At 71.7% G+C, this 53,644-nt stretch carries 59 protein-coding genes (2 of these 59 only partly in view); 25 read left to right on the top strand and 34 right to left on the bottom strand.

The window, feature by feature from the left end:
• Positions 1 to 177, top strand: the final stretch of a protein-coding gene (locus ACQUS7_RS12230; RefSeq protein WP_435147358.1) for a hypothetical protein. 444 nt of this gene lie to the left of the window's left edge; only the last 177 of its 621 coding nucleotides appear in the window; its start codon lies off the left edge, out of view; it ends in the stop codon at positions 175 to 177.
• Positions 178 to 189: 12 nt separating this feature from the next.
• On the opposite strand, the gene ACQUS7_RS12225 is transcribed toward ACQUS7_RS12230, so the two are convergent.
• Genes ACQUS7_RS12225 through ACQUS7_RS12215 form a run of 3 tightly spaced genes read right to left on the bottom strand, consistent with a single transcriptional unit; the run spans position 190 to position 2,153 of the window.
• Positions 190 to 750, bottom strand: a complete 561-nt coding sequence (locus ACQUS7_RS12225; protein ID WP_435147356.1) for a PH domain-containing protein — start codon at positions 748 to 750, stop codon at positions 190 to 192.
• Positions 747 to 1,514, bottom strand: a complete 768-nt coding sequence (locus ACQUS7_RS12220) for a PH domain-containing protein (protein WP_435147354.1) — start codon at positions 1,512 to 1,514, stop codon at positions 747 to 749. Before ACQUS7_RS12220 ends, ACQUS7_RS12225 begins: the two co-directional genes overlap by 4 nt.
• A 60-nt stretch (positions 1,515 to 1,574) precedes the next feature.
• On the bottom strand, positions 1,575 to 2,153 hold the full coding sequence (locus ACQUS7_RS12215; RefSeq protein WP_435147352.1) for a MaoC family dehydratase: 579 nt from the start codon (positions 2,151 to 2,153) through the stop codon (positions 1,575 to 1,577).
• Positions 2,154 to 2,216: 63 nt separating this feature from the next.
• Between ACQUS7_RS12215 and ACQUS7_RS12210 the strand changes: the two genes are divergently transcribed.
• Together ACQUS7_RS12210 and ACQUS7_RS12205 are read left to right on the top strand one after the other, a co-directional pair.
• Positions 2,217 to 3,074, top strand: coding sequence for an HpcH/HpaI aldolase/citrate lyase family protein (locus ACQUS7_RS12210; protein WP_435147350.1), 858 nt, complete (start codon positions 2,217 to 2,219; stop codon positions 3,072 to 3,074).
• A gap of 222 nt (positions 3,075 to 3,296) precedes the next feature.
• A complete protein-coding gene (locus ACQUS7_RS12205) occupies positions 3,297 to 4,556 on the top strand; it encodes a Glu/Leu/Phe/Val family dehydrogenase (protein ID WP_435125076.1) in 1,260 nt (419 codons plus the stop codon).
• Between the two features lie 90 nt (positions 4,557 to 4,646).
• Here ACQUS7_RS12205 and ACQUS7_RS12200 read toward each other — a convergent pair whose 3' ends face one another.
• On the bottom strand, positions 4,647 to 5,423 hold the full coding sequence (locus ACQUS7_RS12200; RefSeq protein WP_435147349.1) for a hypothetical protein: 777 nt from the start codon (positions 5,421 to 5,423) through the stop codon (positions 4,647 to 4,649).
• A gap of 137 nt (positions 5,424 to 5,560) precedes the next feature.
• Between ACQUS7_RS12200 and ACQUS7_RS12195 the strand changes: the two genes are divergently transcribed.
• Positions 5,561 to 5,770: a hypothetical protein gene (locus tag ACQUS7_RS12195; protein ID WP_435147348.1), complete on the top strand. Its 210-nt coding sequence runs from the start codon at positions 5,561 to 5,563 to the stop codon at positions 5,768 to 5,770.
• 48 nt (positions 5,771 to 5,818) lie between these two features.
• On the opposite strand, the gene ACQUS7_RS12190 is transcribed toward ACQUS7_RS12195, so the two are convergent.
• Positions 5,819 to 7,057, bottom strand: coding sequence for a mandelate racemase/muconate lactonizing enzyme family protein (locus ACQUS7_RS12190; protein ID WP_435125083.1), 1,239 nt, complete (start codon positions 7,055 to 7,057; stop codon positions 5,819 to 5,821).
• A gap of 80 nt (positions 7,058 to 7,137) precedes the next feature.
• Entirely contained in the window at positions 7,138 to 8,439 is a 1,302-nt protein-coding gene (locus tag ACQUS7_RS12185) for an HAD family hydrolase (protein ID WP_435147346.1), read from the bottom strand.
• A gap of 92 nt (positions 8,440 to 8,531) precedes the next feature.
• Between ACQUS7_RS12185 and ACQUS7_RS12180 the strand changes: the two genes are divergently transcribed.
• Positions 8,532 to 8,720, top strand: a complete 189-nt coding sequence (locus ACQUS7_RS12180) for a hypothetical protein (RefSeq protein WP_435125088.1) — start codon at positions 8,532 to 8,534, stop codon at positions 8,718 to 8,720.
• A 10-nt stretch (positions 8,721 to 8,730) separates the two neighbouring features.
• Here the strand turns inward: ACQUS7_RS12180 and ACQUS7_RS12175 are convergent, their stop codons facing one another.
• The 4 genes from ACQUS7_RS12175 to ACQUS7_RS12160 all read right to left on the bottom strand — a co-directional run bounded on the left by ACQUS7_RS12175 (position 8,731) and on the right by ACQUS7_RS12160 (position 12,218).
• Positions 8,731 to 9,639 (bottom strand): hypothetical protein, encoded by a 909-nt coding sequence (locus ACQUS7_RS12175; RefSeq protein ID WP_435147344.1) that lies wholly within the window; start codon positions 9,637 to 9,639, stop codon positions 8,731 to 8,733.
• Positions 9,640 to 10,014: 375 nt separating this feature from the next.
• Positions 10,015 to 10,476, bottom strand: a complete 462-nt coding sequence (gene pyrI / locus ACQUS7_RS12170; RefSeq protein ID WP_435125093.1) for an aspartate carbamoyltransferase regulatory subunit — start codon at positions 10,474 to 10,476, stop codon at positions 10,015 to 10,017.
• Positions 10,473 to 11,396: an aspartate carbamoyltransferase gene (gene pyrB / locus ACQUS7_RS12165; protein ID WP_435125095.1), complete on the bottom strand. Its 924-nt coding sequence runs from the start codon at positions 11,394 to 11,396 to the stop codon at positions 10,473 to 10,475. The genes pyrI and pyrB overlap by 4 nt, the downstream gene beginning before the upstream one ends.
• Before the next feature lie 141 nt (positions 11,397 to 11,537).
• Positions 11,538 to 12,218: a rubrerythrin family protein gene (locus tag ACQUS7_RS12160; protein ID WP_435125098.1), complete on the bottom strand. Its 681-nt coding sequence runs from the start codon at positions 12,216 to 12,218 to the stop codon at positions 11,538 to 11,540.
• A 60-nt stretch (positions 12,219 to 12,278) separates the two neighbouring features.
• On the opposite strand from ACQUS7_RS12160, the gene ACQUS7_RS12155 reads away from it, so the two are divergent.
• Positions 12,279 to 12,593: an ASCH domain-containing protein gene (locus tag ACQUS7_RS12155; protein WP_435147341.1), complete on the top strand. Its 315-nt coding sequence runs from the start codon at positions 12,279 to 12,281 to the stop codon at positions 12,591 to 12,593.
• A gap of 1 nt (position 12,594) precedes the next feature.
• Complete coding sequence (locus ACQUS7_RS12150) at positions 12,595 to 13,887, top strand: MBL fold metallo-hydrolase (RefSeq protein WP_435147339.1); 1,293 nt, start codon at positions 12,595 to 12,597, stop codon at positions 13,885 to 13,887.
• A 51-nt stretch (positions 13,888 to 13,938) separates the two neighbouring features.
• On the opposite strand, the gene ACQUS7_RS12145 is transcribed toward ACQUS7_RS12150, so the two are convergent.
• The 4 genes from ACQUS7_RS12145 to ACQUS7_RS12130 all read right to left on the bottom strand — a co-directional run bounded on the left by ACQUS7_RS12145 (position 13,939) and on the right by ACQUS7_RS12130 (position 18,021).
• Positions 13,939 to 14,997 carry an ATP-binding protein gene (locus tag ACQUS7_RS12145; RefSeq protein ID WP_435147337.1) on the bottom strand — a complete coding sequence of 353 codons (1,059 nt, stop codon included), beginning with the start codon at positions 14,995 to 14,997 and terminating at the stop codon, positions 13,939 to 13,941.
• 120 nt (positions 14,998 to 15,117) lie between these two features.
• A complete protein-coding gene (locus ACQUS7_RS12140) occupies positions 15,118 to 15,462 on the bottom strand; it encodes a 2Fe-2S iron-sulfur cluster-binding protein (protein WP_435125110.1) in 345 nt (114 codons plus the stop codon).
• A 162-nt stretch (positions 15,463 to 15,624) separates the two neighbouring features.
• A complete protein-coding gene (locus ACQUS7_RS12135; protein ID WP_435147334.1) occupies positions 15,625 to 16,344 on the bottom strand; it encodes a CPBP family intramembrane glutamic endopeptidase in 720 nt (239 codons plus the stop codon).
• A gap of 114 nt (positions 16,345 to 16,458) precedes the next feature.
• A complete protein-coding gene (locus ACQUS7_RS12130; protein WP_435147332.1) occupies positions 16,459 to 18,021 on the bottom strand; it encodes a long-chain-fatty-acid--CoA ligase in 1,563 nt (520 codons plus the stop codon).
• A gap of 87 nt (positions 18,022 to 18,108) precedes the next feature.
• Here ACQUS7_RS12130 and ACQUS7_RS12125 point away from each other — a divergent pair, with 87 nt between their 5' ends.
• A complete protein-coding gene (locus ACQUS7_RS12125; RefSeq protein WP_435147330.1) occupies positions 18,109 to 18,615 on the top strand; it encodes a halocyanin domain-containing protein in 507 nt (168 codons plus the stop codon).
• Between the two features lie 27 nt (positions 18,616 to 18,642).
• Here ACQUS7_RS12125 and ACQUS7_RS12120 read toward each other — a convergent pair whose 3' ends face one another.
• The 3 genes from ACQUS7_RS12120 to ACQUS7_RS12110 form a co-directional block, all read right to left on the bottom strand.
• Positions 18,643 to 19,776 carry a mandelate racemase/muconate lactonizing enzyme family protein gene (locus tag ACQUS7_RS12120; RefSeq protein WP_435147328.1) on the bottom strand — a complete coding sequence of 378 codons (1,134 nt, stop codon included), beginning with the start codon at positions 19,774 to 19,776 and terminating at the stop codon, positions 18,643 to 18,645.
• Position 19,777: 1 nt separating this feature from the next.
• Complete coding sequence (locus ACQUS7_RS12115) at positions 19,778 to 20,719, bottom strand: 1,4-dihydroxy-2-naphthoate polyprenyltransferase (RefSeq protein WP_435125121.1); 942 nt, start codon at positions 20,717 to 20,719, stop codon at positions 19,778 to 19,780.
• Positions 20,720 to 20,783: 64 nt separating this feature from the next.
• Positions 20,784 to 21,692 carry an SDR family NAD(P)-dependent oxidoreductase gene (locus ACQUS7_RS12110; protein ID WP_435147326.1) on the bottom strand — a complete coding sequence of 303 codons (909 nt, stop codon included), beginning with the start codon at positions 21,690 to 21,692 and terminating at the stop codon, positions 20,784 to 20,786.
• Positions 21,693 to 21,828: 136 nt separating this feature from the next.
• Between ACQUS7_RS12110 and ACQUS7_RS12105 the strand changes: the two genes are divergently transcribed.
• Positions 21,829 to 22,383, top strand: a complete 555-nt coding sequence (locus ACQUS7_RS12105; RefSeq protein WP_435125127.1) for a tRNA (cytidine(56)-2'-O)-methyltransferase — start codon at positions 21,829 to 21,831, stop codon at positions 22,381 to 22,383.
• 111 nt (positions 22,384 to 22,494) lie between these two features.
• Here the strand turns inward: ACQUS7_RS12105 and ACQUS7_RS12100 are convergent, their stop codons facing one another.
• Together ACQUS7_RS12100 and ACQUS7_RS12095 are read right to left on the bottom strand one after the other, a co-directional pair.
• Positions 22,495 to 22,821: a transcription factor S gene (locus ACQUS7_RS12100; protein ID WP_435125129.1), complete on the bottom strand. Its 327-nt coding sequence runs from the start codon at positions 22,819 to 22,821 to the stop codon at positions 22,495 to 22,497.
• A 203-nt stretch (positions 22,822 to 23,024) separates the two neighbouring features.
• Positions 23,025 to 23,801, bottom strand: coding sequence for an enoyl-CoA hydratase/isomerase family protein (locus tag ACQUS7_RS12095; RefSeq protein WP_435147323.1), 777 nt, complete (start codon positions 23,799 to 23,801; stop codon positions 23,025 to 23,027).
• A 164-nt stretch (positions 23,802 to 23,965) separates the two neighbouring features.
• Here ACQUS7_RS12095 and ACQUS7_RS12090 point away from each other — a divergent pair, with 164 nt between their 5' ends.
• Positions 23,966 to 24,469 (top strand): DUF5797 family protein, encoded by a 504-nt coding sequence (locus tag ACQUS7_RS12090; protein ID WP_435125134.1) that lies wholly within the window; start codon positions 23,966 to 23,968, stop codon positions 24,467 to 24,469.
• Between the two features lie 17 nt (positions 24,470 to 24,486).
• Here the strand turns inward: ACQUS7_RS12090 and ACQUS7_RS12085 are convergent, their stop codons facing one another.
• Together ACQUS7_RS12085 and ACQUS7_RS12080 are read right to left on the bottom strand one after the other, a co-directional pair.
• A complete protein-coding gene (locus ACQUS7_RS12085) occupies positions 24,487 to 25,545 on the bottom strand; it encodes a DUF5787 family protein (protein WP_435147321.1) in 1,059 nt (352 codons plus the stop codon).
• A gap of 120 nt (positions 25,546 to 25,665) precedes the next feature.
• Positions 25,666 to 26,133, bottom strand: a complete 468-nt coding sequence (locus ACQUS7_RS12080) for a bis(5'-nucleosyl)-tetraphosphatase (protein ID WP_435125137.1) — start codon at positions 26,131 to 26,133, stop codon at positions 25,666 to 25,668.
• A 242-nt stretch (positions 26,134 to 26,375) separates the two neighbouring features.
• On the opposite strand from ACQUS7_RS12080, the gene ACQUS7_RS12075 reads away from it, so the two are divergent.
• The 3 genes from ACQUS7_RS12075 to trxA all read left to right on the top strand — a co-directional run bounded on the left by ACQUS7_RS12075 (position 26,376) and on the right by trxA (position 27,975).
• Entirely contained in the window at positions 26,376 to 26,705 is a 330-nt protein-coding gene (locus ACQUS7_RS12075) for a 30S ribosomal protein S10 (protein WP_435125138.1), read from the top strand.
• 10 nt (positions 26,706 to 26,715) lie between these two features.
• Positions 26,716 to 27,384: a 2,5-diamino-6-(ribosylamino)-4(3H)-pyrimidinone 5'-phosphate reductase gene (locus ACQUS7_RS12070; RefSeq protein WP_435147318.1), complete on the top strand. Its 669-nt coding sequence runs from the start codon at positions 26,716 to 26,718 to the stop codon at positions 27,382 to 27,384.
• 255 nt (positions 27,385 to 27,639) lie between these two features.
• Entirely contained in the window at positions 27,640 to 27,975 is a 336-nt protein-coding gene (trxA, locus tag ACQUS7_RS12065) for a thioredoxin (protein ID WP_435125142.1), read from the top strand.
• Between the two features lie 36 nt (positions 27,976 to 28,011).
• Here the strand turns inward: trxA and ACQUS7_RS12060 are convergent, their stop codons facing one another.
• The 3 genes from ACQUS7_RS12060 to hflX all read right to left on the bottom strand — a co-directional run bounded on the left by ACQUS7_RS12060 (position 28,012) and on the right by hflX (position 30,431).
• Positions 28,012 to 28,815, bottom strand: coding sequence for an inositol monophosphatase family protein (locus ACQUS7_RS12060; protein ID WP_435147316.1), 804 nt, complete (start codon positions 28,813 to 28,815; stop codon positions 28,012 to 28,014).
• Positions 28,816 to 28,847: 32 nt separating this feature from the next.
• Entirely contained in the window at positions 28,848 to 28,991 is a 144-nt protein-coding gene (locus tag ACQUS7_RS12055; protein ID WP_435147314.1) for a hypothetical protein, read from the bottom strand.
• A gap of 93 nt (positions 28,992 to 29,084) precedes the next feature.
• Positions 29,085 to 30,431: a GTPase HflX gene (gene hflX, locus ACQUS7_RS12050; RefSeq protein ID WP_435147312.1), complete on the bottom strand. Its 1,347-nt coding sequence runs from the start codon at positions 30,429 to 30,431 to the stop codon at positions 29,085 to 29,087.
• A 216-nt stretch (positions 30,432 to 30,647) separates the two neighbouring features.
• Between hflX and ACQUS7_RS12045 the strand changes: the two genes are divergently transcribed.
• Positions 30,648 to 30,986 carry an FUN14 domain-containing protein gene (locus ACQUS7_RS12045; protein ID WP_435126106.1) on the top strand — a complete coding sequence of 113 codons (339 nt, stop codon included), beginning with the start codon at positions 30,648 to 30,650 and terminating at the stop codon, positions 30,984 to 30,986.
• Positions 30,987 to 31,027: 41 nt separating this feature from the next.
• Here ACQUS7_RS12045 and ACQUS7_RS12040 read toward each other — a convergent pair whose 3' ends face one another.
• The 5 genes from ACQUS7_RS12040 to ACQUS7_RS12020 are packed head-to-tail and all read right to left on the bottom strand — an operon-like array spanning position 31,028 to position 35,430.
• Positions 31,028 to 31,438, bottom strand: a complete 411-nt coding sequence (locus tag ACQUS7_RS12040; protein WP_435125149.1) for a DUF7534 family protein — start codon at positions 31,436 to 31,438, stop codon at positions 31,028 to 31,030.
• A 30-nt stretch (positions 31,439 to 31,468) separates the two neighbouring features.
• Complete coding sequence (locus tag ACQUS7_RS12035) at positions 31,469 to 32,194, bottom strand: ribosome assembly factor SBDS (RefSeq protein ID WP_435125150.1); 726 nt, start codon at positions 32,192 to 32,194, stop codon at positions 31,469 to 31,471.
• Between the two features lie 54 nt (positions 32,195 to 32,248).
• A complete protein-coding gene (locus ACQUS7_RS12030) occupies positions 32,249 to 33,415 on the bottom strand; it encodes a PQQ-binding-like beta-propeller repeat protein (RefSeq protein ID WP_435147309.1) in 1,167 nt (388 codons plus the stop codon).
• Positions 33,416 to 33,457: 42 nt separating this feature from the next.
• Positions 33,458 to 33,979, bottom strand: coding sequence for a cyclic pyranopterin monophosphate synthase MoaC (moaC, locus tag ACQUS7_RS12025; protein WP_435147307.1), 522 nt, complete (start codon positions 33,977 to 33,979; stop codon positions 33,458 to 33,460).
• A complete protein-coding gene (locus ACQUS7_RS12020; protein ID WP_435147305.1) occupies positions 33,976 to 35,430 on the bottom strand; it encodes an NAD(P)H-hydrate dehydratase in 1,455 nt (484 codons plus the stop codon). The genes moaC and ACQUS7_RS12020 overlap by 4 nt, the downstream gene beginning before the upstream one ends.
• 286 nt (positions 35,431 to 35,716) lie before the next feature.
• Between ACQUS7_RS12020 and ACQUS7_RS12015 the strand changes: the two genes are divergently transcribed.
• From ACQUS7_RS12015 to ACQUS7_RS11990, 6 genes are all read left to right on the top strand, one after another.
• Positions 35,717 to 36,502: an ArsR/SmtB family transcription factor gene (locus ACQUS7_RS12015; RefSeq protein WP_435147303.1), complete on the top strand. Its 786-nt coding sequence runs from the start codon at positions 35,717 to 35,719 to the stop codon at positions 36,500 to 36,502.
• Positions 36,503 to 36,562: 60 nt separating this feature from the next.
• Positions 36,563 to 37,900 (top strand): S8 family serine peptidase, encoded by a 1,338-nt coding sequence (locus ACQUS7_RS12010; RefSeq protein ID WP_435147301.1) that lies wholly within the window; start codon positions 36,563 to 36,565, stop codon positions 37,898 to 37,900.
• A gap of 175 nt (positions 37,901 to 38,075) precedes the next feature.
• The gene (locus ACQUS7_RS12005; protein ID WP_435125162.1) at positions 38,076 to 38,474 is read left to right on the top strand and encodes a hypothetical protein; all 399 of its coding nucleotides are present in this window, start codon (positions 38,076 to 38,078) and stop codon (positions 38,472 to 38,474) included.
• Between the two features lie 92 nt (positions 38,475 to 38,566).
• Positions 38,567 to 40,942 carry an ATP-dependent DNA helicase gene (locus ACQUS7_RS12000; protein ID WP_435147299.1) on the top strand — a complete coding sequence of 792 codons (2,376 nt, stop codon included), beginning with the start codon at positions 38,567 to 38,569 and terminating at the stop codon, positions 40,940 to 40,942.
• A 62-nt stretch (positions 40,943 to 41,004) separates the two neighbouring features.
• On the top strand, positions 41,005 to 41,586 hold the full coding sequence (locus tag ACQUS7_RS11995) for a GNAT family N-acetyltransferase (RefSeq protein ID WP_435147297.1): 582 nt from the start codon (positions 41,005 to 41,007) through the stop codon (positions 41,584 to 41,586).
• A gap of 122 nt (positions 41,587 to 41,708) precedes the next feature.
• Complete coding sequence (locus tag ACQUS7_RS11990; protein ID WP_435125169.1) at positions 41,709 to 41,891, top strand: HEWD family protein; 183 nt, start codon at positions 41,709 to 41,711, stop codon at positions 41,889 to 41,891.
• 30 nt (positions 41,892 to 41,921) lie between these two features.
• Here the strand turns inward: ACQUS7_RS11990 and ACQUS7_RS11985 are convergent, their stop codons facing one another.
• The 4 genes from ACQUS7_RS11985 to ACQUS7_RS11970 all read right to left on the bottom strand — a co-directional run bounded on the left by ACQUS7_RS11985 (position 41,922) and on the right by ACQUS7_RS11970 (position 44,822).
• Complete coding sequence (locus ACQUS7_RS11985) at positions 41,922 to 42,710, bottom strand: HAD-IIB family hydrolase (protein ID WP_435147295.1); 789 nt, start codon at positions 42,708 to 42,710, stop codon at positions 41,922 to 41,924.
• 70 nt (positions 42,711 to 42,780) lie between these two features.
• Entirely contained in the window at positions 42,781 to 43,275 is a 495-nt protein-coding gene (locus tag ACQUS7_RS11980) for a low molecular weight phosphatase family protein (RefSeq protein WP_435147523.1), read from the bottom strand.
• 73 nt (positions 43,276 to 43,348) lie between these two features.
• Positions 43,349 to 44,401 (bottom strand): ACR3 family arsenite efflux transporter, encoded by a 1,053-nt coding sequence (gene arsB / locus ACQUS7_RS11975; protein WP_435147293.1) that lies wholly within the window; start codon positions 44,399 to 44,401, stop codon positions 43,349 to 43,351.
• Complete coding sequence (locus tag ACQUS7_RS11970) at positions 44,394 to 44,822, bottom strand: ArsR/SmtB family transcription factor (protein ID WP_435147291.1); 429 nt, start codon at positions 44,820 to 44,822, stop codon at positions 44,394 to 44,396. The genes arsB and ACQUS7_RS11970 overlap by 8 nt, the downstream gene beginning before the upstream one ends.
• Positions 44,823 to 44,926: 104 nt before the next feature.
• On the opposite strand from ACQUS7_RS11970, the gene ACQUS7_RS11965 reads away from it, so the two are divergent.
• A complete protein-coding gene (locus tag ACQUS7_RS11965) occupies positions 44,927 to 45,721 on the top strand; it encodes a class I SAM-dependent methyltransferase (RefSeq protein ID WP_435147289.1) in 795 nt (264 codons plus the stop codon).
• 30 nt (positions 45,722 to 45,751) lie between these two features.
• Here the strand turns inward: ACQUS7_RS11965 and ileS are convergent, their stop codons facing one another.
• The gene (ileS, locus tag ACQUS7_RS11960) at positions 45,752 to 48,931 is read right to left on the bottom strand and encodes an isoleucine--tRNA ligase (RefSeq protein ID WP_435147287.1); all 3,180 of its coding nucleotides are present in this window, start codon (positions 48,929 to 48,931) and stop codon (positions 45,752 to 45,754) included.
• A 183-nt stretch (positions 48,932 to 49,114) separates the two neighbouring features.
• On the opposite strand from ileS, the gene ACQUS7_RS11955 reads away from it, so the two are divergent.
• From ACQUS7_RS11955 to menD, 4 genes are all read left to right on the top strand, one after another.
• Entirely contained in the window at positions 49,115 to 49,786 is a 672-nt protein-coding gene (locus ACQUS7_RS11955) for a DUF7500 family protein (RefSeq protein ID WP_435147285.1), read from the top strand.
• A 118-nt stretch (positions 49,787 to 49,904) separates the two neighbouring features.
• Positions 49,905 to 52,214 (top strand): AAA family ATPase, encoded by a 2,310-nt coding sequence (locus ACQUS7_RS11950; protein ID WP_435147282.1) that lies wholly within the window; start codon positions 49,905 to 49,907, stop codon positions 52,212 to 52,214.
• Between the two features lie 204 nt (positions 52,215 to 52,418).
• Positions 52,419 to 52,808 (top strand): DUF7522 family protein, encoded by a 390-nt coding sequence (locus ACQUS7_RS11945; protein WP_435125189.1) that lies wholly within the window; start codon positions 52,419 to 52,421, stop codon positions 52,806 to 52,808.
• A gap of 64 nt (positions 52,809 to 52,872) precedes the next feature.
• On the top strand, positions 52,873 to 53,644 hold the beginning of the coding sequence (gene menD / locus ACQUS7_RS11940) for a 2-succinyl-5-enolpyruvyl-6-hydroxy-3-cyclohexene-1-carboxylic-acid synthase (RefSeq protein ID WP_435147279.1). 1,001 nt of this gene lie beyond the right edge of the window; the window shows 772 of its 1,773 coding nt (coding positions 1–772); it begins with the start codon at positions 52,873 to 52,875; the stop codon falls past the right edge of the window.

Here is a 53,644-nt window from a genome sequence, read left to right as displayed (position 1 = left end):
ACGGCGGCGAAGTCGACGGTCGACCGCATCAAAGACAAAGTGAAGCGCGCGGTCGGATCGCTGTGGAACACGCTCTTCGCGCACACGACGCTGGACAACTGGCAGGTCAGCGGCGGAATCGGGACCACGCTCCCAGGATTTACCGGAAACGTCACGCTCGCTCTGACGTTCGACTGAGCCGTCCGTTCGTCACTGCTCCAGCGCGCGCCGCAGCGCCGCGGTTTCCTCCAGCACGGCGCGCCACTGCGACGCCGTCCCGGGGAGGTCGTCGTCGCCGCCGATGCGGCGGTCGATGCGGGTCCGGACGTCCCGCGGGTCGTCGACGCGGCGGAACGCGAACGACCCGCCGGCGGTCTGGAGGTCGACGGTCCCGTAGCCGAACAGCGACCCGGTGAGCGACTGGCTGTACGCGCTGTTCTGCACGGTCGCGAGTCGGGCCCGGGCCACCGACCGGCCGACGACCCCGGTTTTCACGTACGCCGCGCGGTCGGTGACCACGTACCGGGTGTTGGCGAGCGACAGCAGCGCCCCCGCCGGGACCGCGACGCCGACCAGCGCGAGCAGCAGGCCGCCGACGATGAACGCCGCGTCCGGCTGACCAGCGACCGCCGCCGCGACGCCGCCGGCGACGAAGAGCGCGCCGACGACGCCCGCCGGAATCGCGGCGGAGAGCCGCGGCCGCCCGGTCCACAGCACCGACTCGTCGTCCGCCAGCGACACGGCGTCGGGAACCGCGGCGTCGTCGCTCATTCTTCGTCCGCCGTCGCGTCCGTCGTCGTTGCGTCGGTCTGCGCCGCGTCCGTCGTCGTTGCGTCGGTCTGCGCCGCGTCCGTCGTCGTTGCGTCGGTCTGCGCCGCGTCCGCCGTCGTTGCGTCGGTCTGCGCCGCGTCCGCCGTCGTTGCGTCGGTCGGCTCCGCGGCGGCGCCGGCGCCGTCACCGGCGTCAGTCTCGCCCGAGTCGCGGGCTTCGACGGCGCTGCGAATCGCGCGCAGTTCGCCGAGGATGTCGTCGAGGACGTCGGCTTTGCCGCCGCGGTCGGCATCGCCGCCGGTCGCCCGGATGCGTTCGTTGACGCGCTCTTGGACCGCTTTCGGGTCGGCGACGTTGTCGAAGCTGAGTTCGACGCCGCTGCCGCCCGCGGTCGAAATCTCGACGGTGCCGTAGCCGAACTGCGTCCCGAAGAAGTCCTGCGTGTAGGAGGTGTCTTGCACCTTCTCGAAGCCGACGCGCTTCACGTCGCGGGAGAACACGCCGCGCTTCTTGTACAGCGCGTCGGTCGTGATGACGTACTCCGTGTTCTCGCGGCGCAGGTACGCCGACGCGATGACGAACAGGCCGACGAGAATCAGCGACAGCGGGACGCCGACGACGAGCGCCGGCACCAGACTCGACGGGTGCGGCGTCCCGGTCCAGACGACCGCCTCGTCGGGGTCGAGCGTCAGCCAGTCGAACTCGTCGGGCAGCGACTCCCCGCCGGAGTCGGCGGCGCCTGCGGCGTCGGAGGGCGGAACCATACCGGGTGTCACGCAGCCGATGACTTAAAATAGTCCCTGTGGGCCGCGGGCGCAGCCGCCTCACTCGGTGTGTTCGCGTTTCAGGCTCAGGACGGTCCGGTCGAACTCGCAGACCAGCGTGTCGGCTTCCTCGTCGTCGCCGGCGACGGTGAACGCTTCGACGTGCATCGTGACGACGCCGCGTTCGCCGTCGCTGGTCTCGCGCTTGTCGGTGACCGTGGACTGCGCGTAGACGGTGTCGCCGTGGAACACCGGATTCGGGTGTTCGACGTCGTCGTAGCCGAGGTTCGCGACGATGGTGCCGTCGGTCGTGTCCGGGACCGAGAGCCCGGTGGCGAGCGCCATCGTGTAGAGGCCGTTGACGACCCGGTCGCCGAACTGCGTGTCGGCGGCGAAGTCCGCGTCGAGATGCAGCGGCTGCTGGTTCATCGTCATGTCGCAGAACGCCTGGTTGTCGCGTTCGCTGACGGTGCGGCGCTTGTCGTGCCGGATGGTCTCGCCGACCGTGAACTCCTCGTAGTATTTGCCGGCCATGGAGCCGACGTCGACCCGGCGAACCAAAACCGTGCGGGACTCCGCCGAGCGGACTGTACGGGCTTCCGCCGAGCGGACTGTGCGGGCCTCCGCCGGACCGGGCATCGGGGGTCGTCGCGGCCGCGGTGAGCCGGTGGGATTGAAACGCCGCCGCGCCGAACGGCGACCATGGTCAGACGCAGCGTCCTGTTCTCGCCGGGCGACCAGCCCGACATGATGCGGAAGGCGGACGGCGCCGGCGCCGACACCGTCGTCTTCGACCTGGAGGACGCCGTGGCGCCGTCGCGGAAGGCCGCGGCGCGCGAGGCGGTCCGCGGCGTGCTCGACGACCCCGAGTTCGACCCCGACGCCGAGGTGTGCGTCCGCGTCTCCGGGACGGAGACGTACCGCGACCTGGAGGCCATCGCCGACGACGTCGACGGCGCGCCCGGGTTCGACGCCGTGGCGCTCCCGAAAGCGGAGTCGGCGGCGGCGGTCCGACAGCTCCGCGACCAGCTCCGCGAGCGCGACTGCGTCGTCCCCGTGCTCGCGCTCGTGGAGACGGCGCGCGGCGTCCTGAACGCCGAGGAAATCGCGGACGCCGAGCCGACCGACGCGCTCGTGTTCGGCGCCGAGGACTACGCGGCGGACGTCGGCGCGACCCGGACCGACGACGGAACCGAGGTGCTGTACGCCCGCGAGTCGGTCGTGGCGACCGCGGCCGCCGCCGGCGTCGACGCCGTCGACACCGTCTACACCGACTTCGCGGACACCGACGGGCTCGCCTCGGAGACGCGGTTCGCGGCGGGGCTCGGCTACGACGGGAAACTGGCGATTCACCCGGCGCAGGTCCCCGTCATCAACGACGCGTTCACGCCGGACGACGACGACGTCGAGTGGGCCCGCGCCGTCCTCGACGCCCGCGAGGCCGCCGACGCGGCCGAGCGCGGCGTCTTCGAGGTGGACGGCGAGATGATCGACGCGCCGCTGCTCGCGCAGGCCGAGCGCATCCGCGAGCGCGCCCGCGCCGCCGGCATCGACGTCTGAGCAGCGGCGGCGGAACCACGTCGACCGCGGCCGAACTGAGTCGTCGTCTGCGGCGGGAACCGGTCCGCCTGCGGCCGAATCGGCGGCTCGCCACCCATCATAAATGCGCCTCGTTCACATACCCTTACTCGCGTCGCCTGCGCCTGACTACAAGTGTCTATTAGGTGTGGCCCATGGTATAAACTCGACACGCTTACAAGCGGTCACTTCGGCAGCGTACGTATGGCTGAGCAAGAGGCGAACCCCTTCGAGAGTCTGCAAGAGCAGATCGAGGACGCGGCGGCGTATCTCGACGTCGAGGGCGACATCATCGAGCGGCTCAAACACCCCGAGCGGGTGCTGGAGCTGAACCTCTCGGTCGACCTCGACGACGACACCATCGGCCGGTTCAAGGCGTTCCGGTCGCAGTTCAACGGCGACCGCGGACCGTACAAGGGCGGCATCCGCTTCCACCCCGGCGTCACCCGCGACGAGGTGAAAGCGCTCTCCGGCTGGATGGTGTACAAGTGCGCCGTCGTCGACATCCCGTACGGCGGCGGGAAGGGCGGCATCGTCATCGACCCCTCCGAGTACAGCGCCGCGGAACTGGAGCGCGTCACGCGGTCGTTCGCGGAGGAGCTCCGCCCGCTCATCGGCGAGGACAGCGACATCCCGGCGCCCGACGTCAACACGGGCCAGCGGGAGATGAACTGGATCAAAGACACCTACGAGACGCTGGAGAACACCACCGAACCCGGCGTGGTCACCGGGAAGTCGCTGGAGGCCGGCGGCTCCGAGGGCCGCGTCGAAGCCACCGGTCGCTCCACGATGTTCACCGCCCGCGAGGCGTTCGACTACCTCGACCGCGACATCGAGGGCGCCACCGTCGCCGTCCAGGGGTACGGGAACGCCGGCCACGTCGCCGCGTTCCTCATCGAGGACCTCGGCGCGAACGTCGTCGCCGTCTCCGACTCCTCGGGCGCGGTCTACCGCGAAGGCGGCCTCGACACGCGCGCCGTCAAACAGCACAAAATCGACACCGGCTCCGTCACCGGCTACCCCGACGCCGACGAGGAGTTCACGAACGAGGACCTGCTGACGCTCGACGTCGACCTGCTCGTCCCGGCCGCGCTCGAAAACGCCATCGACGGCGACCTCGCACACGACGTCGAAGCCGACGTCGTCGTTGAGGCCGCGAACGGCCCGCTGACGCCGGACGCCGACGACGTCCTCACCGACAAGGACGTCTACGTGTTCCCGGACATCCTCGCGAACGCCGGCGGCGTCACCGTCTCGTACTTCGAGTGGGTGCAGAACCGCCAGCGGTTCTACTGGACCGAACAGAAGGTGAACGAGGAGCTGGAGCGGCACATCGTCTCCGCGTTCGACGACCTCACGGAGGCGTACGAGTCGCTCGACCTCCCGAACTTCCGCACCGCCGCCTACGTCGTCGCCGTCCAGCGCGTCGTCGACTCGTTCACCGACAACGGCAACTGGCCCTGACTGGCTGGCAGACCCTCCACCCCGACCGGCGTTCGGTCGTCACCGACCCGATTCGGGTTCCGCCGCTTCGTTTTCTCCGGCGACCGCCGTTCAGCCGCGGTACCGGTCGACGAGCGCGAGTCCGCCGGCGGCGACGAGCAGCACGACGCCGACGCCGGCCGCGTACACGCCGTAGACGAAGCCGGTGAAGCCGGCGCCGAGGTCGTCGACGTGCGCGACCGCGTGGAGGCTGTACAGCGTCCCGTCGACGCTGACCAGCGCCGGCAGCCGGTCGGCGAACGCCGCGTCGACGCGGGGCCGGTACCCCCAGTCGTCCGTGCTGTTGTCGACGATTCGGTCGACGGTCCGCTGTTCGGCGGCCGACAGCGACCCGTAGTCGACGGCGCGGCGCCGCGCGGTCACGTTCGCCACCCGCGCCGCCGTGACCCGCTCTGCGGTGACGACGCTGCCGTTCTCCCGGACGCGGAACCGGACGTACGTCTCCCCGCCGTGGTACTCGCCGGTTAGGAAGGTGTAGTTCCGCGCGACGGCGCGGAGGTCGGCCCGCACCGCCGGGTCGTCGGCGGCGGCGTTCCCGTCGCTGATGGCGGCGTGGAGCGTCCGCCGGGTGCGGTTCGGCGCGCGGTACTCGCCCGCGGAGTACCGCCGGGACACCTGGTGGACGGAGAGCACGACGCGGTGGCTGTGGTACCGCAACACGGTTTCGCGGCCGTCGGCGGTGCCGAGGTCTACCGGCTCGGCGCCGTACACGCTCGGCGTCTTCGGCGGCGGGCTGAGGGCGGTGCCGGCGGCGGAGAGGTACAGCGGCGCCGGCACCAACAGCAGGCCGACGACAGCGAGCGCGACGGCGACGCGGCGGAGACGCACGTCCGGAGACCGCGCCGCGGCCGGTAAGTGTCTTGTCGCGGCGACGCCGCGCCCGACGCCCCGGGCCGGCGCGACGTGTCGCGGCCGCGACGGGTGTCTGCCGCGGCTTCAAGCCGCCGGCGCCCGTGTCGCCGGCCGTGCGAATGGAACTGGAGCGGTGGCTCGCTGCGCTCGTCGCGTTCGCGCTCGCCGGGGTCCCGTTCGCGTGGGCCAGCGTGCTGCTCCCCGCGTGGGCCGACGGACTCGGCTACGCCGTCGTCACGCTCTGCGTCGCCGCCGCGGTCGCGTACCACGTCGCCTACCGCGGACCGCTCGACCGCTGGGACGCCGTCGACGTCCGAGAGTGAGCGTTCCGCCTCGTCGACGCCGAAAAAGTGGTTCGGTGAGCCGCCGAACTACGCCTCGTCGAACAGGGTTTCGCCGTCGACCATGTGTGCTTCGACGGCGTCCATGTCGAGCGTCAGGCCGAGGCCGGGCTCCTCCGGAATCTGGATGTAGCCGTCCTCGATGACGTCCTCTTCGACCAGGTCCTCCCACCAGCCGAGTTCGTAGCTGTGGTACTCGACGGCGAGGCTGTTCGGGATGGCGGCGCCGACGTGGGCGGACGCCATCGTCGCGACGGGGCTGGAGACGTTGTGCATCGCGACCGGGACGTAGTACTGGTTGGCAACGTCGGCGATCTTCCGGGTCTCGCGCATCCCGCCGACCTTCGGCAGGTCCGGCGCCACGATGTCGACCGCCTGGTTCTCGATGAGGCGGCGCTCCTCGGTGACGCGGTACCGGTTCTCGCCGACCGTAATCGGCGTCGTCGTCGACTTCGTGACCTCCTCTTGCACCTCGAGGTTCTCCGGCGGAACCGGGTCTTCGAGCCACCACACGTCGTACTCTTCTAGTTCCGCGGCGAGCCGCTTGGCGGAGCCGCCGGAGAACGTCCAGTGGCAGTCGAAGGCGACGTCGGCGCGGTCCTTCACGCGCTCGGTGACCTGCTCGACGATTTCGGCCTTGTGCCGAATCTCGCCTGGGCGGAGGTGGCGGTTCGCGCGGTCCTTCTCGTGGCCGGAGGGCACGTCGAGGTCGAACTTCAGCGCGTCGTAGCCGAGTTCCTCGACGACCCGTTCGGCCTCGTCGGCGCACGCCTCGGGGTCCGCCTCCTCTTCGGTGTGGCAGTCGCAGTACACCCGGACGGCGTCGCGGTACTTCCCGCCGAGCAGCTGGTAGGCGGGCAGCTCCAGAATCTTGCCGGCGAGGTCGTGCAGCGCAATTTCGACGCCGGCGATGGCGGTGACGGTGACCCCTTCGACGGAGCCTTCACCGGACATCTTCTGGATGAGGTGTTCGTACAGCCGGTCGATGTCGAGCGGGTTCTCGCCGACGAGGAACGGCGTCATGCGCTCGATGAGCTCCGGGACGCCGGCGCCCCAGTAGGCTTCGCCGGTGCCGACGACGCCCGCGTCGGTGTACACGCGGACCAGCGTCCACGGGAAGTTCCCGTCGACCATCGTACACTGCACGTCCGTGATTTCGACGTCGCGGCCGCCGCCGCGTTTCGCCCGCACGCCCATCGTGTCCGCGGAGAGCTCCCGCATCGTGTACTCCGCGTTCGGGTCGTGGAGCGACTCGTAGTTCCGACTCATACGCAGGCGTTCACTCGCAAAGTTGTAAATCTTGTGAGGCAGCGTCGGTGACGCCGGAGCGGGACGGTTTGGCCGGTCGGCTACGCGGCGTCGTCGCCGGACGACCCGACGACCTCTTCGCCGGACGGCGCCTCGTCGGCCGCTCCGGTGTCGGCGCCGAGGTCGACGAGGCAGTTCAGCGCGTAGACGGTGCGGAGCAGTTCGGCTGCGTCGCCCGGCGAGAACACCAGGCCGTCGGTGTCGCGGACGTGTTCGAGCACCGACTCCGAGGAGTGGCTCGGCGCCGCCGAGATGCCGGCGTCGGCCGACGCGACCCACTCCATCACCTCCAGGTCGGATTTGCTGTCGCCCATCACGCAGACGAACGGGTCGTCGACGTCGAGCGTGTCGAGCGCGGACCGGACCCCGGCGGCCTTGTCCAGTTCGCGCGCCGCGAGCTCCGCGGCGTCGGCGCGGTACAGCGCGACGTTCAGCCGCTCGAACAGCGCCACCGCCTCCGGCTCCGTCTCCGCCGGGACGTCGGCGCCGGCGCGGCGCAGCGACGCCTCGATTTCGGGGTCGGCGTCCGCGAAGAACGCCCGCGCCGCCGCCGGGCCGTCGTCGACGTCGACGCGGTCGGCGACCGCCTCGCCGACCAGTTCGAGCAGGTGCGCCATCGCGTCGTCGATGACCTCGTCGGCCGCGTCGCTCCCGGTCTCGTAGTTCGGTTTCAGCGTGACGTTGAACTCGTTCCCCTGGAGGTGGCAGCCGCGTCGGACGTCGTCGGGCGCCGAGCGCAACACGCCGTCGCGGACGTCGTCGACGACGCCGCGGACGTCGTCGTCGAGGTCGTCGTACAGCAGCCGCTTCGTCTCCTCGCCGCGCCCCGGCGTGAACACGCCCGCGCCGGCCTCGTAGACGACGGAGACGGCGCCGGAGTACACCAGTTCGTTCCCGAGCCCCTGCACCAGGAACCCCTTGACGTTCTCCAGGGTCTGCCCGGTGCAGATGACGAGCGGGACGCCGCGCTCGGCGAGTTCGGTGAGCAGGTGCAGCACGGACCGCGGAATCTCGTTGTCCGTGTCGCCGGCGCTCCGCAGCGTCTCGTCGACGTCGAGCACGAGCGCGTTCACCGCGCGGCCGTACTTCCCGCGGAGGTCGAGCGCCGTGAACGCCGCGTCGCGGTCGGCGACCGCGGCGACCTCGGCGAGCGTCTCCCCGTCGTCGAACGCCGCCTCGACCGCGGCGCGCCGCTCGGCGAGGTCGGCGTTCGCCTCGTCCCACCGGTCGAGCGCGACGCGGGAGTCCAGCGGCGGGAACAGGTCGACGAACTCCCTGTACCCCCGGAGCGTCTCCGTGTCGTACTCCGCGTACAGCTCGTACAGCCGGTCGTACAGTTCCACAGGCGTCGTTCGGCAGCCCGGAGAATAAAACCACCCCGCGGCCGCAACGCCTGCCCGCCGGAGCTTTCCGGGCCCGGTCCGAACGGCCGCTGATGACGGATACGGGCTCGGACGACCGGACGGACGACGGAGCGGCAGACGGCTCGGACGACGGCGCAGCCGACCGCTCCGGCCGCGGCGCCACCAGCCGGCTGCTGCTCCTGCTCACCGCGGTCGCCGTCCTCGTCGCGCTGCTCGGACTCGCGGTGGTGTGGGCGCTCGCCTACGGACCGCTGGCGTAGCCGCCGCCGACTACTCCATCCGGTCGTCCACCGCGTCGCCGTCGCCTGCGTCGTCGTCGCCGTCGCCTGCGTCGTCGTCGCTGTCGCCCCACGTCACGCCCTCCTGGGCGTCGGCGCGCATCCGGCGGAGCGCCGCGGCCGACTGGCTGGCGTCGTAGCCGAACAGCACGTCGCCGGCGTACGCGCCGGCGACTTCGGCGGCTTTCACGAGCGCGTCGACGTCGACGTCGACCGCGTACAGCTCGACGGAGAAGTCGGCGTCGAGGCCGGCGAGCCGGCTCTCGAACCCTTTCGCGATGGTTTCGAGCCAGTACGTCGTCCCGTAGTTCGTGTCGTACAGCGGCACCACGAACTCGTCGACGTGCGGCGCGAGCCGCTCCAGGTCGAGGCCGGCCCGCTCGAGCAGGTGGCCCGGGTACGGGTCCGGGTACATCGTCAGGTAGGTGCGGCCCGGGACGCGGTCGGCGGCGTCCGCGACGAACTCGGTGATGACGTCCGCGCGCCACGTCTCCCAGTCGTCGGCGTCGCTGTCGGCGTACAGCGCCTCACAGCGGTCACAGCGGCAGTACCCCTGCCGCGGGAAGCCGACGTCGTCGAGCCGCAGGTCGGGGTTCACGTCGACGCAGTCCTCCACGATTTCGAGGAGGCCGCGCCGGTACTCCTCGTGGGTCGGGCAGATGTACGCCCAGTCGAAGTACTGCCGGTCGCGGGTCGCCGGCTCGCCGTCGGCGTTCACCGGCACCAGCTCCGGGTTCGACTCCGCGGCCGCGTTGTCGCCGAAACACGACACCATGCTGACGGCGTCCTCCAGCGGCTCTGCGGACCGCCCGGTCACGTCTTTCACCTCGTAGAAGCCGCGGTCGAACTCCGGCCACCCCACCTCCTCGGCGTTCCGCGTCACCACGCCGTACTCGGTCATTACGCGCCGCTAGGCGAGAAACAGGGGTAAGTCGTTCGGAACGGGCGATGCGGCGGCGGGCCGTGCGGCGGCCGGGATTCGGCGGCCGGCGTTCGGTGTCCGGCGCTCGGCGGCAGGCGCGGCGTCAGTCCTCCACGTCGACTTCCACCGGCTCCGAGTCGGAGGTGAGCACGACGTACAGCAGCACGATGATGCCGAACAGGACGATGAGCTTCGATTTCCCTGACATGGACAGGGGTTGTGTCGGACGGCACTAATCGTTTCCGGGCGCAGACGGAGACGAAACGAAGACGAAACGGAGACGACGTGAGACCGGGCGGCCGGCGAGCCGGCCGGTGAATCGGTCGGCGACCCTGGCGGCTCGGCGCCGCGTCGTCAGTCGACGGCGAGGTGGTCACCGATTCCCTCGTGGATGATTTCCGAGCAGAACTCACAGCGGACGCCGTCGGCGACGACGCGGAACCGGGAGGCGACGGGCTCGTCGGCGTTCGTGATGCAGTTGTGGTTCGGGCAGGTAAGCAGCCCGACGACGCGTTCGGGGCGCTCGACGCGCTTTTTGTCGACGACGTCGAACTCGCGGACGATGTTGACGGTGGCCTCGGGCGCGAGCAGCGAGATGATGTCGACTTCGCCCTGGCTGAGTTCGCGGTCCTCCACCTTCACGATGTCCTTGGTGCCGAGCCGGTCGGACGGGACGTTCATCCCGATGGAGACGCCGTGGCCCTCGCTGCCGTCGATGCCGAGCACCGCGAGGACGTTCAGCGCCTGCCCGGCGGTGACGTGGTCGATGACGGTGCCGTTGCGAATCTTGGAGACGCGGAGTTCGCGGTCGGTCATCGCGCACCTCCGTCGTCGCCGAGCAGTTCGTCGAGCAGCGCCATCCTGACCGGGACGCCGTTGTGCGCCTGCTCGAAGTACGTCGCGTACTCGGTCTCGTCGACGTCCGGCGCGATCTCGTCGACGCGGGGCAGCGGATGCATCACGGTGAGGTCGTCGCGGGCCGCCTCCAGCGTCTCCGCGTCGATCTGGTACCGGCCGGCGACCTTCCGGTACTCGTTCTCGTCCGGGAACCGTTCGCGCTGGATGCGCGTCACGTACAGCACGTCCAGTTCGCCGAGCACGTCGTCGAGGTCGGTGTGTTCGCGGAGCCGCGCGCCCGCCTCGTGGAGGTCGAACTGGACGCTGCGCGGCAGCCGGAGCGACTCGGGGCTGATGAAGTGCATCCGGACGTCGAAGTTCGTGAGCGCCTCGGCGAGCGAGTGCACCGTCCGGCCGTACTTCAGGTCGCCCATGATGCCGACCGTGAGGTCGTCGAGCCCGGCGTTCTCCCGCATCGTGTACAGGTCGAGCAGGGTCTGGGTCGGGTGCTGGCCGGCGCCGTCGCCGGCGTTCACGACCGGGACGTCGACGAACTCCGCGGCGAGCTTCGCGGCGCCCTCGCTGGGGTGACGCAGCACAATGCCGTCGGCGTACCCCTCGATGACGCGGACGGTGTCCGCGAGCGACTCGCCCTTCTTCACCGACGACGACTCCACGGTGCCCATGTCGACGGTGTCGCCGCCGAGCCGCTTCATCGCCGTGTCGAACGACATCTTGGTCCGCGTGCTCGGCTCGAAAAAGCAGAGCGCGAGCAGCCGGTCGGCGTGCCGCTCGCCGAGGCCGCCCGGGGCGGCCGCGATGTCCGCGGCGCGGTCCAGGACGGCTTCGATGTCCGCGCGGGTGAGTTGGCCCGCCGAGAGGAGGTGGTCGTGACGCATTAGGTGTGTGAGCGTCGGCCCGACCCTTCAATCGCTCGGGTGCGGAACCGCAGCAGACGCCGCCGCAGTCGTGCGGTTTTGCACGGCCGTGCTGGTTCGGCGCGGCGCCGGCTTCGAGATTCGAAGCGGCGCGGCGGCGGCTCAACACACCGGCTTCACGTCGACGCCGAGCCCGTCGAGCGCGTCGGCGTAGTCGTCGTACGCGACCTGAATCGTGTACTCGGCGACCATGCGGGCGCGCTCCCAGTCGTCGGCGTCACAGTGCGCGTCGAGGAACGACAGTCCGCGCTCCAGCTCCTCGTCGGTCTCCGCCCGCAAATCCCGGAACAGGTCGGCGCGCGCCTCGTCGCTCTCGTTGACGAAAAACGAGACGAGCTGGAGGTGGGTGCGTCCGGTGACCAGCGCCCGCGCGACGCAGCCGGCGGCGACCCGCTCGACGGCGTCGTCGCGGCCCCGGAGGTAGCTGTGCATCGTGCCGCCGTCGGCGGGGTCGTACGCGTCGGCGTCGTCCGAGTCGTCCCCGGCGGCGTCACTCGACCCATTCTGGAGTGCGGCGAGCGAGTCGAGGACGCGGTCGAGGTGGTCGGCCTCCCGGTCGCGGACCCACGCGAACAGTTCGCGGGCGTCCGGGTCGTCCTCGTCGTCGGCCCACGCGGCGAACGTCGTGTGGGCGGCGTTCTCGGAGTCGGCTGCGGCGCGCAGCACCGACTCCGCGTTGAGGTCGGCGTCGGTGAGCGCGAGCAGCAGCTTGTTCGAGCCGAGCCGGTCCAGCTCCGTCGACTTCGCCTCCTCCAGCTCCTCACGGAAGCGCGCGGCGTCCATGGGCGTCGGTGCGGCCGGCGGCGGCGTCAACGTTTCCCTGCCGCGGCCCAACGTCCGGACATGGCGCACATCGACGCGGCCGACCTGCTGCCGAACGAGCACCTCAGAGACCGCGTCGCCGCCGGCGACGTGACCCAGCTCCACCGCGGCCACCGGTACGCCGACGAGGGCGACACGTTCGACGTCGACGGCGAGCGGTTCGAGGTCGTCGACGTCACCCGCCGGACGCTCGGCGACCTCACCGACGAGGACGCGCGGGCCGAAGGCTCCGCGGACCTCGACGCGTACAGAGAGCGGCTGGCCCGCGTCCACGACGACTTCGAGTGGGACGACGACTCGCCGGTCGTCCGGCACGTCTTCGAGCGGCGGGAGTGAGATGACCGGACCAGACGGCGACGACGCCGCGGATGCATCAGCGGCCGACGCCGACGCTGACGCTGCTGCCGATACTGACGCTGATGCCGACGCCGATACTGACGCCGACGCGGCCGACTCGATTACGCCCGCCGCGCTCGCTCGCCGGCTCCGCCGCGGCGACGCGGTCTCCGTGCTGGACGTCCGCGACCGCGACGAGTTCGAGGCGTGGCACGTCGACGGCCGCACCGTCACGGCGGCGCAGGTGCCGCACGTCCGGTTCCTCGCCGCGAGGGCGACCGGCGACCCGGCGGACCTGGTGCCGGACGACCTGACGGAGCCGGTCGTCGTGGTGTGCGGCCGCGGCGAGGCGAGCGCGGAGGTCGCCGCGATGCTCGTCGACGCCGGCGTCGACGCCGTGAACCTCGCCGGCGGTATGGACCGCTGGGCGGAGACGTACCTCTCGGCGGAACTCGACGCCCCCGGCGACGCGACCGTGTTGCAGTACCAGCGGCCGTCGTCGGGCTGTCTGGGCTACCTCGTCGTCGCCGGCGACGAGGCGGCGGTGGTCGACCCGCTCCGGGCGTTCGCGGACCGCTACGTCGCCGACGCCGCCGACCGCGGTGCGACGCTCCGGTACGCCGTCGACACGCACGTCCACGCCGACCACGTCAGCGGCGTCCGCGCGGTCCGCGACGCCAGCGGCGCCGAGGCGGTGCTTCCGGCGGGCGCCGACGACCGCGGCCTCTCGTTCGACGCGGCGCTCGTCCGCGACGGCGACGTCCTCCGGGTCGGTGACGCGGCGCTGACCGCGGTCCACGCGCCGGGCCACACCAGCGAACTCACCGCGTTCAGGCTCGCCGAGTTCCACGACGACGCCGAACCGGGCGGCGGCGACGGCGTGCTGTTCACGGCCGACGCGCTGTTCCTGCGGAGCGTCGGCCGCCCCGACCTCGAAGCCGGCGACGACGCGGCCCGGGAGTACGCCGAAACCGCGTACGACACGCTCCACGACCGACTCCTCGCGTTCCCCGACGAGACGACCGTGGCTCCCGGTCACTTCGCGGACCCGGCCGACGCCCGCGCCGTCGGCGACGAGCGGGTGTACGCGGCGCCGCTCGGCGAACTCAGAGCCGCGGACATCTTCGGGCTGGACCGCGAGGCGTTCGTCGACCGCGTCGTCGACACGCTGCCGCCGCGGCCCGCGAACTACGAGCGCATCGTCGCGACCAACCTCGGCGTCGAGGAGCTGAGCGACGAGGCGGCGTTCGAGGCGGAACTCGGCCCGAACAACTGCGCCGTCTCCACCGACTGACGGCCGCTGCGTACCGCCGGCCGCGGCGCGCTGACACCCGCAGGGGAATCGTCACGCCTGCTCGAACCGCATCGTGACGCGGACCCCGGACGGGTCGCGGTTCTCGAACTCGACGTCGCCGCCCGAGAGCTCCAGCACCCAGTAAATCACCCACAGCCCGAGCCCCGTGAGGTGCTGCAGCGGGAGCTCCTCCGACTGCGCCAGCACGTCGAGTTCCGCCTCCGGAATCGACGAGCCGTCGTCGACGACGTGCAGCAGCGTCTCGTCGCCCGCCTCCTCGATGGAGACGGAGACGTTCAGCCCCTCCGTCGCGTTGTGTTCGGCGGCGTTCTGCAGCGCCTCCCGAATCGCGACGTACCCCGACTCGTGCGACTGCACCAGCGCCTCCTCGGGGAGCGACGTCGTCACGACGACGTCCGGGTGGGCGTCGCGGAACCGGCTGACCTCCTGGCGCGTCACCGCGGCGAGGTCCACCGGGAGCACCTCCGTGGTCTTCCAGAGGTCGGACAGCAGCTGGCTCTTCTCGGAGAGCTGGTACACCCGGTCGACGTGGTCGGTCATCGTCTCCAGCCGCTCGGCGAGTTCGGGGTCGTCGGTCGACTCGGCGGCGTCGTTCCCGATGCCGCTGAGGATGGTGACCTCGTTCCGGATGTTGTGCCGGAGGACGCGCTGGAGGATGGCGAGCCGCTTCGTCATCAGCGCCTGCGCCTCCTGTTCGCGGCGCAGTTCCTCGAGGACGAAGCCGACGACCGCGCCGCCGCTCACGCCGAGGCTCCACCCGATCATCAGCACGAACCACCCCTCGGAAATCGGCTCCCCGGTGAGCAGCCGGCCGAGCAGGTAGACGCCGGAGAGCCCGCCGATTACGGCGCCGGCGCCGAGGCTCGCTGCGAGGATTCGCCAGACGCTCGGCCGGCCGAACCCGCCGGCGTCGACGCGGTAGCCGACGTAGAACACGGCCGCGGCGAACACGAGCAGGATGGACACCTCGACGAGTTCGTACGCGAGGACGTCGCCGTCGACGGCGACGTGGCCGGCGGCGAGCAGGAGGATGCACGCGCCGAGCAGCGGCACGAGCAGCCGGGTCGTCGGGAGGCCGGTCCGGCTCATTCTCGGACAGTTGCCCGGCTCGACAGTAATAAGTGCGGGCTGCAGAACCCCGGTTCCGCGATTGCGGACTCAGCGAACGGACGGCTCGGCTCCGCCGGGCGGCTCGGATTCCGAGGGCCGTCAGTCGTCGTCCGCGGCGGCGCCGTCGGCGCCGTCCATCGCGGCCGCGTCGCCCTCGATGCTCGGCGGGTACTCCCCGCGGTCGAGTTTCAGGTCGGACTGCGGCCGCGCCATGCAGGTGAGCGCGTACTCCTCCGCCTCCTCCTCGGTGAGCCCGCGGGCGACGGCGGCCTGCTGGGCCACGTCGCCCTCCTCGATTTTCGCGGTGCAGGCGAAGCACATCCCGACGCGGCAGGAGTACTCCTGCGCGATGCCGGCGTCGATGCAGGCGCTGAGGATTGTCTGCTTGTCGGACATCTCCAGCGTCTCGCCGGTGCCGACGAACTCGACAGTGTACTCGGTCATGTCTCGAACGGTCTCGCGAAGCCGGCTAAAGCCTTGTTATGTGCCGTGTTATCCGCGACGACAGGCGGCGTAGCGGGGCGGTGACGCGGGATTCCGGGCGAACCAGCGCCGGAGAACTGCGTCGAATCCCCGCCTCGCTGGCCGGTGAATCCGGGAGTTCGGTTAGACGCTGGTCGTCGCGACGTAGCTGACGACCAGCAAGACGACGTTGTACGTCGCGTGGACGGCGATCGGAACCGCGAGGTTGTCGGTTCGTTCGTACAGCGACCCGAAGACGGCGCCGACGACCGCGATCATGAGCGCGCCGGCGACGATCGGCAGCGCCCTGCCGGAGTAGTTGGCGAGGTGCATGGAGCCGAACAGGAGGCTCGACCCGGCCACGGCCGGAACCGGTCCGAAGTGCTGGCGGAGCCGCCCCTGAATCACGCCGCGGAACACGAACTCTTCGACCGGCGCGACGAGGACGACCGACAGCGCCGCGAGCCCGAGGAGGTACGTCGGGTTCGTCGTCGCCGTGTCGCCGATGACCGACCCCGGGAGGAGGTCGAGCGCGACGAGGAGCGCGGAGAGGCCGACTGCGACCACGAGCGCCAGCACCACCCCGCCCAGGACGTAGCCGCTCTCGGGAAGCGTCGGAACCGACAGCGGGACGCGCAGGTCGCGGCGCCTGCAGTACCAGTAGCCGAGCGCGAACATGGCGAGCTGGCTCACCGCTGTCGCTCCGACCAGCACGGGCGTCGTCTGAATCCCGTAGCCGAGCGCGACCAGCGGAACGATGAACGCGATGCCCGCGACGGTCGCGACGACGAACACGAGCACGGTCAGCACGACCACCTCGAGAACGGACCTGTTGGCCGACCCGCCGGCCGAACCGTTTCGCATATCCATGCTTACAGTTCTCCGAACACCTAGAAAAACTATCCGGTGATTCCCGGCGATTCACGGCGATTCTCTGCGACTCCCTACGATTCCGGGCCGGCGAGGTCCACCTCGCTCTCACTCCCCGCGGAGTTCGAACTTCTGGACCTTGCCGGTGGTGGTGCGCGGCAGTTCGTCGACGAACTCCACCTCGCGCGGGTGTTTGTACTCGGCGAGTCGCTGCAGGCAGAACTCGCGGATGTCGTCGGCGGTGACGGCCGCACCGGGCGCCTTGACGACGTACGCTTTCACCGTCTCGCCGCGGCGGTCGTCCGGGACGCCGACGACCGCGGCGTCGGCGACGGCGTCGTGTTCGAACAACAGCTCCTCGACCTCCCGCGGGTAGACGTTGTAGCCCGCGGTGTTGATCATGTGCTTCTCGCGGTCGACGACGTAGTAGAAGCCGTCCTCGTCGTGGTAGCCGATGTCGCCGGTGTGGAACCAGCGCTTCCCTCCCGCCTCCGTGAACGCCGCCTCCGTGGCTTCGGGGCGGTTGTGGTAGCCCCGCATCACGTTCGGGCCGGCGACGACCAGTTCGCCGGTGATGTCGTCGAGGTCGACGTCGGACTCGTCGACCGGGCCGGCTTCGACCGGGTCGACGTCGTCGAAGTCGTCGGTGACGACGCGGGCGTCGACGCCGGGGAGCGTCCGGCCGATGGAGCCGACGCGCCGCCCCTCGCTGGCGCTGTTGAAGTGCGTCACCGGGCTGGTCTCGGTGAGCCCGTACCCCTCGTAGATTTCGGCGTCGAACAGTGACTCGAACTGCCGGAGCACCTCGGTCGGGATGCCGGCGCCGCCGACGCCGCACATCCGCAGCGACGACAGGTCGCGGTCGTCGGCGTCGGGCTGAGACACCATGTCGTTGTACATCGCGGGGACGCCGTGGAGCATCGTCAGCGACTCGGATTCGACGAGGTCGAACGCCTCCTGGGCGTCCCACGCCGGCAGCGGGTAGTAGGCGGCGCCGGCGAACAGCGTCGCGTTCATCACGACGGTCATCCCGTAGATGTGGAACAGCGGCAGCACGCCGAGCTGCTTGTCGTCCGGACGGACGCCGTCGACCGGGAGCGACTGGGACATCTCGGCGTTCGACCGGAGGTTCTCGTGGGTGAGCAGCACCCCCTTCGGCTGCCCGGTGGTGCCGGAGGTGTACGGCTGGCACGCGAGGTCGTCGTCGCCGCGGGCGACCGTGTCGAAGCCTGGCGTCCCGCAGAACTCCTCGAACGTCACCGACTCCACGTCGTCGGCGTCACCGCCGACCGTCACGACGCGTTCGACGTCGGTGTCGTCGCGGACGGCGTCGACGAACGGCGCGAGGTCCGCGAGGCAGACCACGACGGACGCGCCGGAGTCCGACAGCAGGTGCTCGATTTCGCGGGTCTTGTACTGCGGATTCATCGGGACGACGACGCCGCCGGCGCGCAGCGTCCCGTGGAACCCGACGACGAACTGTGGGAGGTTCGGGAGGTAGAGCCCGACGCGGTCGCCCGGTTCGACGCCGGCTTCGGCGAGCGCGGACGCGAACGCGCCGGTCTTCCCCCACAGGTCGCTGTACGGAATCTCGTCGCCGTGGAACCCGACGGCGGTCCTGTCGCCGTGGTCGTCGACCGCCGCCGCGACGTTTTCTACCAGATTAACCATGACAGATACCTGGGACGGGCGTCGCTAAAGTCTTTCCCGGCGGCCGAAGTCGGCGGAGTCATATCCGGCGAGTCGTTACGCCCGACGATGAGCGACTCGCGCGACCGCGTCGGCGGCGGAGACGTCGACCGAGGCGGGGACGACCACGGAGGCAGCGACGGACGCGGACGGCGACGGTTCCTCGGAGCGGTCGGCGCCGTCGGCGCCGCGGCGGTCGCGGGCTGTCTGGGCGGCACCGGCTCCGGCGACAGCGGCCCGTACGGCGGCTGGGTCGCCGACGCGAACGGCTTCGACGGCGTCGTCGACCGCACCGGCGCCGACGAGGTGACGGTGAAGGTCGGCGCCGGAGACGGCTTCGCGTTCGCGCCCGCCGCGGTGAAAGTGTCGCCCGGAACCACGGTCGTCTGGGAGTGGACCGGGCGAGGGAACCGCCACAACGTCGTCGAGAAAGGCAACGGCTACCGGAGCGACCTGCACGCCGAGAAGGGCACGACGTTCACGCACACGTTCGAGTCTGCGGGCGTCTCCAAGTACTACTGCTCGCCGCACCGCAACCTCGGCATGAAAGGCGTCGTCGACGTCGTCGACGAGTAGCGCGTCGCGCCCGCCGCCGGAGACGGCTCAGTTCTGCTCTCCCGCGACGACGTCGTCGAACGCGCCGCCGGCCAGCCCCGGCCCGTCGGGGACCGCGATTCGGCCGTGTTCCACCGGCGCGGGGTCGGCGGCGACGTCCGACGCCAGCATGCCGCCGGTAGCTAGCCCGTGTGCGAACCCGGCGTCGAGGCAGCCGTCGAGCGCCGCGGCGAGGTGGACGGCGCCGGTCCGCGCGACGGCCGCGTCGACGGTCGTCGTCACGACGGCGTCGACGCCGCGGCCGTCGAGGTGCCGCGCGAGCGACGCGGTCGCTCCGAGCCCGCCCTGCGCCATCGGCTTCAACACGGCGACGTCGGCGTACTCGCCGAGCGGCTCCGGCCACGCACCTCCGGCGTTCACGGTCTCGTCGACGGCGACGTCGACGCCGCGGCCGCGGAGCGCGGCGAGCGCGTCGTGGTCGCCGGCCGGCACCGGCTGTTCGACGTACTCGAAATCGAGGTCCGCGAGCGCGTCGACGGCGCGCTCGGCCTGCTCACGGCTCCACGCGCCGTTCGCGTCCGCCCGGAGCGCCACGTCGTCGCCGACGGCGTCCCGGACGGCCCGGAGCCGCTCGACGTCCGCGTCGACCGCGCGGGCGCCGACTTTGCACTTCAGGCAGCCGTGGCCGGCGTCGACGGCCGACTCCGCCGCCGCGACCGTCTCCGCGACGGCGCCGTCGCCGACGGTGGCGTTCACCGGGACGGACTCGGCCGGGTCGCCGTCGAGCGCCGCGCGCGACGCGACGGTAGCGGCGAGCGGGACGCCGCCCCGTTTCGCCGCGGCGTCCGCGTCCGCGAGCGTGACCGCGTGGCGTGCGGCCGGCGGGAGCGCGTCGAGGTCGACGTCGTCGCCGCGGCCGACCGCGTCCCGGACCGCCGCGAGCGCGTCGCGGCACTCGCCGAACGGCTCGGTCCACGGCGGCAGCGGCGCCGCCTCGCCGACGCCCGAGACTGCACCGCCGCCCGCTTCGCCGGCGTTCGCCGGTCCGTCCGCCTCGGTTTCGTCGGCGACGAGCGAGACCACGGCGACGCGCCGGGACGACAGCTCGCCGGTCGCCGTGCCGAGCGGCGACCGGAGCGGCAGGGAGAACTCGCGGACCCGGAACGCGGCCGGCGCCGTCATCTCACACCGCCAGCCCGACGGCGAACAGCGCCGAGAACGCCGCCAGCAGTTTCCCGGCGCGCTCCAGCGCCGGGTTCAGCGCTTCGCCCGACGTCTCGGTCAGCACCGTCCGTGTGACGAGCGCGGCGTACGGCGCCGTCGCGAGCGGGAGCAGCACGGCCGCGTCGCCGGTGACCGCGGCGAAGCCGACCGGGACCGCGTACGCGAGCAGCGCGAGCAGCACGAACTGCGCCCGCGAGAACGTGTAGCCGAACCGGACGGCGAGCGTCCGCTTCCCGGTGGTCGCGTCCTCCTCGCGGTCGCGGACGTTGTTGACGACGAGGATGTTCGTCGACAGCGCGGCGACCGCGAGCGAGGCGGCGACCGCGGCCAGCGGCACCAGTTCCGGGCGCGGGACGACCGTCAGGAATCCGACGCCGAGTTCGGCGGCCGCCTGCACGTAGTACGTCCCGGTGACGGCGACGACGCCGAAGAACAGGAAGACGAACACGTCGCCGAGGCCGTGGTAGCCGAGCGGGTACGGGCCGCCGGTGTACGCGACGCCGGCCGCCACCGACAGCAGCCCGATGACCAGAATCGGGAGGCCGCCGACCGCGACGAGGTAGACGCCGACGAGAATCGCGGCGGCGAACGTCAGCCACATCGCCCGCTTCACCGCCGACGGCGCGATGAGTCCGCCGGCCGTCACCCGCGTGAACCCCTCGCGGTCGGCTGTGTCGGCGCCCTGCACCGCGTCGTAGTAGTCGTTCGCGAAGTTCGTCCCGATCTGGATGAGGACGGCGCCGAGCAGCGCCACCAGCGCCGGCAGCAGCGCGAACACGTCGTTCCGGAGCGCCAGTCCGGTGCCGACGAGAACGGGCGACACCGCCGCCGGCATCGTCTGCGGGCGCGCCGCCAGCACCCACGCCTTCGCGCGAGACGGCTCCTCGGTTGCTGCGCTCATTTGTCGGCTGTCCGCGTCGCTGACTCGTAAAACGATTGGAGTCCGGCCGTCGCGGAGGCGGCGGTCACCACGAGAGCCCGGTCAGCGACTCGCTCAGCGCCCAGAGGTCCTCGCGAACCGCGTCGTCGCGGGCGACGTCGGACGGCTCGGCCGGCTCGCAGTCGACGAAGTAGCCGCCGCCGGGGTGGATGGCGGCCTGCCGCTGGGAGGCGGCGAGCCACGTCGGGGTCGCGGCGGCCTCCGCGGCGGTGTCGACGACGCCCGGCGTGAGCACGTTCGGGAGCGCGGCGAGCGCACCGACGGCGACGCGGACCGGCAGCGACGCCTCCCGCCAGAGTCCGCTGCCGGGGACGAACCCCGGGTGGCACGACGCGACCGCGGGGCCGTCGAGCCGCTCGGCGGCCGCGTCCGCGAACAGGACGTTCGCGAGCTTCGACCGGCAGTACGCCGCGAAGCCGTCGTAGCCGTCGACGGACCGGACGTCGAACGAGCCGTCGGCGCGCCGGTGGAGCCGCGACGCGACGACGACCACGCGGCCGTCGTCGGCGACGACGTCGCGTAGCCGGCGGGTGAGCCGGAACGGCGCGAGGTGATTCACGGCGAACGTCCGCTCGGCGCGGTCGGCGCCGCAGTCGACCAGCCGGCCGTCGCTGAAGTGCGCGCCGGCGGCGTTCACCAGCAGGTCCACCGTCGGCGTGTGCGCCCGGACCGCGTCCGCGAACCCGTCGACGGCGACCGGGTCCGCGAAGTCGGCGGAGAGAAACGCGGCGTCCGCGCCGACGTCCTCCGCCGCGGCGACCACCCGCTCGCCGGCGGCCGCGACGCGTCCGTGGACGACCAGGTCCGCGCCGAGCCGGGCGAGCGCGAGCGCCGTTTCGCGGCCGATACCGGACGTCGCGCCGGTCACGACCGCCGTCCGGCCGGAGAGATTCACGTCGGCGACGCCGGCGAGCGACTCGGGGTTCCGTGACACGGCTCCCCCGTTCGCCCCCCGGTGACAAAGCCGCTACGCCGCGCAGGCAGCGCCGAGCGGGAAATGTCGTCCCGGCCGGGTCGGCGAGCACCCGGGAAGCGAACCGCCCTTACCGCCTCGCCACGTCCGGGGGAGTATGCGAGGCGAACACGACGTCGTCGTGCTCCGGTACGGCCACCGGCCGGGCCGCGACGACCGGATGACGACGCACGTCGGCCTGACGGCGCGGGCGCTCGGCGCCGACCGCGTCGTCCTCCCCGACAACGCCGGGCAGTCCGCAGAGACGATACGGGACATCACCGACCGCTTCGGCGGGCCGTTCGACGTCGAACTGCGCGGCGACCAGCGCGCGTTCACGAAGCGCTGGGACGGCGCCGTCGCCCACCTCACGATGTACGGCGAGCGGGTGCAGGACGTCGAAGCCGACGTCCGCGCGGCCCACGCGGACGAGCCGCTGCTCGTCGTCGTCGGCGGCGAGAAGGTCCCGTTCGACTTCTACGAACTCGCCGACTTCAACGTCGGCGTCACGAACCAGCCGCACTCGGAGGTCGCCGGCCTCGCGGTGTTCCTCGACCGCCTGTTCGACGGCGCCGAACTCGACCGCGACTGGACGGACGCCTCCCGGCGGGTCGTCCCGCAGGAGACCGGCAAGCGCGTCGTCGAACCGGACGGCGACCGCGACGAGGAGTAGCGGCCGCGTCGCTGCCCAGGGGGAAGGCGTCGTTGCCGAGCGGGATGCGTCGCCGCCGACGTGTCGGGTCACCGAGAACCGCGGGACGTCCGTTCGGTCAGGCCGGGCCGGTCAGTGGTCGTCCTCGCGCCACTTGTGGCCGCACTCGGTGCAGGTGAAAAAGCGCGTCTCGGACTCGTCGGCGGACCGGATCTGCTTCATCTCGTAGCGCACCGTCTGCACCTCGTCGCACTCGGGGCACTTCTGTTCGACCGTCGGCCCGACCTCCGACTCGTCGACGTCGGACATATCGACGACCGTCTCGCTCTCTTGGCCCTGCGTCGTCGTCATCGCCGCCTCCGTCGCCTCGTCGCGCAGCTCCTCGTGGCCGCAGGCGTCACACACCCACTTGTCGCCCTCGGTTTTCATCATCGAACCGCACTCGTCGCAGAAGTTCATACCGGTGCACTCGGCGGTCGTCGTACTTAAGCGACTGGGTCTTTCACCGGCGCAGTTCGCGGCGCTCGCAGGGCTGAACGGTTCCGTGCGCCGCGCCGACGCCGCGTCGGTGTTGCGACGGCACCGACGGGGCGCAGCCCGGTTCGAACGGGACGCGGCCCGGCACCCATGGTCGCTGCCCTGGCGGGCGCCGCGCTCGGGCGCTACTCGAAGTCGGGGTCGCGTTTCTCGACGAACGCTTCCATCCCCTCGCGCTGGTCGTGCGTCCCGAACAGCCCGGAGAACACGCGCTGCTCGTACGTGAGTCCGGCGTCGAGCGGCTGCTCGTGGGCGGCGTTGACGGCTTCCTTCGCGGCCTGCATCGCGAACGCGGGCTGTGCGGCGAGGTCAGACGTGAGTTCGTCGACGCGGTCGTCGAGCTGGTCGTGCGCCACCACCTCGCCGACGAGGCCGTACTCGTGGGCGTCCGTCGCGTCGATGCGTTCGCCGAAGAAGATGAGTCGGCGCGCAACCTCGTCGTTCACGAGCCGCGGGAGCCGCTGCGTCCCGCCCCACCCGGGGACGATGCCGAGGTCGATTTCGGTCTGGCCGAGCACCGCGTCCTCCACGGCGATGCGGAGGTCGCACGCCAGCGCGAGTTCGCAGCCGCCGCCGAACGCGTAGCCGTTGATGGCGGCGATCGTCGGCGCCGGGAACGTCTCCAGCGACCGGGCGATGCCGTGGCCGAGTTCGGCGTACGCCTGCGCCTCCGGCGTCGACAGGTCCTTCATGTGGCTGATGTCCGCACCGGCGACGAACGCGTCGTCGCCGGCGCCGGTCAACACCAGCGCGCGGACGTCGGCGTCGGCCGCCTCGTCCAGCGCCTCGTCCAGCGCTTCGAGCGCCTCCACGTTCAGCGAGTTCAGCGCGTCCGGGCGGTTCACCGTGACGGTCGCGACCGCGTCTTCGACGTCGAGCAGAATCGTGTCCGAATCCGGCATGCACGGGACGTGGACGCCGCGCGCCCTAACTGTTCCCCCCGGACGGCGCTCACGTCGCCCGCGCAGTCGACGCGCGTCAGAGCGACGCGGCCGCGGCGACTGGATAGCGAACTGACTAGTCCGAACCGGGAGGCCCATATACTCCGCGGCGGAAGCGGCGGGCAATGAGCCTCACCGACGAGGAGCTGGAGCGGCTCGCCGACGTCGTCCGGCTCCAGCCGACGAAGAACTCCGAGCTGCAAGAGCGGTGGGGGCTGGAGAGCGGGAGCGACGTCCACCAGTACCTCGAAAACCACCTGAGCGACTTCTACTACCGCGACGACAACAGCCTCATCCGCGCGACCGGCGAGGCCGCCGAACTCACCGGCGTCGAACCCGGCGTCGAAGACGTCGGCGAGGAGGGCGGCGTCCCGGACCGCATCCGCGTCCCGGAGCTGCAAAAGCAGGTGTTCGACGTGGTCGCCGGCCCGGACGAGCGCTCCGAGTCCGTCGTCTCGGTGCTCCACAAACTCCGTGACGTCTACGACGTCGACCCCGACGTCGACGACGTCCGCAGCGCCCTGCAGAGCCTCCGCCGGAAGGGCGTCGTCGACGTCGAGTACCGCACCGTCCCGACGTTCCGGCTCGCCGTCGCCCGCGACGAGGTCGCCGTCGAACTGACGGAGTAGTCGCCGCGTCGCCGCCGCTACTCCTCCGCGGACGCGCCGTCTCGACCCGCAGCTGCGCCGTCTCGTTCCCGATCGCGCCGCCGCTCCAGCAGCGCCTTGATTCCCTTCCCGGGGCCGCCTTCGACCGGCCAGCCGCCGGTGCGCCACTGCGGCGGCTCCGGCGAGAACTCCTCACAGCTGCCGGCGCACTCCGCGGCCGTCGGGTGCCGCCCCTTCGCGGCGCAGTACGGGACGAGCGCGCGGCCCTCCCGCCGGAGTTCGAAGTGCCGGCAGTCCGGCCGCATCGTGTCGTGGAACGACCGCCACCCGGAGCCGTACGCGCGTTCGGCGAGCTCGAGCCGCTTCGGAACCGTCGGGTCGGCGCCCGAGTCCCCGACGGGCGCCATGCCGCCGGGCCGCGGGTCGTCGTCGCCGCCGAGCCGCGTCGGGTGCCAGAGCACCTCCGCGGCGTCGACGTCGACGCCGGCGGAGAAATCGAACTCCAGGACGCCGACCTCGACCGGCATGTCCTCGAGCAGCGCCGGAGAGACGCTGTCGCCGGTCGCCGCGGTGGCGACCCAGACCTCGTCGGCGAGGCCGCCGTCGACGTCGTGGCGGAGCTGGTCGGCGAGCGCCGCCGCCGCGGAGGCGTCGAGATCCGGCTTGTTCTCCACGACGACGAACCGGTCCACCCAGTCGGGGTACTCACTGACGCGACGGAACTCGATTCGGCCGCGGTCGTCGCGGCGCTTCTCGACGAGGTCGCGGCCGGCGGCGCGGTGGACGGCGGCGCGGACGTACCGCCACGGGAATCCGGGGTCGGCGATGGCGTCGCGGTACCACGTGAACTCGGCGGGCGCGGCGCGGACGACGCGCAGCATGTCGCGGTCGAGGCCGCGGTCGCCGAAGCGCCGCCGCCGCGCGAACGCCTCGGGGTCGACCTCCAGAATCACGGTGTCCCAGCGTCGCTCGCGGGTGCCGAGCTGGCGGGCGACCACGACCGGGCGGGGGCCGTCGTCGGGGTGCCACGCCAGTTCGGCCCAGCGGCTCACCAGCAGTTCGAAGGAGAACTCGCTGTCGCCGGCGCCTCGAAACACGGCCGGAGGTGCGCCTGACGGGGCGTTATGGGTTTCGGTGCAGGCGGCTCGCCAGCGCGGTCGCTCCGCGGGAACGCGCGGCGCTGATTCGCGGGGGAGTGGCCGCTCCGCCCCGCCTCGCTACTCGTCCGAGGCGCTCAGCAGGTAGTCGTTCGAGTCCGCCTCGGCCTCGAGTTCGTCCAGGTAGTCGTGCGCGTCCCGGAGGATTTCTCGGGGGCCGTCCTGCGTGATGGTGTTGAGCGCCTGCTCGTAGTCGCGCCACTGCAGGTCGCGGTGTTCGGTGGAGAGCTCCGCGGACGCCTCGAAGCTGTGCGCGATGAACAGGTGCACCGTCTTGTGGATGGTGTTCCCGCCCGCCTCGAAGACGTAGTCGTACTCCTTCCGGAAGCCGTCGATGAGTCTGAACTCCTCGATTCCTGCCTCCTCTGTCACTTCTCTGATCGCCGTCTGCTGAAGCTCCTCCTCGCCTTCGACCCCGCCCTTCGGGAACTCCCAGTCCCCAGGCCGGCTCTTCAGGAGTAAGTACTCCCTGTGGCCGCGGGTGTCGCGGAAGAGGATAGCTCCAGCACTGGTCGCTTCGACCGGCATTACCGAAAGGTAAGCCGTCGGCTGTTAAGAGGGTGTCGGAGCGTGCGACGAACCCGGGTTTTCCGGGGCGACGCCGCCGCACTCCGGGTGACTCTCCGGCTCGGCGTCAGACCGTCCCGCCGCGGCCGCGTCGATTTCCGTCGCGGTCGACCGGCCGTGTGACTGTCTCGCGCGCCCGGAGACGGTAGAATGCCTTTTAGGCCTCCGCTGCCCATATCCTCGACAACCCCCCAGCTCACACCATGCCATTCGTCACAAAACTCCGGTTCGAAAGCGGAGACCGGGACGCGCTCGACGACACCGTCGACGGACTCCGAACGATGCTCGAACGCAAAGGCGCGGAGTGTAAAGGCCCCCACACGGAGCCGACCGAACACGTCCGCGTCCCGCTGTCCGGGACGCTCTCGCCGGGCGACGACCTCGGCACGTGGAACTACGAGGTGTACTCCCGCAGCCTCGAAATCCACGGGAACGACCACATCGCCCGCGAGGTCGGCCACATGGACTTCCCGGACTCCGTCCACGTCGAAATCGAAGTGAACCGGAAGAAGCCACTCGGCCACAACAACTGACCCGGCCGCCGTGTACGTCCACGTCAACGCCGCGGTCTCCGTCGACGGGAAACTCTCCTCGCGCCGCCGCGAACAGGTCCGAATCAGCGGCGACGCCGACTTCGACCGCGTCGACCGCATCCGGGCCGCGGCGGACGCCGTCATGGTCGGCGTCGGAACCGTCCTCGCGGACGACCCGCACCTCACGCTCGACGAGGACGACCGGCGCGTCCAGCGGCTCCGAACGGGCCGCTCGGGGAACCCGGCGCGCGTCGTCGTCGACTCCGCGGCCCGAACCCCGACGGACGCGAGAATCCTCGACGACGAGGCGACGACGTACGTCGTGACGACCGGCGACGCCGACCCGGACGCCGTCGACGCGCTCGAAGCCGCCGGCGCCACCGTCATCCCAACTCCGACCGACCCCGACGGCCGCGTCGACGTCCGCGCCGCCCTCGACGCCCTCGAGGACGAAGGCGTCGACCGGCTGATGGTGGAGGGCGGCGGCGAACTCATCTTCTCGCTGTTCGCCGCCGACGCGGTCGACGAACTCACCGTGTTCGTCGGTTCGCTGCTCGTCGGCGGCCGCGACGCGCCGACGCTGGCCGACGGCGACGGCTTCGTCGACGACTTCCCGGCGCTGACGCTGACGGACGTCGACCGCGTCGACGACGGCGTCCTGCTCAGCTACGACGCGTAAATTTATCGCGGAAGCCGCGGCCAGCACCGCCGATGCAGTGACCTTCGACGCTCGTCGCCCGCGGCTGTGCGACTCGCCGACGAGCGCTGCCCGCCGGAGTCGCCTGTCCGCCACCCCCACCTCATCACCCGCTCCCACCTCCATCTGAGGCCGCCGATACAGCGCTAGCGCCGCTTCTCACGGCTGCGGAACGGTCGTGCGCCGACTCGGCACGGACGTACAACGGTTATCAGTACGACTCGCCAACGACCTGGTATGAGCAGCCAGACCGCCGCCGGCGAACCGGTGCACGTCGACAGCGAATCGCAGTTCGAAGAGCTCACCGGCGAAGGGCTCGTCCTCGTCGACTACTACGCCGACTGGTGTGGGCCCTGCAAGATGCTGGAGCCGACCATCGAGGAACTCGCCGAGGAGGTCGACGGGCTCACGGTCCTGAAAGTCGACGTCGACGAGTTCCAGGAACTGGCCGCCGACGCCGGCGTCCGCGGCATCCCGGCGCTGCAGTTCTACGTCGACGGCGAGGAGGCCGAACGGCTCGTCGGCGTCCAGGAGAAAGACGACCTGCTGAGCGTCATCGAGTCGCTTCGCTGAGCGACGCCGCCGGCAGTCCTTCTCGCGGCCGCCCCGCTACGTCCGCGGATCGAACGCCGAGACGAGCGCGTGATGCGCCGCGTCGTTCGACGCGAGCAGCCCCTCGGAGCCGGGCGTCCAGCGGTCGCCGTGGACGTCGGTGACGGCTCCGCCGGCGCTCCGAACGAGGTGGACGCCGCCGACGGTGTCCCAGTCGTTGAGCCGCACCGTCGAGACGGCGGCTTCGAGTTCGCCCGCCGCGACGCCGGAGAGCGCCGCCTGCGCGCTGCCGAGCCGCCGCAGGTCGCCGAACGACGACGTCACGGTGTCGACGACGTCGGTGAGTCCGCGGCGGTCCACCGGCGAGAGCCCGAAAATCGGGTTCACCAGGAACGACGCCGCGTCGGTGCGGTCGCTGGTCGTCGCGACCTCGCCGTTCCGCGTCGTGGTGTCGGCGGCGGCGTACAGGTCGTCGGTCGCGGGCGCGTAGTTCGCCGCCGCGACCGGCTCGCCGTCGACGCAGCAGGCGACGCTCGTCACCCAGTTCCGGTTCCCGGCGACGTAGTTGTTCGTGCCGTCGATGGGGTCGACGACCCACGCCGGCCCGGCCTCCGGAACCGACTTGAGCGCGTCCGCCTCCTCGCCGACTACCGGGTCGTCGGGGTAGTCCTCTGCGATGCGGTCGAACACGTCCTCCTGTACCGCCCTGTCGACCTGCGTCACCGAGTCCATCGGGCCGCCCTTCGTCTCCACCGACAGCGGCGACCTGAACGAGTCGAGTGCGAGCGCACCGCCGTGTTCGGCGGCGGCGACGCAGGTGTCGAGCCGCGCGTCGGCGTCCCCCGTGGTGTCGTTGGTCACGTCGGCGACCACGAACCGACGCGGTTTACGCGTTACTCGACGCGCGCCACGTCGACGTCGTGGCCCGTCTCGGCTTCGTGGTCGGCGACGACGGCGTCGGCCTCGTCCGCGGTCGCCACCAGTTCTTCCGCGGTGCACTCCCGGCAGACGACGTGAAACACCGCCTCGTCGGTCATGGTCGACGAGACGAGGAACAGCGACTTAATTGTTGAGAAACCAACGTGTGTGGTGGGCGTCCGACTCGTCGAGGCGGACGCCGTCGTGGCCGACTACGGCGTCTCTGCCGGTTCCACGTCGGCGTCAGCGTCCGCGTCGACGTCCGCGGCCCGCGACCGGGCGCGCTCGACGACGGACGGCGGCGCCTCGAACTCGACGTCGACGTGGTCGGCGTCGTACTCCTCGCGCTCGACGTGGCCGTTGTCGTGAATCCACGAGACGAGGCTCATCGCGTCGTCGGTCACCGGAAGCACCAGTCGCTCGCGTTTCCAGTCCGGGAGTTCCGCCTCGACGCGGTCGCGCAGCGACTCCACGTTCTCGCCGGTCAGCCCGGAGACGGCGACCGGGTTCGGTGCGAGCGCGGACAGCGCCTCCTGCTTCTCGCGGAGTTCCTCGTCGGTGAGCCGGTCGACCTTGTTGAACACGGTGACGAGCGGCGCCTCGTTCCGCTCGTACAGCGTGTCGTGGCTCGTCACGAGCTTCTCGCGGATCTCCTGGACGGGCTCGGAGGCGTCGACGACGAGCAGCACCAGGTCAGCGTGGTAGACGGACTGCAGCGTCGACTCGAACGACTCGACGAGCCAGTGCGGCAGGTCAGAGATGAACCCGACCGTGTCCGTCAGCAGGACGTCGCGCGTCCCGGTGTCGGCGCGGCGGGTCGTCGTCCCGAGCGTCGTGAACAGCTTGTCCTGCGACTCCGCCGTCGAGGCGATGTCGGGGTGCCGGTCGGCGTTCTCGTCGATGTCGAGGTCGGCGGCGAGCCGCCGCATCAGCGTCGACTTCCCGGCGTTCGTGTAGCCGGCGAGCGCGACGAGATCGAAGCCGGACTCGCGGCGCTGCTCGCGGCGCTCCTCCTCCTTCTCGGCGATGCTGTCGAGCTCGTCTTTGATGCGCGAAATCTGCGACTTGATGTCGCGTTCGCGCGACTCGTCGTACTCGCCGAGCCCCATGAAGCCGGGGCGTTCGTCGCGTTTCGCGAGGCTGGCTTTCACCTCCGCGCGCGGCAGTTCGTACCGCAGCTCCGCGAGCTCCACTTGCAGCTGCGCCTTCCGGGTCTGCGCGCGCTGCCCGAAGATGTCGAGGATGAGCGTGAACCGGTCGACGACCTCGACGCCGTCGGGCAGCTTCTGCCCGAGGTTGAACGTCTGGTACGGCCCGACTTCGTTGTCGATGATGAGGTAGTCGGCGTCCGTTTCGGCGACGAGCGCGGCGAGCTCGGACGCCTTCCCCTCCCCGAAGTGGAAGGCGGCGTCCTCCTCGCGCGTCTGCGTCAGCGTTGCAGCGACCTCGTAGCCAGCGGCTTCCGCGAGGTCGACGATCTCCGTGAGGTCCGCGTCGCCGCGGTCGACGCGCTGTGCGACGACGGCGGTCACGTCCTCACCTCCGCGTGTCCCGTCCATGTCGGTTGAGTCGTGTGTAGGTGCCGCTGACTGATACCTCCTTCCCACGTCTCGGGTGAGCGGGGCCGCGCTGCGACGCCGGCTGACGACTGCGCCCGGCGCTTAGCCTCCGGTACAGCCGCAGATTGCGGTCTGCAGGGTTGAACCCGGCGTCGTCGCGGATTCAGCGGGGCGTCCTCCACAAACCACTTAAGCGGAGGCGGCGCACCAGTGACCATGTTGGACGTGGCGGCGCTCCAGATTCAACTGGACTTCAAGCAGCTCGGCATCGAGTTCGGGTCCGGCGCGGTCATCGGCGGCATCATCGGCTTCGCGGCGAAGAAGGTCGCGAAGCTCGTCGCCGTCATCGTCGGGCTCGAACTCGCGCTGTTCAAGTTCCTCGAATCGCGCGGAATCATCACCGTCGACTGGGAGAAGCTGACCGCCGGCTTCGTGAAAGCCAGCCAGGACGCCGCCTCCGGGACCCCGCCCGGCTGGCTCCAGACCCTCCTGTCGACGCTCTCCGTCTCCGCCGGCTTCACCGGCGGCTTCTTCGTCGGCTTCAAGCGCGGATAACGCCGGCCGCCGGCGACGACGCGGCCTGTTTTCGCGGTGTTCTACGAGACCCTCGCGGTCAGCGCGCGCCAGCCCCGACGGTACACCAGCAGGTACGCCGCCGGCGCGGTCACGGCGAGCGAGCCGGCGGCCCAGACGCCCTGCGTCACCGGGTCCGGCGGCGCGACGACCGCAGCGAGTACGACGGCGCAGAAGGACGCGACGGCGACGCTGCCGGCCGCGCGCTGAGTCCGCGACGGCGGCGAGTCGCGGTCGCCGTAGGCGGACCGCCTGAGCCAGTACCAGACGCCGACGAACGAGACGAACACGGTCGCGGCTCCGAGGACGGCGGCCGCGTCGGTGCCGCGCGCGTCGGCGTCGAGATACACCCAGTAGCCGAACGACGCGGCGCTCGCGGCGACGAGCAGCGCCGTCGCGGCGAACAGCAGGACGGCGGCGAGATGGAGGGCCATCGTGAGTCGGGGCTCGGCGAGTCGGATTCGTTACCGCGTCTGTATCTCGTCTTCTTCCTTGACGATGCGGGTCTCGGCTTCGCCGCTGGACACCTCGTTCGCGAGGTCGAAAAACTCGTTCTGGAGGCCGGCCGGGAACGTGACGACGCCGACCCACGAGCCGTCGGCCTGCCACTCCTCCCGTTCGAGGTCGCCGAATTCGCGGATCTTCGCCTGACCGCTACCGGCGTGCTCCGGCGGTAACTGCACCGCGACGGTCACCTCGTCGAACCGAATCGGAATCACCGGCCGGAGCGCGTCGAGCGCGTCGTCCACCTGGTTCTCCACCGGCTCCATCGGGTCGACCGTGAACCCGGCCTCCTCGAGCGCCCGCTCGATGCGCTCGGGCGGGTGCGGCGCGTCGTCCATCTGCGGATTCACGGCGTTCCGGACGATGGTGTTGATGAGGTTCTTCCGCTTCTGCTCTTGCATCTCGCGGCGCTGCTCCGCCGTGATCTGTATCTCGCCGCGCTCGATGACCTCCGGGATTATCTCCATCGGGTCGGTCGTCCCGAACACCTCCTCGACGTCCTCCTCGGGCGGTCGGTCGCCGCGCGAGGCGTTCTCGAAGACGTCCTCGGCGGCGATGACGTCCTCCAGGTCGCCGTCGAACTCGCCGCGCTTGATCGCGAGCGCCGCGTCCGGGTCGACCAGCACCTCGAACCGCGTCCCGTGCGATTCCAGTCGCGCCGTCACGGCCTCGTCGAGCGAGATCATGGGTGATGGTTCGCCCCCCGTGAGTAAAAGGTATCTGCCGACGCCGACGGCGCGTCACCGGGACACGGCGACGAGCTCCGCCGACCGGTCGCGTTCGACGCCGACGAACACTCGCCGGTCGCCGACCAGCGGCGCGGTGTACACCTCCGACCCGACGGGTCTGCTCCAGCGGCGCTCGCCGGTCGCCGCGTCCAGCGCCGCCAGTGTGCCGTCGGCGACTCCGACGAAGACGCGGTCGCCGGCGGCTGCGGGCGTCGTCGTCGCGGAGCGCGCTTCGGGCGCGGGGAGCCGCGTCCGCCACAGCGGTTCGCCGCCGGCGAGGTTGTACGCCAGCACGCCGGCGTCGGCGTCCCACGAGTCCACTTTCGGCATGTCGCTGCCGACCGCGACGGAGACGGTTCCGTCGGCGACGGCGACGCCGTTCGCGTAGTCCGGGAGGACGTGTCGCCAGCGGCGTTCGCCGGTCGCGGCGTCGAACGCGGCGACCGCGCCGCCGGCAGCGACGGCGGTCGAACCGCTCGAGGCGAGTGTCGGGTGGCCGGCCCCGGCGGTGTCCCAGTCGTCGCTCGCTGTCCACCGGACGGTCCCGTCGCCGTTCAGCGCCGCGAGCGGCCCGTCGAAGTCGGCGGCGACGAGGACCGACCCGGCGGCGACGACGTCGGTGGCGGCGCTGCCGCCGTCGTCGGTGACCCAGTTGTCGGGCGTCGTCCCCCACGCGACGGCGCCGTCGGCGGCGTCGACGGCGAGCACGCCGTGACCCTCTCGGTTCTGGCCGCCGACGACGAGCCCGTCGAGGGCGGCGAACGGCATGAACCCCTCCTCGCCGGCGACGCTCCACACCGTCGTCCCGTCGGGCCGGTAGCCGGCGCGGTTCTCCCCGAACGCGTCGCCGACGACCGCGACGCCGTCGGCGATGACTGGTCCGGTCGTCGCGTGGTTGAAGAACGGGCCGTTCGAGTCCCAGAGTCGCTCGCCGTCGACGGCGAACGCGACGAGGTCGTGTTCGCCCATCGCGAGCACGCGGTCGCCGACCCGGACGAGCGGGGAGTTCACGTGGCCGACGGAGGCCAGCGGGGTTCGCCACGCGACCGGCGGGGCGCGGAGGCGACGACGAACCCCGGCACAGCCGGCGGTCGCGGCAGCGGCGGCTGACGCGCCGGCGAGCGCCAGGAAGCGGCGTCGGCTCGGCGCGCCGGCGTCTGCCGGTTCGTTGGAGGGCATTGATCTCGGGGTCGCTATCCGCGGAGAATAAGCCTTGTGTCGCTACTCCGGGACGGACTTCTCTTTCGCGACGACCTCGACGTCCGTGATTCGGGTGTCTGGGTAGCCGCCGTCGGCGTCCTTCTCGGCGGCCTTCACCATGTCCCAGACGACGTTGAGCCCGGTCGTGACGCCTTCGAGCGCCTCCATCTCGCAGCCGGTCTTCCCGGTGGTCTCGACGGCGACCGTGAGCGCGATTCGGTCGTCGCGGACCGCGAAGTCGGTGTCGACGTTCGTTATCGGAATCTGGTGGCACATCGGAATCGTCTCCCACGTGTGCTTGACCGCCTGCACGGCGCCGACCCGCGCGGTCGCCAGCACGTCGCCCTTCCCCACGTCGTCGCCGCGGACGGCGTCGACGGTGGACGGCGACAGCCGGATTTCGCCGCGAGCCTCCGCGCGCCGCGCCGTGTCCGGCTTGTCGCCGACGTCGACCATCTGGACGTCGCCGGACTCGTCGGTGTGGGTGAGGTCGGCGTCGCCGGTGTTGCCGGAGCCGGGTTCGTCCGCGCCGTCGTCGGTCATGCGTCCGCCTCCGTCTCCGCTTGCTCGTCGCGGAGCGCGTGCGGGATTCGGTCGATGAGGTCGGTGGCGACGAGGCCGTAGCCGGACTCCTCGACGGCGGCGTCGCCGGCGCGGCCGTTCGCGTACGCGGCGACGGCGGCGGCGTGCAGCGGCGGCTGCGTGGCGGCGAGCGCGCCGGTGACGCCCGCGAGGACGTCGCCGGTGCCGCCGACCGTCATCCCCGGGTTGCCGGTGCGACCCACGCGGACCGTCTCGCCGTCGGAGACGACGTCGTAGGCGCCCTTCACGAGCAGCGTGTGGCCGAGGTCGGCGGCGAACTCGCGGACGAGGTCGGCGCGCTCGCGCCAGTCCGCGCTGGTCTCGCCGCCCATCTTCCGGAGTTCGCCCTGGTGGGGCGTACAGACGAGCGTCGCGTCCGTGTCGACGTCGGGGACGACCTGGAGCGCGTCCGCGTCGACGACGGCGGTGCCGTCGAACTCGGCGAGGAAGCCGCGGACGGCGTCGAGCGTCGCGTCCGCGTCGCCGAGGCCGGGGCCGAACACGACGGCGTCGTGGCCGGCAGCGAGTTCGCGGAGCCGGTCGAGGTGCGGCGGCGCGAGGTGGTCGCCGGCGAACGACCGGACGATGAGGCTCTCGTCGAACCCCTGCACCTCGCGGGCGACGGCGTCGGGGCAGGCGACCCTGACGAGGTCCGCGCCGGCGCGGAGCGCGGCCCGCGCGGCGAGCGTCGGCGCGCCGGTGTACGGGCCGCCGCCGACGACCAGGACTTCGCCGTGGTCGCCCTTGTGGCTCTGCGGGTCGCGGGTCAGCGGCCGCAGGTCACCGGGGCCGACGAACAGTTCGGCGGCCTCCGGGATACCGATGTCGCGGACTTCGACGGCGGCGTCGAGCGCGTCGAGCCCCGGCTTCTCGTCGTGGAACGTGACGACGGCGTCGGCGTCGACGGCGGCGCCCGCGGCGTCACCGGTGTCGGCGTCGACGCCGGAGGGGACGTCGACCGACAGCACCGTCGCGTCGGCGTCGTTGATGGCCGCGGCGGCGGTCGCCTCCGGTTCGCGGAGCGCGCCGGTGACGCCGGTGCCGAGCATCGCGTCGACGACGACGTCGGGGTCGTGGAGCGCGAACGCCCGGGAGTCGGCGCAAGTCTCGGCGTCCAGTTCGGCGGCGCGGAGCACGTCCCAGTTCTCGCGGGCGATGCGCGTCGAGATGGACTCCGGGCGGCCGAGCAGCACGACGCGGACGTCGTACTCGCGGAGGAACCGCGCGGCGACCATCGCGTCCCCGCCGTTGTTGCCGCGGCCGCACACCAGCGTCACCGACGCGCCCGGGTCGGCGCGGCGCCGGACCGCGGCGGCGACGGCGTTCCCACTGGACTCCATCAGCTTCGAGCGCGGCACGCCGAGCGCCGCGGCGTTCCGGTCCACCATCGCCATCCGGTCGGACGAAATCATGCAGTCGGTACCTCGTTCGTCGGGGGACGCCGTAAGCCCAGCGGGCCCGCCCGGGTCCGCTGGGTTCGACTTCACTGGCACGCCCGTTTCGCCCTGCACACCGTCGGCGTCGGCGCAGCGCGCGCTACCGAGTGGTGAGAACTCGACGGTGAACGCCGCCGACTCGCGACGGATTCACGGTCAGCGGCGACGAAGCCGTCGATCCGTCGAAAATCCGGTCGGTATCCGGGGGGTCGCGTCGAATCTTGCCCGAAACATTTAGTTAGTGTGTGTGAAACGTACCCCCATGTCAGGTCTGCTCCCGACGGATGTCGCCGACGAGCAGTCGGAGTCGTCGGACGGCGAAGCGGTCGACACGGGAGCGACGCCCGCAGACGTCGCCGCGGACGCGTCGACGGACACGTCGACGGACGCGGACGAAGACGCCGGCGTGGCGTCCGCGGAGCCCGGCGGCTCGTCCACGGAGCCGGAGACCGCAGCCAGCGACGCGGCGCCGGCCGGTGCCGCGGACGGCGACATCCGCGTGTGCTGGCTCGACGACGACGACGCCGACACGCTCATCGGCGCGCTCTCGTCGGGGACCGCCCGCACCCTGCTTTCGGCGCTGCACGACTCGCCGTCGACGGCGTCCGAGCTCGCCGACGCCGCCGACACGTCGGTCCAGAACGTCCGCCACCACCTCGGCAACCTCCAGGACGCGGGGCTGGTCGAGGACGCCGGGACGCGGTACTCGGTGAAGGGCCGGGAGATGACGGTGTACGCGCCGGCGGACGAGCGCGTCGTCGTCGCCGTCGGCAACGACACCGACCGGTCGTCGTTTCTCGACTCACTGAAGGGGCTCATCGGGACGCTCGCGGTGCTCGGCGTCGGCGCGGCCGCCGTCGAATGGGCGTTCGGCCTCGGCGCCGTCTCGCTGACCGGCCCCGCGTCGGCGCCGCGCGTCGGCGACGCGGTCTCGTCCGTGTCGACCGGTCCGCTGCTGGGGCTGGTGTCGCCCGGCGCCGCCTTCATCGCCGGCGGACTGCTCGTCCTCGCGACCGTATTCGTCGCCAACCGTCTCCGCGCGGAGTGACAGCATGGGAGCCGCGTCGCCGACCGACCCGCAGCCGTTCGGCGTGACTCTGCCCGGGCCATGAGTCGCCGCATCGCCGCCGCGCTTCTGGTGGTGTTCGTCGTCGCGAGCGGCGGCCTCGGGAGCGCCGCCACGGCGCACCCGGCGGTCGCCTCGACCGGCGTTCACGACGCCGGAATCGTCGACGGCGACGGCTACCCGCTGATCCAGGCGGGCGCCGGTGCCACCGCCCCCGACGACGCCCTCGACAACGCCGCCGGCAGCGCGGTCCGCGGCGACGCGGCCCCCGAACCGCGACGCTCGGCGGGGGGCGCCGTCGGAGCCACCGACGACGGCGACTCCGGCGAACAGGTGCGGGTCGGCGTCATCGGCAGCGAGTTCCGCGGACGGCCGGACGCGCTCACGGATCGGGTCAGCGCGGTGCGGCGGCTGAATCCGCGGTTCATGGGCTTTCAGGGCGGTCCGAGCCACGACACCGCGGTCGCCGAAATCGTGGCGCGTCAGACCGAGTCCGCCGACCTGTATCTCGCCGCGGTCGGCCACAGTCCGACGCCGAAGACGTACAGCCGCGCCGTCGAGTGGCTGGTCGCGAACGACGTCGACGTCATCGTCGACGCGGGCAGCTACTTCCCGCGGACCGCCGACGGGATGGACCGAATCGCGGCGGCCGCCGAGAACGCCACCGACAGCGGCGTCGTGTTCGTCACGTCGGCCGGGAACTACGCGCAGCGGCACTGGCGCGGCCAGCCCGCCTCCGACGGCTGGGCGTCGTTCGCACCCGGGACGCAGGTGAACCGGCTCGGGAACGGCACCGTCTCGGGGCGCGTCACGCTGCGGCTGTACTGGGAGGCGGACACCGACTACGACCTGTACCTCTACCGGGACGTCCCCGGCCCGAACGACCGGCTGGTCCGGAAGTCAACGCGGACGGACGGCCACGCAGAATCCATCGACGCGGCGGTGCCGCGCGGCCACTACTACGTCGCCGTCCACGCCGCCGACGAGCCGACCGGCCCGGTCGACCTGTTCGCGGCGCACCACCGGCTCGCGTACGCCGGCGCCGAAGGCAGCGCGGTCGCGCCGGCGACCGTCAACGGCGTCATCGCGGTCGGCGCGGTCACCGCGAACGGCGGGCTCCGCGCGTACAGCTCCACCGGCGCCGACGTGACGACGACCGACGGCGTCCAGACCCGGTCGACCGGACAGTTCCGCGGCACGTCGGCGGCCGCCCCCGTCGTCGCCGGCACCGTCGCCGCGATGGAGTCGTCCGGGTCGTCGCTCACGCCGGCGGAGGTCGAGCGCATCCTGGAGCGGACCGCCGACGGCGCCCGAGACTGCGTCGACCCCGCCGCCGCCGTCGCCGCCGCGAGAGCGAACACGTCCGCAGCCCGGCCGTAACGGCCGGGAATCGGGTGAGTCGGCGAGCCGAGCAGCCGCGCCGTCGAGACCGTCCGAGTCGCCTGGGCTGTCTAGGCCGTCTGCGTCGTCCACGCCATCGACGCTGTCCGGGCCGTCCGAGTCGTCCGCGCCGCCCAAACCATTACGTCTCGGGCGGCAGAGGCTGCGGTGAACCGTGACCGACGAGACGCCGGGGCCGCCGCGGCAGGTCGCCGAGCGAATCGAGGAGTACTGGGGGTGGGCTACGGTCGCCCTGTTCCTGCTGATTACGGTCGACATGCTGACGACGATGTACGCGGCGGCGGTCGTCGGCGCCGACGCGGAGTCGAACCCGGTGACCGCGTGGCTGCTCGCCCAGCCGGTGTGGCTGCTGGTCGGCGTCAACCTCGCGGCGGTCGTACTCGCCGCCGTCGTCTTCCACGGCCTCATGGAGACGTACCGAGTCACGCCGCCGCGCGTCCGGCCGTACTTCGCGCTGCTCATCGAGGCGTGGCTCGGCGGCCTCGTCGCCGCCGGACTCGTCGTCTTCGCCAACAATCTGTCGGTCATCGTGCTCGGCGAGAGCCTGCTGTAGCCCGCGGTTCCACGGACCGTCCCGGTCCGTAACTTCAAGTCGCAAAGCGGGGCCATCGACGGACTGAAGCCGTGCCACGCGCGACCTACGCTGTGACCGAGGCCGAGGCCGAGGGCGACGCAGACTGGCGAGCCGTGTTCGGGCACCCCAGCCCGTACCCGGAGCAGGCCGACGGCATCGACGCCGCGGTCGACGCGGCCCGCGACGGCGGCTACCTGTCGCTGGAGGGCGCCTGCGGAACCGGGAAGACGATGCTGGCGCTCACCGCCGGCATCCACCTGGTCCGCGACCCCGACAGCGACTTCGAGCGCGTCGTCGTCCTGACCAGCGTCAAACAGCAGCTCCGGCAGTTCGAGGCGGACCTCCGCGCCATCAACGAGAACCTGCCGTCCGACTGGCGGCCCGTCTCCGGGCTGACGCTCGTCGGGAAGGCGGACGTCTGCCCGTACAGCCGCGAGCACGCCGCCGGCATCGACGACAGCACCGTCTACGAGCGCTGTGAAGGGCTCCGCGAACGCACCCGGAACCTCGTCGGCGAGGGCGGCGACGCCACCGCCGGCGCGCTCGTCGAGCAGGCGCGCCGCGCACAGACCGGTATCGCCGACACCGGCGAGGCCGGCGTGTCGTACCTCGAAACCGCCGGCGAGCCGACGCCGTACCTGCCGTCGATGCCGGAACACGGCGGCGGGGCGACCGGCGACGGCACCGAGTTCTGCCCGTTTTACGCGCAGTTCCTCGACGACCTGCCGGAGGACGGCGAGGCGGTGGAGGCGGTGCCGTTCGACTTCGCCGACCGCGGCCTCATCGACGCCGACGAACTGGTGCGGCTCTCCGCCGGCCACGGCACCTGCCCGCACTCGATGATGGGCGCCGTGCTCCCCGAACTGGAGGTCGTCATCGGGAACTACTACCACGCGTTCGACCCGACGACAGCCGGCAGCTTCACCGGGGCGCTGCTCGACGACGCCACGTTCGTCGTCTGCGACGAGGCGCACATGCTTGAGCCGCGCGTCCGCGACCTCGTCTCCGACGGCGTCGGCGACGCGACGCTCCGCGACGCCGAGAACGAACTGACCCGCGTCATCCAGCCTGTCGAGTTCGAAGACGACGGGAAGCGAGCGAACGGGACGACCGACGCGGAACTGGTGCGCGGCGAACTCGCCGACGCCGAAATCGGGCTGTCCGAACTGAAACTGACCCGCGACTTCATCCGCGACCTCCGCGAGGAACTGGACCGCCGCGTCACCGGCCACCTCGACGAGGCCCGGCCGGGGTGGCGCGCCGACCTGGCGGACCTCGACGACGACGAAATCCCGCTCCGAGACCCGTCCGAACCGGGCGAAGACGACGTCTCGAAGTGGGCGTCCGACGCCGGCTACGGCGAGAAGGTGTGGGCGCACGCCGAGCAGGTGGGCGCCGTCGTCGGCCGCATCCTGAACGAGGCCGAAGAGGAGGACCGCAAGCGCGCCGCTCCGGCCGCCGGCCGCCTGCTGAACAAGTGGTACCGGCTCGACCACGCGTCGTACTTCCGGGAAATCGAACTCGACCGGACGTGGGACGAGACGGAGCCGCCTGACTCGTGGCGGCGCGCGTACAACGCCCACCTCGCGCTGCACAACTGCGTCCCGGCGGACGCCATCGGGGAACGGCTCTCCGAGTTCGGCGGCGGCGTCCTGATGTCCGCGACGCTCGCGCCGCTGGACGTGTTCCGCGAGGTGACCGGGCTGAACTACCTCGAATCCGAGGGGCGGCCGGTCGTCGAACGGACGTACGGACTCGGGTTCCCCGAGGAGAACCGGGCGTCGTTCGCGGTGGACGCGCCGAAGTTCACGTACGGGAACCGCGGCGCGCCGGGCGAAGAGAACGAGACTCGGCGGCTGCACGCGGACGCCGCCGCGGAGGTCGCGCGGGCGACGCCCGGGAACGTCCTCGTCGGGATGCCGAGTTACGGCGAGGCCGAGTGGATGGCGGGCGTCCTCGACGACCGCCTGGACCGCCCGGTGCTGCTCGACGAGTCCAGCCGAGACGACGCGACCGAGGAGCTGAAATCGGCGTTCTTCGCCGGCGACGCGAAGGTGCTCGTCACCAGCATCCGCGGCACGCTCACCGAGGGCGTCGACTACGAGGGCGACAAGCTCTCGGCGGCCGTGGTGTGCGGCGTCCCCATCATCAACACGTCGTCGCCGCGCACCCAGGCCGTCCGCACCGCCTACGACCGCGAGTTCGGCGACGGCTTCGAGGTGGCGCTGACGGTCCCGGCGGTCCGGAAGGCCAGGCAGGCCATCGGCCGGGTCATCCGCGGCCCCGAGGAGGTCGGCGTCCGCGCGCTCGTCGACGCCCGGTACGCCCGCGAGTCGTGGGACTCCGTCCGCGAGTACTTCCCCGAGTACGACCGCGAGGAGTTCCAGCCGGTCAGCCCCGACATGCTCCGGTTCGGCCTCGACCGCTTCTGGGACGAACACCGCTAGCCCGCCTCCGTCCCCCGCCCGCGGCCCGCCGGATTTTTGCGGGGTCGCTGTAACGCGGACGCATGCAGATTCGCGAGGCCCGCCGCGGCGACGCGGCCGCCGTCGCGTCGCTCGCCCGGACGGCCTGGCACGCCGCCTACGGCGACTTCCTGTCGGCGGAGGCCATCGACGCCACCGTCGACGCCTGGTACGACCCGTCGGAACTGCGCCGCGACATCTCCGGCGACGGAACGTTCCTCGTCGCCGACGCCGACACCGCCTCCCACGGTGACGAGCAGGAGTCCGCTGTCTCCGCCGCCGACTCGGACGACGCTGGCGATGCGTCACTCGTCGGGTTCGGCCACGCGCGGTACTCCTCCGGCGTCGGAAACGTCGTGCTTCGGCGGCTGTACGTCCACCCCGACGAGTGGGGGTGCGGCGTCGGCACGGCGCTGCTCGGCGAACTCGCGCGGCGCTTCCGCGCCGACGGCCACAGCCGGCTGTCGGCGGTGGTGCTCGCCGAGAACGACGTCGGCCTGTCGTTTTACGACTCGCACGCCTTCGAGGAAATCGGTCGGCAGACCACGTCGTTCGCGGGAGAGGAGCACGACGAGTGCATCGTCGCCGCGTCGCTCGCCGACCTCACGGACCTCGGACCAGTGTAGCGGTGCGCGGAACACGGCCGGCTGCCGGCGCCGGTCGAATTGGGCCAGGGGCGCCCGGGGCGCCGGCGGCGCGGTGTGCCGGCGACGGTGGGGTTAAGTCGACGCGAACCGGTCACACGGACATGCCCATCCAGATCCGTCGGCCGACCGAGCGCACCTGCGAGCGCTGCGGGCGCGAGGAGCGCTGGGACGAGGACGACGAGACGTGGCACATCGACGGCGACGCCGGCGACGTCTACTGCATCCACGAGTGGGACATCAACGGGTCGTTCGTCCCGTTCGCCGAGGACGACACCGAGGAGTGACGGCGGCCGCAGCCAGTCAGTCGCAGCCAGTCAGTCGTCCTGTTCTCCGTCGGTGCCTGCGTCGGCGCCGGCGCGCCGCAGAACCCTGTCGAGCACCGCGAGCGTCCCGTCCATGAACCCTTCGTCGAGGACGTGGTCGGCGGCCCGCTTCGCGGTGTCGTCGGCGTTCGCGGGCGCGTAGCTCTCCCCGACGGCTTCGAACATCGAGGCGTCGTTCTCGCTGTCGCCGACCGCGACGAACGCCGCGGTGTCCCGGCCGAGCACCTCGGCGGCGTCCCGGAGCGCGCGGCCCTTGCTGACGCCGCGGGAGGTGAGGTGGTAGGCGTACTGCGTGTCGAGGAAGCCGAGGTCGAACTCGTCGGCGATTTCGCGGAGCAGCGCCTCGTCTGCGGTCTGCCGCGCCGCGACCTCCGTCTCCCGCCACCGGTTCGTCGTGTCCGCCGGCCCCCACCCGAGGTCGCCGCCGCGCTCCTCGAAGGCGGCGACGGCGCGCCGGACCTGCTCGGGGTCGCCCTCGAACCGGACGTGGCCGTCGACGCAGAGCACGCCGCCGTTCTCCGCGACGACGCGCTCCGGGATGCCCATGAAGTGACACAGCGCCACCGGGTACGGGAACGCCTTCCCGGTCGCGAGCACCACCGGCGCCGGCCACTGCGGCAGCACCTCGAACGCGCGCGGGTCGACCGCGTGGCTCGGCGTCGTCAGCGTCCCGTCGATGTCGAGCGCGAGCGGCGGCAGCCCCGCGTCGTCGTCGGGCGCCGGGAGGTCGTCGACCGCGGGGTCGCCGCCAACGGAATCGTCGGTGTCGAGGTCGGCCATTCGTGGCGGAAACTCCGGGTGGCTGGCGCAAAGAGGCGTCGGTGTCGCGGCTCAGCACCGCCGCGGCGACTCAGACGGTGTCGCTTCCGTCGCCGCCGTCGTTGTCGGCGCCGTCTCCTTCGCCGTCGTTGTGGCCGTCGTCGTCGGCGCGGCCTGCGCCGGACGCGTCCAGTTCGTCGAACAGGGCGGCGACGCGGTCGCGGATGTCGTCGCGGATGGCGGCGACCGCTTCGGGGTCGGCGCCGTCGGGGTCGTCGAGCCCCCAGTCGCGGTTGTCGCCGCTCCACGTCGCCGGGCAGACCGACGCGGCGTCACAGCCCATCGTGACGACGTAGTCGCAGTCGGCGAGGTCGTCCGGCGTGACTTCGCGCGGCGTGCGGTCCGAGAGGTCGACGCCGACGTCGCGCATCGCCGCGACGACCTCGTCGTGGACGCGGTCGGCCGGGTCGGTGCCGCCGGTGACGACGTCGACGCGGCCGCGCAGGCCGCGGTCGGCGACCGCCTGCTCGGCGAACGCAGTCGCCATCTGCGACCGGCCGGCGTTCTGGACGCAGACGAACGCCACGCGGACCGGCTCGTCTCCGGCTCCTGTCGTCGAGCCGTGCCCGGATTCGTCTGCGGCTTCGCTCGCTGGCTCGTCAGTCGGAGTAGGCAACGTCGCTCACCTCCGTGGAGTCCGGGAACAGCCGGGACTTGGTCGCGAGCGCGACGCGGACGAGCGCCAGCATCACCGGCACCTCGATGAGCGGGCCGACGACGGTGGCGAGCGCGGCGTCGCTGGCGACGCCGAAGACCGCGACGGCGACGGCGATGGCGAGCTCGAAGTTGTTCGAGGAGGCCGTGAACGCCACGCTGATGGCTTCGGTGTAGTCGAAGCCGAGGAGTGCGGCGGCGCCGTACGCGACCGCCCACATGCCGGCGAAGAAGACGAGCAGCGGCGCGGCGATGAGCGCGATTTCGCCGGGGTTCGCGACGATGTAGTCGCCCTTCAGCGCGAACATCACGACGACGGTGAACAGCAGCCCGAGCAGTCCGAGCGGGGAGACGCGCGGGACGAACCGGTCGTAGTAGGCGTCGCGGCCGACGGTGCGGAACGCGACTTTCTGCGTGAGGTAGCCGAGCAGCAGCGGGAGACCGAGGAAGACGGCGACGGTCTGCGCGATGAGCGAGACGCTGACGTCGACGACGGTTCCCTGCAGCAGCGTGAGGAAGACGAAGGCGTACGGGACGAACAGCGCGATCTGCAGCAGCGAGTTCACGCCGACGCAGACGGCGCACAGCTCCTGGTTGCCGGCGGCGAGCTGGTTCCAGACGAGCACCATCGCGATGCAGGGCGCGATGCCGACGAGGACGAGGCCGGTGACGTAGCCCGGGTGGCCGGCGAGGAACAGCGTCGCGAGCCCGTACATGACGAACGGCGCGACGAGCCAGTTGAACCCGAGCGTTAGCGCGATTTCGCGGCGCGCGGTCCGCGTCACCGCGGGGACGCGCCCGTAGTCGATCTCGGCCATGATGGGGTAGATCATCACGAACAGCCCGACGGCGATGGGGAGGCTGGTGCCGTTGACGGTGACGGCGTTCAGCAGGTCGGCGACGCCGGGGAAGACGGAGCCGACGCCGACGCCGACGGCCATCGCGACTGCGATCCACAGCGTCAGGTAGCGGTCGAGGACGCCGATTCCGTCACTCATCCGCGCCCTCGGGTTCGTCGTCGACGCCGGAGCCGCGGGTCTCGTCGAGCGCCTCGACGAGCGCGTCGGCGCGGGCGGTGGTGCCGTAGTAGCGCCACTTCCCGTCCTTGCGGCGGGTGAGCAGGCCGGCGTCGGTGAGTTCGGAGAGCGCGTGGCTCACCGCGGACTCCGAGACGTCGACCAGCGGCGCGATTTCGCAGACGCAGCGGTCCCCGTCGGAGACGTGGAGCAGCCGGACGATCGTGTAGCGGGTGTCGCTGCCGAGCGCGGCGAGCACGCGGCTGTCGGCCGCGGCGGTCCCGGCGTCGGCGTCGTCCGCGAGCCCGCGGAGTTCGGCCAGTCGGTCGTCGAGGTCGGCGTCACAGCAGTCGCCGAGTTCGTCGGCGACGAGCCGTTCGAGCCGCTCGGTCGAGGAAGCCATCACTGAACAGTTGCAGAACTGTTCAGATGAACCTACCGATCCGTCGGTGTCGCGCGTCGGACTCGACCGGGAGAGTCAATCCGCCGCCAGACGAACCGGGGGCCGTGTTCCGGTACTACTTCGGCGTGACCGCGTGGCGACGCCGGCTCCGCCGCATCGTCGTCGGCGTCGGCGTCGCGGCGGGCGGCGTCGCCGCGGGCACCGTCGTCGGCACGCGGGCGGCGTACGTCGCCGGACTGGTCGCGGTGTTCGGCGGCCTCTGGTACGCGCAGGCGGCGCTGAAGCCGCTGTTCGTGCCGGCGCCGTGGACGCCCGCGGCGTGGCGGTACGGGCCGCTCCGGCACGCGCTCGACGTCGCCGACGCGGACCGGTGGCTCGACGTCGGCACCGGCACGGGCCGGTCGCTCGTCGGCCTCGCCGAATCCCGCGACGAGAACGCCCCGGAAGCCGCCGGTGACCGGTGGCCCGCCGACGTGACCGCCGTCGACGACTTCGACCGGTTCGGCGTCGGGCCGCTCGGACGCGACGCGGCGACGCGCGCCGAACGGAACGCCGAGACGGCCGGCCTGTCCGTCGACGCGGTCCGCGGCGACCCGTCGCGGCTCCCCGTCGAATCGGGGTCGCAGGACGTCGTCACGGCGTGCGGCGTGCTCTCCGAACTGGACGAACCCGCAGCGGAAACCGCGCTGTCGGAGGCGAGACGCGTCCTCCGCGATGACGGTCAGTTCGGCGTGCTGGCGGCGCCGGGACGCCGCGGCGGCGAAGCCGACGCCGCGGACCCGCTGGCGTACTGGAGCGACGCGCTCGAATCCGCCGGCTTCACGGTCGACGTGAGCGGCGCCGTGAGCCGCGGCGACGCCCGGTACTGCTACCTGGCGTGCTCCGTGGGGTCGCGATGAATCCGGAAAAGTCAGTGAATCCGGTCCGGGTCAGTCCTCGGCGTCTTCGTCGTCGGTGCGGGCGACGTGAATCGTCACGGGGACGCCTTCGACCTCCCACTCGGTGGTGATGTCGAAGTCGGCGTCTGCGGGCGGTTCGCCGACGACGAGGTCGGTGGCGCGGACCTCCTCGGCGACGTGGTCCGCGTGCTCGTCGACGAACCCGGCGACCCGGTCGTCGTCGACGTCGACGGCCACGCGGATGCGCTCGTCGACGTCGAGGTCGAGGTCCTTCCGGGTCTCCTGAATCCGCCGGACGACGTCGCGGGCGTACCCCTCGGACTCGATGTCCTCGGTGAGTTCGGTGTCGACGTAGACGGTGCCGCCGTCGAACTCGGCGGAGACGACGCCGTCGGGCGCCTGCGACCGGAACTCGACCATCTCGTCGTCGAGGCTGTACGTCTCGCCGTCGACCGTCACCGTCAGATCGCCGTCGGCTTCGAGGTCGTCGCGGGCCGCGCCCTGAATCGCCTCCATGACGCGCTGGGCGTCGCCGCCGAACGCCGGGCCGAGCGCCGACATGACGGGCGACGCGACCTCGACGAGTTCGCCGTACGACTCGGTGACGTCGACGCGGCGAGCGTTCACGCGGTCGGCGAGCAGGTCGCGGAGGTTGTCGACGCCCTCGCGGACCGCGTCGTCGTCGGATTCGACCACGACGCGCGTGACGGGCCAGCGGAGCTTCCGTTCGGCGCGCTGCCGGGCGTTCGCCGCGGCCTCCTCGACGTCGCGCAGCACCGCCATGTCGCGTTCGAGCGTCTCGTCGCGCAGCGTCTCGTCGACCGTCGGCGCCGCCAGCGCGTGCACCGTCGCGGCGTCGCCGTCGAGGTGCTGGTACATCCGCTCGGTGAGGTACGGCGCGTACGGCGCGAGCAGCCGCGTCGTCTCTTCGAGCACCGTCGCCATCGTCGCGTAGGCGGCGCGCTTGGACGCGGAGTCCTCGTCCTCCCACATCCGCTCGCGGATGGCCTTCACGTAAAAGCGGGAGACGTCGTCGGTGACGAACGCGAGCAGCGCGTTCAGCGCGTCGTCGACCTCGTAGTCCTCCCACGCCGCCTCGACGTCGGCTTTCACGGTCTGCAGCCGGCTCAGCACCCACTCGTCGACGACCGTGAGTTCGCCGTCGTCCAGATCGGCGTCGGCCGGGTCGTAGTCGTCGAGCGCCATGTACGGCAGCGGGAACTTGAAGACGTTCCAGAGGATGTTGAGCGTGGACTGCATCTCGTGGAGGCCGTCCCACTCGAACGCGAGGTCCTGCCCCTGCTGTTCGTGGCTGAGCAGGTAGCAGCGCAGCGGGTCGCGTCCCACCTCGTCGATGGCCTCCTCCGGCTCGACGATGTTGCCGCGGGACTTGCTCATCTTCGTGCCATCGCCGAGCGTCGTGAAGCCGTGCATCAGCACCGACTCGTACGGCGACTCGCCGAGCGCCGCGGTGCCCATGCCGAGCTGCGACCAGAACCAGCCGCGGGTCTGGTCGTGCGCCTCGATGATGAGGTCTGCGGGCCACAGCTCGTCGAACGCCTCCTCGTCGCCGGGGTAGCAGATGGTGCCGAGGGTGGCGACCGACGAGTCGAACCAGACGTCGAAGACGTCCGGGACGCGCTCGTAGGTCGTGCCGTCCTCCGTGATGGTGAGGTCGTCGACGGAGGGCCGATGGAGGTCGAGCGTCTCCGGGTCGACGTCCTGGTCGGCGCGCTCGGCGAGTTCGTCGCGGGTGCCGACGACGATGAGGTCCGACGGGTCGGGGTCGTCGACGCCCTCTGGGACCCAGATGGGGAGCGGGATGCCCCAGTAGCGCTGCCGGGAGACGTTCCAGTCGGGTGCCTCCTCGACGAAGTTCCGGAAGCGGCCCTCGCGGGCGGAGTGCGGGTGCCACTCGGCGTCGTCGATGTTGTCGAGCAGCTCGTCTTTGATCTCGGTGATGCGGATGAACCACTGGTCGGTCGCGAGGAACACGATGGGCGTGTCACACCGCCAGCAGTGCCCGTAGCTGTGCGTGTGGGTGTCCGACGCGAGCAGCAGCCCCTTCTCGTCGAGGTCCGCGATGATGTCGTCGTTGGCGTCGCGGACGAACTCGCCGGCGTACGCGCCCGCGGCGTCGGTGTAGACGCCGTCGCCGCCGACCGGGCAGAACGCGTCCAGCCCGAGCTCCTGGCCGCGCTCGAAGTCCTCCTGGCCGTGGCCGGGCGCGGAGTGCACGAGGCCGGTGCGGTCCGCCTCGACGTAGTCGGCGGTGTACACCTGCCCGGCGCCCTCGAACTGCGGGTACTCCGCGACTTCGTCGGCGAGCGGGTGGTCGTACTCCCAGCCGACGAGGTCGTCGCCGTCGTACTCCGCGACGACCTCGTAGTCGTCGTAGCGGCCGCGCGAGAGCGCGTCCTCGACGCACGACTCCGCGAGGAACAGCGTCTCGGTCTCGCCGTCTCTGGTCGCGCGGACCTCCTGGTAGGTGAGGTCTGCGGCGACGGCGACGAACGTGTTCGCCGGGATGGTCCACGGCGTCGTCGTCCAGATGACGAGGCTGCCGTCGCGGTCGCTGAGCGGGAACTTCACGTAGATGGACGGCGACTCGATGTCCTCGTACTCGACTTCGTTGTTGGCGATTGCGGTCTCACACCGCGGGCACTGCGAGATGGCGCGCTTCCCCTGCTCGACGAGGCCGCGGTCGTGGACCTGCGAGAACGCCCACCACGCAGACTCCATGTACTCCGGGTCGATGGTCTGGTACGGGTCGTCCCAGTCCATCCAGGCGCCGACGGACTGGAAGTCCTCGTCCATGTTCTCGCGGTTCCGGACGGCGAACTCCCGGCACTCCTCGATGAAGTTCTCCATCCCGAACTCCTCGATGTCCTGTTTCGTGTCGAAGCCGAGCTCCTGCTCCACCTTCGTCTCGATGGGTAGCCCGTGCATGTCGTAGCCGGGGCGGTCGGCGACGTCGTACCCCTGCATCCGCTTGTAGCGCAGCACGGCGTCTTTCAGCGTCTTGTTCCACGCCGTCCCGAGGTGCATCTGGCCGGTCGTGTACGGCGGGCCGTCGACGAAGAAGAAGTCGGGGTCGTCGGCGTGCGCCTCCGTCGCGGCCTCGTAGGCGTCGGCCTCGTCCCAGTAGGCGTCGACGTCGGACTCCACCGCCTCCGGCGCGTACTGGTCCGGGAGGTCTCGGTCGTTCATACTGACTCGGAGTCTCCGGGCGCATATCAAAACGGTGGTCCTGCAGCGGCGCGCGTCGGCACGGAAGCGGCACGCCGCGTCGCCGCCGGGTCGCCGACGCGCCACCGCCGAGTCGCCGCCGCGGTTTTCAGCCGTGATACGCCGAGGTGAGGAACTAAGCCGCCGGCCGCGACACCGCGACCCGTGAGCGACAGCGACGACACGGGCGACGGGCCGGGCGACGACCCGGCCTGGACAGTAGACGACGCGGACCGGGCGGCGGACCGGGACGCGGGGGATGTGGACGCGGCGGACGTGGACCCGGACGGCACTCCGGCGGCCGACGTCGACGCGGCGGCCGACGACGACGGCGTGCTCGACCCGGACGACATCGACCTCACCGGCCGCGACGAAGTCGACGTCCGCGGGGACGGCCGCTACGTCATCTCCACCGAGGGCGGCGAGGACCGCGTGTCGACCGCGGACAGCGGCGTCGACGCCGCCGGCGACACGGAAACGGCCGAATCCGCGGCAGCACCCCCCGGCGGCGCTGACGGCGACGCCGGCGTCGGTGACCGGGCCGACGAGGACTCCCCGGCGTCTGCGCTGGCCGCCGAACTGGACGGGCTCTCGGCGGCGCACGCGCTCGGACTGGCGGCGAAGACGCCGGACGGGACCGACTCGGTGCAGGTCGCCGCGGACGACCCGGCGGTCGTGGTCGAGACGGCGCTCCGGTGGTACGCGCGCCGCGTCGACCCGGACGGCGACCCGAGCGGAACGGTTCAGCGGCTCCTCCGCGACGCGGACCTCGGCGGCGAGACGGCGAACGGAGCGGACGGCAGGTCGGCGGCCGACGCCGACGAAAACGGCACGTAGACCGCGAGCGCAACGACGATTCTCTGAACGATCGCTTCTCCGAGTACTTGCCGGCGACTCGGAAACGACGGACGCGTCGGTGGAAAACGGTAAACGGGCAGGCCGCAAACGCGCGGCCATGACCGACGACGAGGGCGTGACGCTCACGGTCCGCGGCGCGGCCAAGCGCGACGCCGGCCGCGGCATCGCCCGGCTCCCCGACGGCGCGATGAGCGCGCTCGGCGTGCTCTCCGGCGAGACGGTCCGCATCGTCGGCGACGGCGAGACGGCCGCGAAAGTGTGGCCCGCCGGCGCCGGCGTCGACGACGGCGACCTCCAGGTAGACGCGGAGACGCGGGCGAACGCCGGCGCCAAAATCGGCGAGACCGTCCGCGTCACCAAAGAGCGCGTCGGCGACGCGGACGCCGTCGTGCTGGACGCGCCGGCGTCGCTCGACGACGTCGACATCGACGCGGAGACGCTCGCCGCCGCCGCGAAGCGCGACCTCGACGGCCGGCCCGTCACGGCCGGCGAGCAGGTGCGGCTCTCCCACCTCGGCGGCTCCGTCTTCGTCGTCGCCGACACGGCGCCGGACGGCCCCGTCAAAATCCACGACGGAACCGACGTGACGGTCCGACGCGGCGACCGCGGCGGCGACCGGGACGGCGCGGCGACGCGGACGAGTGGCGCCGGGACGGAGCGGTCCGGCGGCGGCGCCTCTCGCCGACGTGGTAGCGGAGACTCCAGTTCGCCAGGCGGCGCTGCGGGCGGCGCGTCGGGCGGCGGCCCAGCCACCGGCGACGCCGAGTCCGGCGCGGCGGCGGGTGGCGGTTCGAGCGGTGCGGCCGGCTCGTCGCCGCCGGCGGACGGCGTCACCTACGAGGACATCGGCGGCCTCGACGACGAACTCGACCTCGTCCGGGAGACCATCGAACTCCCGCTCGCCGAGCCGGAGGTGTTCACGCGGCTCGGCATCGACCCGCCGAAAGGCGTCCTGCTGCACGGGCCGCCCGGCACCGGGAAGACGCTCATCGCGAAGGCGGTCGCGAACGAGGTGAACGCGACGTTCATCTCGGTTTCGGGGCCGGAAATCACGTCGAAGTACAAAGGCGAGAGCGAAGAGCGGCTCCGCGAGGTGTTCCAGCAGGCCGACGAGGACGCGCCGAGCATCGTCTTCTTCGACGAGATCGACTCCATCGCCGGCGAGCGCGGCGACGGCGACATGGAGAACCGCATCGTCGGCCAGCTGCTGTCGCTGATGGACGGGCTCGACGCCCGCGAGGACGTCGTCGTCATCGGCGCGACGAACCGCGTGGACGCCATCGACCCGGCGCTCCGCCGCGGCGGCCGCTTCGACCGCGAAATCGAAATCGGCGTGCCGAGCGAGGCCGGCCGCCGCGAGATTCTGCAGGTCCACACCCGCCGGATGCCGCTCGCGGACGACGTCGACGTCGACCGGCTCGCCGCGCGGACGCACGGCTTCGTCGGCGCCGACATCGACTCGCTGACGACGGAGGCGGCGCTGACCGCGCTCCGCCGCGCCCGCCGCGACGACGCCGCGGTCGACCTCGGGTCGGTGTCCGTCACCCGCGCCGACTTCGACGCGGCGTTCGCGTCTGTCGGGCCGTCCGCGATGCGCGAGTACGTCGCCGAGCAGCCGGAGACGACGTTCGACGACGTCGGCGGCCTCGACGACGCGAAGGCGACGCTGGAGCGTGCCGTGACGTGGCCGCTGACGTACGGCCCGCTGTTCGACGCCGCCGGCGCCGACCCGCCGACCGGCGTCCTGCTGTACGGGCCGCCTGGCACCGGGAAGACGCTGCTCGCGCGCGCCATCGCCGGCGAGTCCGAGGTGAACTTCATCCAGGTCGCCGGGCCGGAGCTGCTCGACCGCTACGTCGGCGAGTCGGAGAAGGCGGTCCGCGAGCTGTTCGAGCGCGCCCGGCAGGCCGCCCCGAGCATCGTCTTCTTCGACGAAATCGACGCGGTCGCCGGCGACCGCGACGGCGCGAGCGACTCCGGGGTCGGCGAGCGCGTCGTCTCCCAGTTGCTCACCGAACTCGACCGCGCCGCCGAGAACCCGAACCTAGCGGTTCTGGCGGCGACGAACCGGAAGCAGTCCCTCGACGACGCGCTGCTCCGCCCCGGCCGGCTCGAATCGCACGTCGAAGTCCCGCGGCCCGACGAGGCGGCCCGCCGCGAAATCCTCCGGGTGCACGCCGCCGCCAAGCCGCTCGCGGACGACGTCGACCTCGACGCCGTCGCCGCCGACACCGACGGCTACTCCGGGGCCGACCTCACCGCGGTCGCGCGGGACGCGACGATGCGCGCCGTCGAGCGCGTCGCCGACGAGTACGGCGCCGACGCCAACGACCACGCGGACGCGCTCACCGTGACGCACGCCGACTTCCTCGCCGCCGTCGAAACGGTCCAGCCGAGCGGCCGGTGACGACGCGGTTCCAGTGGGCGTCCCCGTGAGGCCCGTTGGCGCCCGGAAAAGGCTGCGTGAGCCGCGGTTCTGAATCGCGCGGACCTCGGACGCGCGGCGTCGTCGGACGCGGGACGAGTTCGGCACCGACTGTCGGCCGCCGGAAGCCCCGGCAAGGCTCACCCGAACCGGAGACGTGAACCGGCGTCCCTCGGCAGCGTCCACATGGCTCTGCTCCCGGACGAGGCCATCGAGCGCCTGACGGCGACGTGTCGGACCACCGCCGGCGACAATCTCCGGTCGGTGACGTACTTCACGCGCGAGGACTTCATGCAGGTGTACCTCCGCGACGACCTCGCGCGGGACGCCGACCTGATGGGGTTCATCGGGAACGAACGGCAGGACTTCTCGATGACCCACGACGCCTACGAGGGCTCCGAACTCGGCGACTACCGCTACACCATCCGGGTGTTCGAGAACGGCTACCTGCTCCGCGTCGACGGCGAGGACCACGGCGTGTTCGTCACGACCGACGCCATGGAGATCCGCGACTACAACGCGCTCGCCAGCGCCATCGAGGAGACGCTGAGCGAGTGGGAGTGGGAGCAGCGCTGACCGGGGACCTGCCACCGCGCCGCGTTCCGCCGTCCTCTTTGCGTCCGCCGACGAACCGGGCGTCATGACTGCTGCTGCGCCGAACCGCAACGCGCTGTGGGCGCGCGCGCTCGTCGACGAACTCGCGGCCGCCGGCGTCGACGCCGTCTGCGTCTCCCCGGGCTCGCGCTCCACGCCGCTCACCGTCGCCGCCGCCGAACACGACGACGTCCGGGTGTTCTCGCACCTCGACGAGCGCTCGGCGGCGTACTTCGCGCTCGGCCGGGCGCGCCGCACCGGCGAGGTGACGCCGCTCGTCTGTACCTCCGGCACCGCCGCCGCGAACTACCACCCCGCGGTCGTCGAAGCCGACGAGGGCCGCGTCCCGCTGCTCGCGCTGACCGCCGACCGGCCGCCGGAGCTGCGCGACTCCGGCGCGAACCAGACCGTCGACCAGGAGAAGCTGTACGGCGACGCCACCCGCTGGTACAAGGACCTCCCGGAGCCGGAGGCGACGCCGCGGAAACTTCGGTCGCTCCGCACGACCGCGGCGCAGGCCGTCGCGCGCGCCGAGGGGACGCCGGCCGGCCCGGTCCACCTGAACGTTCCGTTCCGGAAGCCGCTGGAGCCGGTTCACGTCGACGGCGATGTCCCGGCTGACCTCCCGGAGTCGGCGGCGCGCGGCCGCGACGGCGCCTACGTGTCGACGACGCGCGGCCACGCCGTCCCGGACGACCGCGACGTCGAGAAACTGGCGACGGCGCTGGAAGCCGAACGCGGCCTCGTCGTCGCCGGCCCCGCGGACCCGCCCGGCCCGGACCCGGAGGCGATGACGGCGCTGGCGCACGCGACCGGCT

Source organism: Halobaculum sp. P14 (genome assembly GCF_051195155.1).
In the GTDB taxonomy this organism is placed as follows: Archaea; Halobacteriota; Halobacteria; order Halobacteriales; family Haloferacaceae; genus JBNTKA01.
The sequence above is the reverse complement of the archived record's forward strand: the minus strand, read 5'-3'. Positions and strand labels throughout refer to the sequence as shown.

Coding starts and splice junctions, on each gene's coding strand:
- ACQUS7_RS12225 (WP_435147356.1), bottom strand. CDS start 750: ATGAGCGACGACGCCGCGGTTCCCGACGCCGTGTCGCTGGCGGACGAC.
- ACQUS7_RS12220 (WP_435147354.1), bottom strand. CDS start 1,514: ATGGTTCCGCCCTCCGACGCCGCAGGCGCCGCCGACTCCGGCGGGGAG.
- ACQUS7_RS12215 (WP_435147352.1), bottom strand. CDS start 2,153: ATGCCCGGTCCGGCGGAGGCCCGCACAGTCCGCTCGGCGGAAGCCCGT.
- ACQUS7_RS12210 (WP_435147350.1), top strand. CDS start 2,217: ATGGTCAGACGCAGCGTCCTGTTCTCGCCGGGCGACCAGCCCGACATG.
- ACQUS7_RS12205 (WP_435125076.1), top strand. CDS start 3,297: ATGGCTGAGCAAGAGGCGAACCCCTTCGAGAGTCTGCAAGAGCAGATC.
- ACQUS7_RS12190 (WP_435125083.1), bottom strand. CDS start 7,057: ATGAGTCGGAACTACGAGTCGCTCCACGACCCGAACGCGGAGTACACG.
- ACQUS7_RS12180 (WP_435125088.1), top strand. CDS start 8,532: ATGACGGATACGGGCTCGGACGACCGGACGGACGACGGAGCGGCAGAC.
- ACQUS7_RS12175 (WP_435147344.1), bottom strand. CDS start 9,639: ATGACCGAGTACGGCGTGGTGACGCGGAACGCCGAGGAGGTGGGGTGG.
- pyrI (WP_435125093.1), bottom strand. CDS start 10,476: ATGACCGACCGCGAACTCCGCGTCTCCAAGATTCGCAACGGCACCGTC.
- pyrB (WP_435125095.1), bottom strand. CDS start 11,396: ATGCGTCACGACCACCTCCTCTCGGCGGGCCAACTCACCCGCGCGGAC.
- ACQUS7_RS12160 (WP_435125098.1), bottom strand. CDS start 12,218: ATGGACGCCGCGCGCTTCCGTGAGGAGCTGGAGGAGGCGAAGTCGACG.
- ACQUS7_RS12155 (WP_435147341.1), top strand. CDS start 12,279: ATGGCGCACATCGACGCGGCCGACCTGCTGCCGAACGAGCACCTCAGA.
- ACQUS7_RS12150 (WP_435147339.1), top strand. CDS start 12,595: ATGACCGGACCAGACGGCGACGACGCCGCGGATGCATCAGCGGCCGAC.
- ACQUS7_RS12145 (WP_435147337.1), bottom strand. CDS start 14,997: ATGAGCCGGACCGGCCTCCCGACGACCCGGCTGCTCGTGCCGCTGCTC.
- ACQUS7_RS12140 (WP_435125110.1), bottom strand. CDS start 15,462: ATGACCGAGTACACTGTCGAGTTCGTCGGCACCGGCGAGACGCTGGAG.
- ACQUS7_RS12135 (WP_435147334.1), bottom strand. CDS start 16,344: ATGCGAAACGGTTCGGCCGGCGGGTCGGCCAACAGGTCCGTTCTCGAG.
- ACQUS7_RS12130 (WP_435147332.1), bottom strand. CDS start 18,021: ATGGTTAATCTGGTAGAAAACGTCGCGGCGGCGGTCGACGACCACGGC.
- ACQUS7_RS12125 (WP_435147330.1), top strand. CDS start 18,109: ATGAGCGACTCGCGCGACCGCGTCGGCGGCGGAGACGTCGACCGAGGC.
- ACQUS7_RS12120 (WP_435147328.1), bottom strand. CDS start 19,776: ATGACGGCGCCGGCCGCGTTCCGGGTCCGCGAGTTCTCCCTGCCGCTC.
- ACQUS7_RS12115 (WP_435125121.1), bottom strand. CDS start 20,719: ATGAGCGCAGCAACCGAGGAGCCGTCTCGCGCGAAGGCGTGGGTGCTG.
- ACQUS7_RS12105 (WP_435125127.1), top strand. CDS start 21,829: ATGCGAGGCGAACACGACGTCGTCGTGCTCCGGTACGGCCACCGGCCG.
- ACQUS7_RS12100 (WP_435125129.1), bottom strand. CDS start 22,821: ATGAACTTCTGCGACGAGTGCGGTTCGATGATGAAAACCGAGGGCGAC.
- ACQUS7_RS12095 (WP_435147323.1), bottom strand. CDS start 23,801: ATGCCGGATTCGGACACGATTCTGCTCGACGTCGAAGACGCGGTCGCG.
- ACQUS7_RS12090 (WP_435125134.1), top strand. CDS start 23,966: ATGAGCCTCACCGACGAGGAGCTGGAGCGGCTCGCCGACGTCGTCCGG.
- ACQUS7_RS12080 (WP_435125137.1), bottom strand. CDS start 26,133: ATGCCGGTCGAAGCGACCAGTGCTGGAGCTATCCTCTTCCGCGACACC.
- ACQUS7_RS12075 (WP_435125138.1), top strand. CDS start 26,376: ATGCCATTCGTCACAAAACTCCGGTTCGAAAGCGGAGACCGGGACGCG.
- trxA (WP_435125142.1), top strand. CDS start 27,640: ATGAGCAGCCAGACCGCCGCCGGCGAACCGGTGCACGTCGACAGCGAA.
- ACQUS7_RS12055 (WP_435147314.1), bottom strand. CDS start 28,991: ATGACCGACGAGGCGGTGTTTCACGTCGTCTGCCGGGAGTGCACCGCG.
- hflX (WP_435147312.1), bottom strand. CDS start 30,431: ATGGACGGGACACGCGGAGGTGAGGACGTGACCGCCGTCGTCGCACAG.
- ACQUS7_RS12045 (WP_435126106.1), top strand. CDS start 30,648: ATGTTGGACGTGGCGGCGCTCCAGATTCAACTGGACTTCAAGCAGCTC.
- ACQUS7_RS12040 (WP_435125149.1), bottom strand. CDS start 31,438: ATGGCCCTCCATCTCGCCGCCGTCCTGCTGTTCGCCGCGACGGCGCTG.
- ACQUS7_RS12035 (WP_435125150.1), bottom strand. CDS start 32,194: ATGATCTCGCTCGACGAGGCCGTGACGGCGCGACTGGAATCGCACGGG.
- ACQUS7_RS12030 (WP_435147309.1), bottom strand. CDS start 33,415: ATGCCCTCCAACGAACCGGCAGACGCCGGCGCGCCGAGCCGACGCCGC.
- moaC (WP_435147307.1), bottom strand. CDS start 33,979: ATGACCGACGACGGCGCGGACGAACCCGGCTCCGGCAACACCGGCGAC.
- ACQUS7_RS12020 (WP_435147305.1), bottom strand. CDS start 35,430: ATGATTTCGTCCGACCGGATGGCGATGGTGGACCGGAACGCCGCGGCG.
- ACQUS7_RS12015 (WP_435147303.1), top strand. CDS start 35,717: ATGTCAGGTCTGCTCCCGACGGATGTCGCCGACGAGCAGTCGGAGTCG.
- ACQUS7_RS12010 (WP_435147301.1), top strand. CDS start 36,563: ATGAGTCGCCGCATCGCCGCCGCGCTTCTGGTGGTGTTCGTCGTCGCG.
- ACQUS7_RS11995 (WP_435147297.1), top strand. CDS start 41,005: ATGCAGATTCGCGAGGCCCGCCGCGGCGACGCGGCCGCCGTCGCGTCG.
- ACQUS7_RS11990 (WP_435125169.1), top strand. CDS start 41,709: ATGCCCATCCAGATCCGTCGGCCGACCGAGCGCACCTGCGAGCGCTGC.
- ACQUS7_RS11985 (WP_435147295.1), bottom strand. CDS start 42,710: ATGGCCGACCTCGACACCGACGATTCCGTTGGCGGCGACCCCGCGGTC.
- arsB (WP_435147293.1), bottom strand. CDS start 44,401: ATGAGTGACGGAATCGGCGTCCTCGACCGCTACCTGACGCTGTGGATC.
- ACQUS7_RS11970 (WP_435147291.1), bottom strand. CDS start 44,822: ATGGCTTCCTCGACCGAGCGGCTCGAACGGCTCGTCGCCGACGAACTC.
- ileS (WP_435147287.1), bottom strand. CDS start 48,931: ATGAACGACCGAGACCTCCCGGACCAGTACGCGCCGGAGGCGGTGGAG.
- ACQUS7_RS11950 (WP_435147282.1), top strand. CDS start 49,905: ATGACCGACGACGAGGGCGTGACGCTCACGGTCCGCGGCGCGGCCAAG.
- ACQUS7_RS11945 (WP_435125189.1), top strand. CDS start 52,419: ATGGCTCTGCTCCCGGACGAGGCCATCGAGCGCCTGACGGCGACGTGT.